The 56,365-nt window shown below is 64.8% G+C and carries 55 protein-coding genes (1 of these 55 cut by a window edge); 28 read left to right on the plus strand and 27 right to left on the minus strand.

The genetic code is table 11. The annotated features are described in order from the left end of the window. The coding region (locus PMI42_RS35740; protein WP_008144531.1) for a 4-hydroxyphenylpyruvate dioxygenase family protein at positions 1–968 on the plus strand (968 nt) is incomplete at its 5' end. Positions 969–1,154: 186 nt separating this feature from the next. Here PMI42_RS35740 and PMI42_RS35745 read toward each other — a convergent pair. Further along, positions 1,155–2,327, minus strand: a complete 1,173-nt coding sequence (locus PMI42_RS35745) for an ABC transporter substrate-binding protein (protein ID WP_008144534.1) — start codon at positions 2,325–2,327, stop codon at positions 1,155–1,157. A gap of 310 nt (positions 2,328–2,637) precedes the next feature. Between PMI42_RS35745 and PMI42_RS35750 the strand changes: the two genes are divergently transcribed. Continuing rightward, on the plus strand, positions 2,638–3,903 hold the full coding sequence (locus PMI42_RS35750) for an NAD(P)/FAD-dependent oxidoreductase (RefSeq protein ID WP_008144536.1): 1,266 nt from the start codon (positions 2,638–2,640) through the stop codon (positions 3,901–3,903). A 118-nt stretch (positions 3,904–4,021) separates the two neighbouring features. Here PMI42_RS35750 and PMI42_RS35755 read toward each other — a convergent pair whose 3' ends face one another. The 6 genes from PMI42_RS35755 to cobS form a co-directional block, all read right to left on the minus strand. Next, positions 4,022–5,134, minus strand: coding sequence for an NADH:flavin oxidoreductase/NADH oxidase (locus PMI42_RS35755; protein ID WP_008144538.1), 1,113 nt, complete (start codon positions 5,132–5,134; stop codon positions 4,022–4,024). 90 nt (positions 5,135–5,224) lie between these two features. Beyond that, positions 5,225–6,187, minus strand: coding sequence for a Bug family tripartite tricarboxylate transporter substrate binding protein (locus tag PMI42_RS35760; RefSeq protein WP_008144539.1), 963 nt, complete (start codon positions 6,185–6,187; stop codon positions 5,225–5,227). 55 nt (positions 6,188–6,242) lie between these two features. Then, positions 6,243–7,319 carry an esterase-like activity of phytase family protein gene (locus tag PMI42_RS35765; RefSeq protein WP_008144541.1) on the minus strand — a complete coding sequence of 359 codons (1,077 nt, stop codon included), beginning with the start codon at positions 7,317–7,319 and terminating at the stop codon, positions 6,243–6,245. After that, on the minus strand, positions 7,316–9,223 hold the full coding sequence (gene cobT / locus PMI42_RS35770) for a cobaltochelatase subunit CobT (RefSeq protein ID WP_008144543.1): 1,908 nt from the start codon (positions 9,221–9,223) through the stop codon (positions 7,316–7,318). Before cobT ends, PMI42_RS35765 begins: the two co-directional genes overlap by 4 nt. Continuing rightward, on the minus strand, positions 9,220–9,630 hold the full coding sequence (locus PMI42_RS35775) for a GNAT family N-acetyltransferase (RefSeq protein ID WP_008144546.1): 411 nt from the start codon (positions 9,628–9,630) through the stop codon (positions 9,220–9,222). Before PMI42_RS35775 ends, cobT begins: the two co-directional genes overlap by 4 nt. Positions 9,631–9,634: 4 nt before the next feature. After that, positions 9,635–10,633 (minus strand): cobaltochelatase subunit CobS, encoded by a 999-nt coding sequence (gene cobS / locus PMI42_RS35780; RefSeq protein ID WP_008144548.1) that lies wholly within the window; start codon positions 10,631–10,633, stop codon positions 9,635–9,637. A 312-nt stretch (positions 10,634–10,945) separates the two neighbouring features. Here cobS and PMI42_RS35785 point away from each other — a divergent pair, with 312 nt between their 5' ends. Beyond that, the gene (locus PMI42_RS35785; protein WP_008144550.1) at positions 10,946–11,605 is read left to right on the plus strand and encodes a DedA family protein; all 660 of its coding nucleotides are present in this window, start codon (positions 10,946–10,948) and stop codon (positions 11,603–11,605) included. Between the two features lie 131 nt (positions 11,606–11,736). On the opposite strand, the gene PMI42_RS35790 is transcribed toward PMI42_RS35785, so the two are convergent. Continuing rightward, positions 11,737–12,327, minus strand: coding sequence for a TetR/AcrR family transcriptional regulator (locus PMI42_RS35790; RefSeq protein WP_035967861.1), 591 nt, complete (start codon positions 12,325–12,327; stop codon positions 11,737–11,739). A gap of 124 nt (positions 12,328–12,451) precedes the next feature. Between PMI42_RS35790 and PMI42_RS35795 the strand changes: the two genes are divergently transcribed. Then, positions 12,452–12,832 carry a DUF4267 domain-containing protein gene (locus PMI42_RS35795; protein ID WP_008144552.1) on the plus strand — a complete coding sequence of 127 codons (381 nt, stop codon included), beginning with the start codon at positions 12,452–12,454 and terminating at the stop codon, positions 12,830–12,832. A gap of 1 nt (position 12,833) precedes the next feature. Next, the gene (locus tag PMI42_RS35800; protein ID WP_035967768.1) at positions 12,834–13,154 is read left to right on the plus strand and encodes a DoxX family protein; all 321 of its coding nucleotides are present in this window, start codon (positions 12,834–12,836) and stop codon (positions 13,152–13,154) included. 7 nt (positions 13,155–13,161) lie between these two features. Here PMI42_RS35800 and PMI42_RS35805 read toward each other — a convergent pair whose 3' ends face one another. Continuing rightward, on the minus strand, positions 13,162–14,391 hold the full coding sequence (locus PMI42_RS35805; RefSeq protein ID WP_008144554.1) for a citrate/2-methylcitrate synthase: 1,230 nt from the start codon (positions 14,389–14,391) through the stop codon (positions 13,162–13,164). Positions 14,392–14,466: 75 nt separating this feature from the next. Between PMI42_RS35805 and PMI42_RS35810 the strand changes: the two genes are divergently transcribed. Next, positions 14,467–15,561, plus strand: a complete 1,095-nt coding sequence (locus tag PMI42_RS35810) for a citrate synthase/methylcitrate synthase (protein ID WP_008144556.1) — start codon at positions 14,467–14,469, stop codon at positions 15,559–15,561. Positions 15,562–15,741: 180 nt separating this feature from the next. On the opposite strand, the gene PMI42_RS35815 is transcribed toward PMI42_RS35810, so the two are convergent. Further along, on the minus strand, positions 15,742–16,374 hold the full coding sequence (locus PMI42_RS35815) for a J domain-containing protein (RefSeq protein WP_008144558.1): 633 nt from the start codon (positions 16,372–16,374) through the stop codon (positions 15,742–15,744). Positions 16,375–16,479: 105 nt separating this feature from the next. Between PMI42_RS35815 and PMI42_RS35820 the strand changes: the two genes are divergently transcribed. Continuing rightward, positions 16,480–16,749 carry a BolA family protein gene (locus PMI42_RS35820; RefSeq protein WP_035967776.1) on the plus strand — a complete coding sequence of 90 codons (270 nt, stop codon included), beginning with the start codon at positions 16,480–16,482 and terminating at the stop codon, positions 16,747–16,749. Positions 16,750–16,866: 117 nt separating this feature from the next. Here PMI42_RS35820 and PMI42_RS35825 read toward each other — a convergent pair whose 3' ends face one another. Genes PMI42_RS35825 through PMI42_RS35835 form a run of 3 tightly spaced genes read right to left on the minus strand, consistent with a single transcriptional unit; the run spans position 16,867 to position 19,962 of the window. After that, on the minus strand, positions 16,867–18,171 hold the full coding sequence (locus PMI42_RS35825; protein WP_008144562.1) for an HlyC/CorC family transporter: 1,305 nt from the start codon (positions 18,169–18,171) through the stop codon (positions 16,867–16,869). Between the two features lie 19 nt (positions 18,172–18,190). Further along, on the minus strand, positions 18,191–19,339 hold the full coding sequence (gene aroB / locus PMI42_RS35830) for a 3-dehydroquinate synthase (protein ID WP_008144564.1): 1,149 nt from the start codon (positions 19,337–19,339) through the stop codon (positions 18,191–18,193). Beyond that, positions 19,336–19,962 (minus strand): shikimate kinase, encoded by a 627-nt coding sequence (locus PMI42_RS35835; RefSeq protein ID WP_008144566.1) that lies wholly within the window; start codon positions 19,960–19,962, stop codon positions 19,336–19,338. Before PMI42_RS35835 ends, aroB begins: the two co-directional genes overlap by 4 nt. A 184-nt stretch (positions 19,963–20,146) precedes the next feature. Between PMI42_RS35835 and PMI42_RS35840 the strand changes: the two genes are divergently transcribed. From PMI42_RS35840 to PMI42_RS35870, 7 genes are all read left to right on the plus strand, one after another. After that, positions 20,147–20,293, plus strand: coding sequence for a hypothetical protein (locus PMI42_RS35840; RefSeq protein ID WP_008144572.1), 147 nt, complete (start codon positions 20,147–20,149; stop codon positions 20,291–20,293). 17 nt (positions 20,294–20,310) lie between these two features. Then, on the plus strand, positions 20,311–21,270 hold the full coding sequence (gene xerD, locus PMI42_RS35845; protein ID WP_008144575.1) for a site-specific tyrosine recombinase XerD: 960 nt from the start codon (positions 20,311–20,313) through the stop codon (positions 21,268–21,270). 270 nt (positions 21,271–21,540) lie between these two features. Then, positions 21,541–22,503 (plus strand): acetyl-CoA carboxylase carboxyltransferase subunit alpha, encoded by a 963-nt coding sequence (locus PMI42_RS35850; RefSeq protein ID WP_035967809.1) that lies wholly within the window; start codon positions 21,541–21,543, stop codon positions 22,501–22,503. A 444-nt stretch (positions 22,504–22,947) separates the two neighbouring features. Next, positions 22,948–24,489 carry a L,D-transpeptidase family protein gene (locus PMI42_RS35855; protein ID WP_240535319.1) on the plus strand — a complete coding sequence of 514 codons (1,542 nt, stop codon included), beginning with the start codon at positions 22,948–22,950 and terminating at the stop codon, positions 24,487–24,489. A gap of 102 nt (positions 24,490–24,591) precedes the next feature. After that, on the plus strand, positions 24,592–25,440 hold the full coding sequence (locus PMI42_RS35860) for a protein NO VEIN domain-containing protein (protein WP_008144581.1): 849 nt from the start codon (positions 24,592–24,594) through the stop codon (positions 25,438–25,440). Positions 25,441–25,568: 128 nt separating this feature from the next. Beyond that, positions 25,569–25,805, plus strand: a complete 237-nt coding sequence (locus PMI42_RS35865; protein ID WP_008144583.1) for an AbrB/MazE/SpoVT family DNA-binding domain-containing protein — start codon at positions 25,569–25,571, stop codon at positions 25,803–25,805. After that, positions 25,802–26,215 (plus strand): PIN domain-containing protein, encoded by a 414-nt coding sequence (locus PMI42_RS35870; protein WP_008144585.1) that lies wholly within the window; start codon positions 25,802–25,804, stop codon positions 26,213–26,215. The genes PMI42_RS35865 and PMI42_RS35870 overlap by 4 nt, the downstream gene beginning before the upstream one ends. 211 nt (positions 26,216–26,426) lie before the next feature. On the opposite strand, the gene PMI42_RS35875 is transcribed toward PMI42_RS35870, so the two are convergent. The 7 genes from PMI42_RS35875 to PMI42_RS35905 form a co-directional block, all read right to left on the minus strand. Continuing rightward, on the minus strand, positions 26,427–27,122 hold the full coding sequence (locus PMI42_RS35875) for a branched-chain amino acid ABC transporter ATP-binding protein (protein WP_008144587.1): 696 nt from the start codon (positions 27,120–27,122) through the stop codon (positions 26,427–26,429). After that, the gene (locus PMI42_RS35880; RefSeq protein ID WP_008144589.1) at positions 27,115–27,846 is read right to left on the minus strand and encodes an ABC transporter ATP-binding protein; all 732 of its coding nucleotides are present in this window, start codon (positions 27,844–27,846) and stop codon (positions 27,115–27,117) included. The genes PMI42_RS35875 and PMI42_RS35880 overlap by 8 nt, the downstream gene beginning before the upstream one ends. Continuing rightward, a complete protein-coding gene (locus PMI42_RS35885) occupies positions 27,836–28,918 on the minus strand; it encodes a branched-chain amino acid ABC transporter permease (RefSeq protein WP_008144591.1) in 1,083 nt (360 codons plus the stop codon). The genes PMI42_RS35880 and PMI42_RS35885 overlap by 11 nt, the downstream gene beginning before the upstream one ends. A 6-nt stretch (positions 28,919–28,924) precedes the next feature. After that, positions 28,925–30,142, minus strand: coding sequence for a substrate-binding protein (locus tag PMI42_RS35890; protein ID WP_008144594.1), 1,218 nt, complete (start codon positions 30,140–30,142; stop codon positions 28,925–28,927). A gap of 4 nt (positions 30,143–30,146) precedes the next feature. Beyond that, on the minus strand, positions 30,147–31,004 hold the full coding sequence (locus PMI42_RS35895) for a branched-chain amino acid ABC transporter permease (RefSeq protein WP_008144596.1): 858 nt from the start codon (positions 31,002–31,004) through the stop codon (positions 30,147–30,149). Positions 31,005–31,040: 36 nt separating this feature from the next. Further along, positions 31,041–32,555 carry an amidase gene (locus PMI42_RS35900; protein ID WP_008144598.1) on the minus strand — a complete coding sequence of 505 codons (1,515 nt, stop codon included), beginning with the start codon at positions 32,553–32,555 and terminating at the stop codon, positions 31,041–31,043. Between the two features lie 165 nt (positions 32,556–32,720). After that, complete coding sequence (locus PMI42_RS35905; protein WP_008144600.1) at positions 32,721–33,905, minus strand: substrate-binding domain-containing protein; 1,185 nt, start codon at positions 33,903–33,905, stop codon at positions 32,721–32,723. Between the two features lie 179 nt (positions 33,906–34,084). Between PMI42_RS35905 and PMI42_RS35910 the strand changes: the two genes are divergently transcribed. Next, positions 34,085–34,519 carry a MarR family winged helix-turn-helix transcriptional regulator gene (locus tag PMI42_RS35910; protein ID WP_008144603.1) on the plus strand — a complete coding sequence of 145 codons (435 nt, stop codon included), beginning with the start codon at positions 34,085–34,087 and terminating at the stop codon, positions 34,517–34,519. A gap of 330 nt (positions 34,520–34,849) precedes the next feature. Here PMI42_RS35910 and secA read toward each other — a convergent pair whose 3' ends face one another. After that, positions 34,850–37,690, minus strand: a complete 2,841-nt coding sequence (secA, locus tag PMI42_RS35915; RefSeq protein ID WP_008144606.1) for a preprotein translocase subunit SecA — start codon at positions 37,688–37,690, stop codon at positions 34,850–34,852. Between the two features lie 354 nt (positions 37,691–38,044). Between secA and PMI42_RS35920 the strand changes: the two genes are divergently transcribed. Together PMI42_RS35920 and argJ are read left to right on the plus strand one after the other, a co-directional pair. Further along, positions 38,045–38,953 carry a peptidylprolyl isomerase gene (locus tag PMI42_RS35920; RefSeq protein ID WP_008144608.1) on the plus strand — a complete coding sequence of 303 codons (909 nt, stop codon included), beginning with the start codon at positions 38,045–38,047 and terminating at the stop codon, positions 38,951–38,953. A gap of 101 nt (positions 38,954–39,054) precedes the next feature. Then, entirely contained in the window at positions 39,055–40,296 is a 1,242-nt protein-coding gene (argJ, locus tag PMI42_RS35925; protein WP_008144610.1) for a bifunctional glutamate N-acetyltransferase/amino-acid acetyltransferase ArgJ, read from the plus strand. Between the two features lie 177 nt (positions 40,297–40,473). Here the strand turns inward: argJ and PMI42_RS35930 are convergent, their stop codons facing one another. Beyond that, positions 40,474–41,805 (minus strand): TadE/TadG family type IV pilus assembly protein, encoded by a 1,332-nt coding sequence (locus PMI42_RS35930; RefSeq protein WP_008144612.1) that lies wholly within the window; start codon positions 41,803–41,805, stop codon positions 40,474–40,476. A gap of 136 nt (positions 41,806–41,941) precedes the next feature. Between PMI42_RS35930 and PMI42_RS35935 the strand changes: the two genes are divergently transcribed. After that, a complete protein-coding gene (locus tag PMI42_RS35935; protein WP_008144614.1) occupies positions 41,942–42,352 on the plus strand; it encodes a (deoxy)nucleoside triphosphate pyrophosphohydrolase in 411 nt (136 codons plus the stop codon). A 132-nt stretch (positions 42,353–42,484) separates the two neighbouring features. Here the strand turns inward: PMI42_RS35935 and PMI42_RS35940 are convergent, their stop codons facing one another. Continuing rightward, positions 42,485–43,333: a methyltransferase domain-containing protein gene (locus tag PMI42_RS35940; protein ID WP_035967837.1), complete on the minus strand. Its 849-nt coding sequence runs from the start codon at positions 43,331–43,333 to the stop codon at positions 42,485–42,487. Positions 43,334–43,471: 138 nt separating this feature from the next. On the opposite strand from PMI42_RS35940, the gene PMI42_RS35945 reads away from it, so the two are divergent. From PMI42_RS35945 to PMI42_RS35965, 5 genes are read left to right on the plus strand one after another with little or no spacing between them, the layout of a single operon-like run. After that, complete coding sequence (locus PMI42_RS35945) at positions 43,472–43,786, plus strand: NIPSNAP family protein (protein ID WP_035967866.1); 315 nt, start codon at positions 43,472–43,474, stop codon at positions 43,784–43,786. Between the two features lie 4 nt (positions 43,787–43,790). Beyond that, the gene (locus PMI42_RS35950) at positions 43,791–44,582 is read left to right on the plus strand and encodes a ComF family protein (protein ID WP_008144621.1); all 792 of its coding nucleotides are present in this window, start codon (positions 43,791–43,793) and stop codon (positions 44,580–44,582) included. 47 nt (positions 44,583–44,629) lie between these two features. Beyond that, positions 44,630–44,905 (plus strand): glutaredoxin 3, encoded by a 276-nt coding sequence (gene grxC / locus PMI42_RS35955; RefSeq protein ID WP_008144622.1) that lies wholly within the window; start codon positions 44,630–44,632, stop codon positions 44,903–44,905. Then, on the plus strand, positions 44,902–45,780 hold the full coding sequence (locus PMI42_RS35960) for a carbon-nitrogen hydrolase family protein (RefSeq protein WP_008144624.1): 879 nt from the start codon (positions 44,902–44,904) through the stop codon (positions 45,778–45,780). Before grxC ends, PMI42_RS35960 begins: the two co-directional genes overlap by 4 nt. Next, positions 45,777–46,259: a DUF1178 family protein gene (locus PMI42_RS35965; protein ID WP_008144627.1), complete on the plus strand. Its 483-nt coding sequence runs from the start codon at positions 45,777–45,779 to the stop codon at positions 46,257–46,259. The genes PMI42_RS35960 and PMI42_RS35965 overlap by 4 nt, the downstream gene beginning before the upstream one ends. On the opposite strand, the gene PMI42_RS35970 is transcribed toward PMI42_RS35965, so the two are convergent. The 3 genes from PMI42_RS35970 to PMI42_RS35980 all read right to left on the minus strand — a co-directional run bounded on the left by PMI42_RS35970 (position 46,256) and on the right by PMI42_RS35980 (position 48,512). Then, positions 46,256–47,155, minus strand: coding sequence for an EamA family transporter (locus PMI42_RS35970; protein ID WP_008144628.1), 900 nt, complete (start codon positions 47,153–47,155; stop codon positions 46,256–46,258). The two genes, PMI42_RS35965 and PMI42_RS35970, sit on opposite strands and share 4 nt — an antisense overlap. A 104-nt stretch (positions 47,156–47,259) precedes the next feature. Then, complete coding sequence (gene ubiG / locus PMI42_RS35975; RefSeq protein ID WP_008144630.1) at positions 47,260–48,030, minus strand: bifunctional 2-polyprenyl-6-hydroxyphenol methylase/3-demethylubiquinol 3-O-methyltransferase UbiG; 771 nt, start codon at positions 48,028–48,030, stop codon at positions 47,260–47,262. Positions 48,031–48,044: 14 nt separating this feature from the next. Next, positions 48,045–48,512 carry a PH domain-containing protein gene (locus PMI42_RS35980; RefSeq protein ID WP_035967856.1) on the minus strand — a complete coding sequence of 156 codons (468 nt, stop codon included), beginning with the start codon at positions 48,510–48,512 and terminating at the stop codon, positions 48,045–48,047. Positions 48,513–48,664: 152 nt separating this feature from the next. Here PMI42_RS35980 and PMI42_RS35985 point away from each other — a divergent pair, with 152 nt between their 5' ends. From PMI42_RS35985 to PMI42_RS36005, 5 genes are all read left to right on the plus strand, one after another. Beyond that, positions 48,665–49,921 carry an aspartate kinase gene (locus PMI42_RS35985; RefSeq protein WP_035967858.1) on the plus strand — a complete coding sequence of 419 codons (1,257 nt, stop codon included), beginning with the start codon at positions 48,665–48,667 and terminating at the stop codon, positions 49,919–49,921. 354 nt (positions 49,922–50,275) lie between these two features. Continuing rightward, positions 50,276–52,543: a phosphoenolpyruvate--protein phosphotransferase gene (ptsP, locus tag PMI42_RS35990; protein WP_008144636.1), complete on the plus strand. Its 2,268-nt coding sequence runs from the start codon at positions 50,276–50,278 to the stop codon at positions 52,541–52,543. Between the two features lie 58 nt (positions 52,544–52,601). Beyond that, entirely contained in the window at positions 52,602–53,687 is a 1,086-nt protein-coding gene (prfA, locus tag PMI42_RS35995) for a peptide chain release factor 1 (protein ID WP_008144638.1), read from the plus strand. After that, positions 53,684–54,577 carry a peptide chain release factor N(5)-glutamine methyltransferase gene (prmC, locus tag PMI42_RS36000; RefSeq protein ID WP_008144640.1) on the plus strand — a complete coding sequence of 298 codons (894 nt, stop codon included), beginning with the start codon at positions 53,684–53,686 and terminating at the stop codon, positions 54,575–54,577. The genes prfA and prmC overlap by 4 nt, the downstream gene beginning before the upstream one ends. A gap of 463 nt (positions 54,578–55,040) precedes the next feature. Continuing rightward, positions 55,041–55,832: a DUF4167 domain-containing protein gene (locus tag PMI42_RS36005; protein WP_008144642.1), complete on the plus strand. Its 792-nt coding sequence runs from the start codon at positions 55,041–55,043 to the stop codon at positions 55,830–55,832. A 55-nt stretch (positions 55,833–55,887) separates the two neighbouring features. On the opposite strand, the gene PMI42_RS36010 is transcribed toward PMI42_RS36005, so the two are convergent. After that, positions 55,888–56,365, minus strand: partial view of a methyltransferase domain-containing protein gene (locus tag PMI42_RS36010; RefSeq protein ID WP_008144644.1) — the 3' portion only. It continues 266 nt past the right edge of the window; the window shows 478 of its 744 coding nt (coding positions 267–744); its start codon lies beyond the right edge, outside the window; its stop codon occupies positions 55,888–55,890.

Below are 56,365 nucleotides of genomic sequence, written 5' to 3' on the forward strand. Positions count from 1 at the left end.
CGGGCGAGCTCGCCCGCCTGTTCTCGCAGCTCGGCTTCCGCAGGAGCGGCAAGCATCGCAGCAAGGCGGTGGAGCGCTGGTCGCAAGGCAAGGTCGAGCTCGTCATCAATTGCGAGACCGACGGTTTTGCGCATTCGCATTACGTGACGCACGGCCCCGGCGTGTGCGCGATCGCGCTCGACGTCGACAATGCCGGCCTTGCCATGCAGCGCGCCGAGACGCTGAAGACCCGCACCTTCTACCAGCCGGTCGGGCCGGGTGAGCTCGAGATCCCCGCGATCCACGGCGTCGGCGGCAGCCTGCTCTATTTCCTCGATCAGGCCGGCAAGAACTGGGACACCGATTTCGAAACAATCACAAGCGACGCAGCCCCGGATGCATTGCTCGCGGTCGATCACATCGCGCAGTCGATGCCCTATGACGAGATGCTGTCCTGGCTCTTGTTCTACACCGGCATTCTCGACTTGAAGCGGCTGCCGCAGATGGAGATCGCCGATCCCAGGGGCCTCGTGCAGAGCCAGGCCATCATCAACGCCGACCAGAGCCTGCGCTTCGTGCTCAACGGCTCGTCCGCCAACCGGACCCTGCCGGCCCGCTTCATCTCGGAGTTCTTCGGCTCGGGCGTGCAGCACGTCGCGTTCACGTGCGAGGACATCTTCGCAACCGTTGCGGCGATGCGCGCCCGCGGCGCGGATTTCCTGGATATTCCAGACAATTATTACGACGACATCGAAGCCAAATACGACCTCTCGCCCGACCTGATGGCGCAGCTGCGCGCCAATCACATCCTCTACGACCGTGAAGGCGACGGCGAGTTCTTCCAGGTCTACACCCACATCTTCGACGAGCGGTTCTTCTTCGAGATCGTGGAGCGGAGGAATTATCAGGGGTTTGGTGCGGCCAACGCCGGCATCAGGCTGGCGGCACAGTCGCGCGAAGTGCGGCCCGTGAGCATGCCGCGGCTGTAGGCTCCATCCACGCTGTCATTGCGAGGAGCAAAGCGACGAAGCAATCCAGAATCTCTCCGTGGAGGGACTCTGGATTGCTTCGCTGCGCTCGCAATGACGGTGTGGCGATGATTGGGCGACCGGCTTCTACCGTCTCCGCGGAGACTGCCGCTCTCCCCGCAAGCGAGGAGAGCGGAAGCTACCAGCTCACTTCATCGGGCATTTGTCGTGGAAGCGGTCCTGGTCGTCAGTGACGATGGTGGCGGCGGTCTTCAGCGAGAGTTCGCCTCCCGGGCCCTTCACCACGTCCTGCAAATAGAAGTTCTGGATCGGGATGTGGTTGTTGCCGTACCTGAACGAGCCGCGCAGCGACTTGAAGTTGGCCTTCTCCATCTCGGCCTTCATCGCGTCCTTCTTGCTGGTGTCGCCCTTCACCGCGACGACCGCGCTGTTGATGAGCTGCGCTGCGTCATAGGCCTGCGCGCCGTAATAGCTCGGCCGGGCGCCCGGATATTTCTTGCGATAGTCGGCGACGAACCTCTTGTTCTGCTCGTTCGGGAGGTCGTTCACCCACTCCTGCGCACCGGACACCCCGATCGCATTCTCCTTCTGCAACGGCAACGTCGTCTCATCGACAGTGAAGGCGGTGTAGAGCTGCATGGTGCTCTTCATACCGGCCTGGACATATTGATTGAGGAACTGCGCGCCGGCCGCACCGGGATAGAACACGAAGATTGATTCGGCACCGGAGGCACGGGCTTTCGCCAGTTCGGCCGAGAAGTCGAGCTGGCTCGGCCAGACCGTATACTCCTCGCCCTTGATCTCACCCTTGAAAGTGCTCTTCACGCCCGCGAGCATGTCCTTGCCCGCGGCATAGTTCGGGCCGATCAGGAACACGCTCTTGACGCCATTCGCGTTCATATAGAGGCCCATGGCGGCGGGCGTCTGGTCGTTCTGCCAGGAGGTCGAGAACACGTAAGGGCTGCAGAGCTCGCCTGCGAGCTGCGACGGACCGGCATTGGCCGAGATCAGGAAAGTCTGCGAGTCCACGGCGGTCTTCAGCGAGGCCAAGAGCACGTTCGACCAGATGTAGCCGACGATGAAATCGACCTTGTCGGACTGCACCAGCTTCTCGGTCTTCTGCTTGCCGACATCGGGCTTCTGGCCGTCGTCCTCGTAGATCACCTCGACCGGCTTGCCGTCCATCTTGCGGCCGATGTGATCGAGCGCGAGCTCGAAGGAATTGCGCATGTCGTTGCCGATCACGGCGGTCGGGCCGCTGAAGGTCGAGACAAAACCGATCTTGATGGTGTCGCCGGCGAATGCCGGATTTGCCAGCGCGAGCGCAGCCGCACCTGCCAGCCAGAATGCCGTCCTCATAACCACTCCCCTCCTTATTATTGATCCCGGAAACGGGGTGACCGCCGCCCCGGGTCGTCTCTATTGAACGCAAAATCTGTCGCGCCGCCAATGGCTCAGCGCCCGCCCCTGCACCATATTTCGCCCCAATCGGGGATGGCAAGAAATATAATTCTACTCACTTCGGCCAAGATCACTCCAAGGCTGCGGCGCTTTCGCGGGGAATGCCAATACGATCAGCCTATTCCACGATTGATGACGGCTATTGGACTGCCGCGCCCAATCAGCACTTAAATGAAGGCGTAGAGCGCAGCGAGATTCGAGGCACATCATGGCCGCTACCCCCCACCGCGTCGTCATCGTCGGAGCCGGCTTCGGCGGGCTGGAGACGACCTACCGGCTTGCGGGCGCGCCAGTCGAGATCACGCTGATCGACCGCCGCAACCATCATCTATTCCAACCGCTGCTCTACCAGGTCGCCACCGCCTCGCTCGCGACCAGCGAGATCGCCTGGCCCGTGCGCCATCTCATGCGCGACCGGCGCGAGGTGACGACGTTGTTCGCAACCGTGAGCGGGGTGGATGCGACAAGGCGCCGCGTGCTGATCGACGACGGCAGCGAGGTGCCCTACGACACGCTGGTGCTCGCGACCGGCGCGCGCCACGCCTATTTCGGCCACGACGAATGGGAGCAGTTCGCGCCCGGCCTGAAGACGCTGGAGGATGCGACCACGCTGCGCCGTCACATCCTGGTGGCATTCGAGCGCGCCGAGCGTGAGACCGATCCGGTCAAGCGCGCGGCGCGGTTGACTTTTGTCATCGTCGGCGCCGGTCCCACCGGCGTGGAGCTCGCCGGCACCATCGCCGAGATGGCGCATCACACCCTGCCCGCCGACTTCCGCAACATCGACACCCACAAGGCGCGCGTGGTGCTGATCGAAGCGGGGCCGCGCGTGCTCGCGGGCTTTCCCGACGACCTCTCGGCCTATGCGCAGGCTTCGCTTGAAAAGATCGGCGTCGAAGTCGTGCTCGGGCAGGCCGTCACCGAGATCAATCGTGAGGGCGTGGTGTTCGGCGGCAAGCTGCTCGAGGCCAAGACACGAATCTGGGCGGCCGGCGTGCGCGCTTCGCCTGCCGCCGAGTGGCTGGGCACGCCAAGCGATCGCGCCGGTCGCGTGCAGGTCGAAGACGACCTGACGATCGCTGATCATCCCGAGATCTTTGCGATCGGCGATACCATCAGCATCAACGCCTGGGACGGCAAGCCGGTGCCCGGCATCGCACCGGCCGCAAAGCAGCAAGGCCGCCATGTCGCCGAGACCATCAAGGCGCGGCTGCGCGGCGAGAGCAAAGGCCCGTTCCGCTACAAGCATTCCGGCAGCCTGGCGCAGATCGGCAAGCGGCTCGCGGTGATCGATTTCGGCAAGATCAAACTGCGCGGCACCATTGCGTGGTGGATCTGGGGCATCGCCCACATCTACTTCCTGATCGGGCTGCGCCACCGCCTCAGCGTCGCGCTGAGCTGGCTCTGGATCTACGCCCGCGACCAGCGCGCCGCGCGGCTGATCACACAGGGCAGCAGCAAGGTGGTGGGGTGAGGAGGAGTCTGCGCGAGGACAGTGAGACTCGAATGCGTTGATCGTCCGCATCGTCATTGCAGTGACGCGGATGCGGCGCATTTGTCGCGCCACATCCGGCAGCTGCGATGCGCGGCGCTTACCTCGCCCCGAACGTCGTCTTGCCGAACAGCGCTTTCTGCGTGGACGGCTGCGAGCGCCAATATTGCGGCGGGGCTTCGACCTCGCCACCGACCTCGGCCGCGGCATGCCAGCCCCAGCGCGGGTCGTAGAGCATGCCGCGGGCGAGTGCGACCATGTCGGCCTTGCCGGATGCGACGATCTCTTCGGCCTGCTTGCCTTCGGTGATCAGGCCGACGGCGATGGTCGGCAGCCCCGTCTCGCGCTTGATGGCGTCCGCAAACTGCACCTGATAGCCGGGGCCGAGCGCGATCTTCTGAAGCGGCGACACGCCGCCGGAAGAGGCATCGATCCAGTCGACGCCGCGCGCCTTCAGCGCCCTCGCGAATTCAATGGTCTGGGCCAGATCCCAGCCGCCCTCGACCCAGTCGGTGGAGGACACCCGCATGCCGACCGGCTTGTCGTGCGGGAACACGGCGCGGACCGCGTCGTAGACCTCCAGCGGAAAGCGCATGCGGTTTTCGAGCGAGCCGCCATACTCGTCGGTGCGCTTGTTGGAGATCGGCGACAGGAACTGATGCATGAGATAGCCGTGCGCGCCGTGCAGCTCGATGGCGTCAATGCCGATGCGATCAGCGCGTTTTGCAGAGTCCACAAAGGCGTCGCGGATGCGCTTGAGGCCGGCGGCATCGAGCGCCAGCGGCGCGGCCTCGCCGTCCTTGTGCGGCAGCGCCGACGGCGCCACCGTCTGCCAGCCGCCGTCGCTGACCGGGATCAGCTGGCCGCCGTCCCAGGGCCGCGCGCTGGAGGCTTTGCGGCCGGCATGGGCGAGCTGCATCGCGATCGCCGTTGAAGAATGCTTGCGCACCGAGGCGAGGATCTGCTTCAGCGCGGCCTCGGCGGCATCGCTGTAGAGCCCGAGGCAGCCCGGCGTGATGCGGCCGATCGCCTCGACATGGGTCGCCTCGATGCAGAACATCGCAGCGCCCGACAGGCTGAGATTGTTGATGTGGGTGAAATGCCAGTCGGTGGGAACGCCGTCTTCGGCCGAATACTGGCACATCGGCGACACCACGAGACGGTTCTTCAGCGTCAGGCCGCGCAGCTTGATCGGGGAAAACAGGGCGCTCATGCGGGGAGTTCCGGGGGATGGAGGGAAAGCTGGCCGCGATGCTAGCGAGCCTCTTCCCTCTCCTCAAGCCGCCGGGCACGCAACCCTCCCCTACGGCTTGATGCCAGCGGCCTTGATCAGTTCCAGATTGGCCGCCATCTCGCGCTTGACGAAGTCGTCCATCTCGGCCGGCTTCATCGCCATCGGTTCGATGCCGAGCTTTTTCAGGCTCGCCTGCATCGCCGGATTGGCCAATACTCTCTCGCCCGTCGCGTGCAGCTTTTCGACGATCTCGCGCGGCGTCTTCGCGGGCACGAACACACCGAACCAGATCTCGCTGTCGGCGTCCTTCAATCCGATCTCGACCGGCGTCGGCACGTCGGGCAGATCGGCGACGCGCTTGGCCGTCGAGACCACCAGCGCGCGGACCTGGCCCTCGCGGATCAGCGGCAGCGCTGTCGCCAGCGGACAGAAATAAAGATCGATCCGTCCGCCGAGAATGTCGGCGATCACTTCCGGGCCGGCGCGATACGGCACATGCGTGGCCTCGATCCCGGCGGCATAGCGGAATTTCTCGCTCGAGATATGCACGGCGCTGCCGATGCCAACCGAGCCGAACGAAATAGAGCCGGGTTTTGCCCTGGCGTCGGCGATGAAGTCCTGGATGGTTTTCCAGGGCCGCTCCTTCGGCACGATCATCACATTGGCGCCGGATCCGATCATGAACACCGAGGCGAGGTCGCGGGTGGGGTCGAAGCTCGCGCTCGGAAAAATCAGGGGCGCGACGGTCAGCGCCGACGATTGGGCGAGAAGGCTGTAGCCATCGGGATCGGATTTGGCGACCAGCGCGGAACCGACCACGCCGCCGCCGCCGGCGCGGTTTTCGACCACGATGGATTGACCGAGCTCGGCGGCGAGACGCTCGAACACCAGCCGCGGCACCACGTCGGCCGCGCTGCCCGGACCGAACGGGATGGTCGCCTTGATCAGCCGCGTCGGCCAGCCTTCTGCCTGTGCTGCAGTGGCTGTCCAGAAACCGACAAGGACGCAAAACGCCCGAAGAAACCTGTTCATCGAGAACTCCGTTTCAATGACCTCGAGCGCTGCAAGAACCGTTCCGTAAGGCGAGCTACTCCACCAACGTAAACTGCAACAGCAGCGTGCGCTGGAGCAGCGAGAAATTGTCGTCCGACACCAGCGTCAGCACGGTCTCGCCCTCCGCCGTGACGTGGGCGTCGATGCCTTCCATGTTGTCGATCTCGTGGCCGAGATCGGCGTTGAACAGCGCCGGGCCGTCGACCAGCGCATTCGGTGCGATCGATTTGAGCGGGATCGCCCGGATGCGGATATTGACGCCGGTGAACCAGGAGAATTTGCGTTCGAGGATAAGGAGTTCGCCCGAGGGCAGCAGCACGGCGTCGCTGATGTCGAATTTCTCGGTGCGGCGCACGCTGAATTGGCCAGGCGTCGGGCCGCCGATCAGGAAGGCGACCAGATTGCCGTCGGCGTCCAGCCCGCGCTCGGAGAATGCGATCAGGGTGCCGGCGAGCGGCTGGCCCTTGTCCCTGGGCACGAAGACCAGCGCCTCGACCCCCTTGTTGGACGGCAGCTTGCGTATCGCCGCCGGCGTCGGCACCACCTCGCCCCGGGCGCGCGTGCCGCCCTTGGCGAAATCGAAGCGCATGATCTGGTTGACGCGTTCGAGCCCGACATAGACGAGGTTGCCGTCGCGTGCGAGCGACTCGGTGTCGTACCAGAAACGCTTCTCCGTGATCGGCCGCCCTTCCGCGCCCAGCACCGGCGCGGCCTCGACGTCGTCGAGCCCGGCCATCTTGCTGCCGGAATAGCGGATGCGGCCGGTGAACCAGCCGCCCTGGTCGGAGATCGCGAGGAAATGCTCGCCTTTCGCATCGAGCCGGATGCCGGACAGGCCGCCGAAACCGCGATAGGGCGAGGTCAGCACCAGGCCGCTGCGATACTCGAGCGAGCCGAAGCGGGTGCGCGAGCGGTCACGCGGTTCGAAATTCGGGATCGGCCGGGCGTTGACCTCGACACTGGTGGGCTCGGCGACGCCGTGCTCGACCTGCGAGATGCGCGGCGGCGGCTCGGTCGTCGCTTGCGCCTGAGCGAGGCGGGAGAGTGCGAGAGTGGAAAATCCCGCCGCCGCGTGGCCAAGAAAGCGGCGGCGGGACGATTGCGTGCTCACGAATGCAGTTTGCGTCGCGGGCGACCGGCCGGCTGCGTGGGTGCGGTGTTGGTCTCGCTGAACAGTTCGGCGAGCTTCTCGGTGATGGCGCCGCCGAGCTCTTCGGCGTCCACGATCGTCACCGCGCGGCGGTAGTAGCGCGTCACGTCATGGCCGATGCCGATCGCGATCAGCTCGACCGGCGAGCGGGTCTCGATCTCTTCGATGATGTGGCGCAAATGCCGCTCGAGATAATTGCCGGGATTGACCGACAGCGTGGAATCGTCGACCGGCGCACCGTCCGAGATCATCATCAGGATCTTGCGCTGCTCGGGCCGACCGAGCAGGCGCTTGTGCGCCCAATCCAGCGCCTCGCCGTCGATGTTCTCCTTGAGGAGACCCTCACGCATCATCAGGCCAAGATTCTTTCGCGCACGGCGCCACGGAGCGTCGGCCGACTTGTAGATGATGTGGCGGAGATCGTTGAGGCGGCCGGGATTGGCCGGCTTGCCGGCGGCCAGCCACGCCTCGCGCGATTGCCCGCCCTTCCAGGCGCGCGTGGTGAAGCCCAGAATCTCGACCTTGACGCCGCAACGCTCCAGCGTGCGGGCGAGGATGTCAGCACAGGTCGCCGCGACCGTGATCGGGCGGCCGCGCATCGAGCCGGAATTGTCGAGCAGCAGCGTCACCACGGTGTCGCGGAACGTCGCCTCCTTCTCGTGCATGAAGGACAGCGGGTGATGGGGATCGGTCACCACGCGCGACAGACGCGCGGGATCCAGAATGCCCTCTTCGAGATCGAACTCCCAGGCGCGGTTCTGCTGCGCCATAAGGCGCCGCTGAAGCCGGTTGGCGAGACGGGCGACGATGCCCTGCAAATGCGCGAGCTGCTTGTCGAGATAGGCGCGCAGGCGCTCCAGCTCGTCATGGTCGCAGAGGTCTTCGGCCGCGATGACCTCGTCGAACTTCGGCGCGAAGGCGTGATATTCCGGCCCGCGCGGCTCGTTCTTGCCGTGCGAGTTCGGACGCGTCGCCTCGCCCGGCGTCTCGTCGTCGCCGAGCTCGCCGTCGTCGAAGGTGTCGGAGGTCGAGGCCTGAGCGCTTTCCATCGCGCTTTCGCTCATCTCCTCGCTGGAGGCCTGCGCCTGGTCGGCGCTCATCTCCTGGGCGGCATCGGAATCGGGCGAGCCCTCGGCACCGGACTGGTCGTTGTCGCCGTCCTGGTTCTCGTCGTTGTCCTCATTGTCTTCGCTGTCGGCGCTGCGCTCGTCGCCGAGCTCGAGCGCGGTCAGCAGATCATGCACGGCATCGCCGAACCTGGTCTGGTCCTCGACGAGGATGTCGAGCCGGTCGAGCCGCTTGCCGATCTTGTCTTCGAGAATCGGACGCCAGAGATCGACCATCTTCTTCGCAGCCGTCGGCGGCGCCATGCCGGTCAGGCGCTCACGCACCAGCATCGCCAGCGCGTCGGCCAGCGGCGCATCGGCGCGGTCGGTAATCTCGTCGAACTTGCCGCGATGAAAATGATCGTCGAGCATTGCGGTGAGATTCTTGGCAACGCCCGCCATGCGGCGCGCACCGATCGCCTCGACACGGGCCTGCTCGACCGCCTCGAACACGCCGCGCGCCTGCGGATTGCCGGGCATCAGCTTGCGATGCAGCTTGGCATCGTGACAGGCGATCTTGAGCGCGATGGAGTCGGCGTGGCCGCGCACGATCGCGGCGTCGCGCTTTGTCATCTTGCGCGCCGGCTCCGGCAGCCGCGCCTTGCCGGGCGCAAGCCCCGGGCGCTCGGCCGCGAAGCTCACGTCGAGCTCGGGCGATTTCGCAATCGCCTTGAGACAGGAAGCGACCGAGCGCTTGAACGGCTCGGTCGGCGCTTCCTTGGTGTTACGGAATTTGGAGTTGGATGATGATGTGCTCATAGCGACTTCGTAAACGAGTGGCGCGTCACGCCGCCGGGATAGCCCTTGACGGTGCCGAATTCCTCGTACCCCTGGGAACGATAGAAGCCCGGCGCCTGGAAACTCATCGTGTCGACATGGGCCTGGACCGCGCCCTGCCGTCTTGCCTCGTCCTCGATCGCCGCAATCAGCTTCGTCCCATGACCCTTGCCGCGCTGCTTCTGGTCGATCCAGAAATACTGGATGAACAGAACCGTGGCCCAGAGGTACCCGACGATGCCACCGACGATCTTGCCGCGGTCCTTCAGCGAGACCGCGATGCCCTTGAACTTCTGCTTCCCCATGTGCTCGTCGTTATAGGCGCCGAGCCCGGCGAGCACAGCCTTTTTGGTCGTCCCAATGGTGCGCTCGACGGTGATGGTTGGCATGAGGTCAGCTGAGCGCCACGTTGACTGCCGATTCCGGCAGCTCCGCATTGAAGCAGCGCTGGTAGAACTCGGCGACCAGGGGACGCTCGAGCTCGTCGCACTTGTTGAGGAAGGTGACCCGGAACGCAAAGCCGATATCGCCGAAGATGTCGGCGTTTTCGGCCCAGGTGATCACCGTGCGCGGGCTCATCACCGTCGACAGATCGCCATTGGCGAAGGCGTTACGGGTGAGATCGGCGAGGCGCACCATCTTGTTGACGATGTCGCGGCCTTCCTGGGTGCGATAGTGCTTGGCCTTGGCCAGCACGATCTCGACTTCCTCGTCGTGGCTGAGGTAGTTCAGCGTGGTGACGATCGACCAGCGGTCCATCTGGCCCTGGTTGATCTGCTGGGTGCCGTGATAGAGGCCCGAGGTGTCGCCGAGACCAACGGTATTCGCCGTGGCGAAAAGCCGGAACGACGGGTGCGGCTTGATCACCTTGTTCTGGTCGAGCAGCGTCAGGCGTCCGGAGACCTCCAGCACGCGCTGGATCACGAACATCACGTCCGGACGACCGGCGTCGTATTCGTCGAACACCAGCGCGACGTTGTGCTGGAGCGCCCAGGGCAGGATGCCGTCGCGGAATTCGGTGACCTGCTTGCCGTCGCGGACCACGATGGAGTCCTTGCCGACGAGGTCGATACGGCTGATGTGGCTGTCGAGGTTGACGCGCACGCAGGGCCAGTTCAGGCGGGCGGCGACCTGCTCGATATGGGTGGATTTACCGGTGCCGTGATAGCCGGTCACCATCACGCGGCGATTGCGGGCGAAGCCGGCGAGAATGGCCAGCGTGGTGGCGCGGTCGAAGCGGTAGTCGGAATCGACTTCGGGCACATGAGGATCGACTTCGGAATAGGCCGGCACTTCGAGATCGCTGTCGATCCCGAACACCTGGCGGACCGACACCTTCATGTCGGGCAAACCGGAAACTTCCTCAACTTTGGACAGGGCGGCGGTCGTCATCAATCCTCCGAGGTCCCGGGCGATCCCGAGACCAGTTATTTGCACGGTGGCTGCGGCTGGGTGCGTCTGCGAACCTATCAGAGACAACGTGCGGGCAGAAGCCCGCCCCGCAATCAAAGTTCCGTTGTCTTTTCATTTAGATAGGCGAGGAACGCAGTTTTTGGAGGGCTGCCTTGCGAATCACGCTCGAATTTCGGGCGGGGGTGCGGGCCTGCCCACGGGAATGGCACTTTTACCGCCTCCCCTTACTTATGTAGGGTCTGAGCCCCTCAGGGCCTGCCCCCTGGCCCCGCCGCCGACACGAAAGACGTCGTGACATCCTTCCTTGATCCCCTCATTTCCTTCGTTTCGGCCCATGCCTGGCTGGCCTATCTGACCCTGTTCCTGGCGGCGCTGCTGGAGGCGGTGCCGGTGGTGGGGTCGGTGATCCCCGGCTCGACCATCATCCTGGCCCTGAGTGCGCTGGTTCCCGGCGGGGAATTGAAGCTGCAATGGGTGCTGCTGGCGGCCGCGCTCGGCGCCGTGCTGGGCGACGGCTCGGCCTACTGGATCGGGCACCGGCAGCAACGCGAGATCCTCAACACCTGGCCGCTGACCAACTACCCCCGCGTGGTCGAGCAGAGCGAAAGCTTCTTCCACCGCTTCGGCAGCTGGGCCGTGTTCTTCGCCCGTTTCGTGCCGCCGATCCGGGCGTTCGTACCGGTGACCGCCGGCGCGCTGGGGATGGCGCCGGCGAAGTTTTATGCGGTGAACATTCCGGCCATCCTGGTCTGGGCGCCCGCGCATGTGCTGCCGGGCGTGCTGGCGGTGTCGGCCCTGCATGAATATGCCGGATTGCCGCATCACGGGCATATCGGCAAGCACATCTGGATGCTTGCCGTTATCGGCGGTGCGATCATTTTCGGCCTGGCGATCTGGATCATCCGCCGCCGGCACGGTAGCGGCGTCGCGGCGGTCAAGCCCCCGGCCTAAGGACTTTGAACGGACGACATCCGGTTCAAGTTGGCGAAGCCGGACATCGAGAGCGGCCCATCGTGTCCGGCGTAACACAGGCATCGGGGCTGGTCGGACAATCCGCCAAAGCAGCCATCGACCGACAGGGCTCAGCCGCGCGCAGGCGATTTGCTTCCGGAAACTGCGATCGCCCGAACAACACGAGCGATGCGTTCGTCGCGGGCGCTGGGCCTGATTCGACCTGAGCGCTCAAGTTCAGCGAGTCCGTGAAGGGCCGCCCAAAACGTCTCGGTCACGACAGCTACATCGACGCAAAACGGCGATACCACCGCCGCGAGTGCCTCAAAGCCGGCCTGTAGCTCCGGTCTGGTTCCGGCTTCGGCGAACCGTAAATTCGTCGGAAGGACGAACATGGCGTCGTAAAGCGCAGGGCGACTTAGCCCGAAGGCGAGATAGGCCGTCGCGACATTCTTGAGGGCGTTTCGTCCGCTCGATCCACTTGCCGCTTGCCGAAGACCGACTGTGAGTTCCTTGAAACCCTCGACTGCAACCGCTGCAACGATCGCATCCCTGTTCTCGAAATGCGAATAGAGCACCGGCTGACTGTATTCGATCTCCTCGGCCAGGCGACGGATCGTAACGGCATCCCATCCTTCGCGCTCTGCAATCACCCGCGCTGCCGCGACAATGCGGTGCTCGCGCTCAGCTCGCTCCCTGCCTTTCCGCTCGGCCGTGCCCAATTTCCAATCTCCCGAACCTGAAATGCCCGCGCTACCAAATATCATTCCGGCGCTTGACAATCTAGCATCGCTAGATATTTCTAGCATCGCTAGATTATCTTTCTCGGCTAGGAAGGAAGGCGTGATGCATTGGCTCGCCCTCGGAACGGCGTTGCTCGTGGCTGTTGCGATTATCGCGATCGGCATCCGATATGTCGCGAGCCCGTTCGCCGCCACACGCAGCTTCGGCCTTCCGCTTCCCGAGAACGGGGCCAACATCGCCTGGTGGCTTCGTCTCAAGGGGGTGCGGGACATCGTATCGGGGTTGGCGGTGCTGGCGTTCATGATGTGGGGCGCACCCAGCAGCGTCGGCATCATCCTGCTCGTGGAAGCCATCATCCCCGCGGGCGACATGCTGCTCATTCTTGCTGCGAAAGGCTCTACGGCGAGCGCGTTGGGCATACACGGTCTCACGGCCGTAATCATGGTCTTCGCGGCCGTGCCCCTGATCGTGGGTCTGGTCTAAGATGGTGCATGCTGTTTCAAATTGGCTGCTCGTTGCCGGCTTCTTTGGGGCAGGCCTCGTCAACGCGATCGGCACATCCAGGACGCAAGCCGATTTTGCTCGGTGGGGTTACCCGCGCTGGTGGAGCATTTTGACCGGTGGACTGGAGATCATGACCGCCGTTCTGATCGCGCTTCCTGTTGGGCACGTGATTGGCCTGATAGTTGGGGCGGCCATCATTGCCGCTGCGGTTTCGACTGTTCTGCGCCACCGCGATTTTTCACATCTGGTGCCGCTTGGCGGCTTTGTCGTCTTGATCTTTCTTGCTGCGATCTGGCCTTGAGCCTTGCCTAGGACTTGGGGTCCGCAACCGTCGCCCTCCGCCCCGGCGTCGGCCCCACATAGCGCGCCCGCGGCCTGATCAGCTTGCCGAATTGCAACTGCTCGCTGGCATGGGCGATCCAGCCGACGCTGCGGGCCATCGCGAACAACGCGAGCTCGCTGCCGGCGGGCAGCCGCAGCGCGTGCACCAGAACTGCGAGCGCGTAGTCGATGTTGACGAGCTCACCGGTCGCCTCGACGATCCGCTCGGGCACTTCGCGCGTGAATTTTCGCGGCGCGCCGGCGCGGGTGAGCGCGTTCAGCAGCGATTGCGCGCGGGGATCGCCACGCTTGTAGACGCCGTGGCCGAAGCCGGCGAAGCGTTCGCCGAGTGCGACGCGTTCACGCACCATGGGGCCAACGTCGCGGTCGATCAGCGTCTTGACGAGCTGCGAGGCCAGCACGCCGGCGCCGCCGTGCTTGGGGCCTTTCAGGGCGGCGAGGCCGGCGATGACGGAGTCGTAGAGATTGAGACCGGTCGAGGCCGCGCAGCGCGCGGTGAAGGTCGAGGCGTTCAGCTCGTGATCGGCGAGCAGCACGAGCGCGCGGCGGATCAGGTCGGGCGCGTGCTTGTTGTCAGGCGCCCAGGCTTTTGCGATCTGCTGATGCATCGGTTCGGACGACGGCTCGGCGTTGAGCATGGTCGCGACCAGCAGCCGAACGATGCGCCCGCCAACCATGGCACGGCCGTCCGGCGCACGAGTGAAGGCGCGCGCGTCAGCGCTTGTCGCAAGCGCGAGCACAGCGATGGCGCGGTCTATCGGAGCTGCGCGGCGCGCGGCATCGGCGATCGCGCGCATCTCGTCGGATATCGCAGGCTGGTTGTCCGGCGAAAAGGGATCGACGTCGGAGACGTCCCACAGCAGCGTCGCGGTGTGCTCCAGCGTGTCGTTCTCGGCGAGGTCGACGCAATTGACGCCGCGGTAGATCGCGCCCTCCTCCGTGATGGTCGAGATCTCCGTGTCCATCACGGGCAGATCGGCATCGAAGCTGCGCAGCCCGCGCGGCTCCGGCGACGGCACACGGCGCTCCTTCAGGGCGCGGACGTCCTCGGCGCGGTAGCGGTTTTTGCGCGAATCCGGCGTCGGCTCGGAGCGGATCAGGCCGCGGCTGACATAGGCGTAGAGGGTGGCCGGCGTGATCGCGAGCTCGGCGGCGGCTTCCCGGGCGGTGAGGTAGAGCTCGCCAGAATTTTTCATATTGATTTATGTAATCAAGATTGATCAATCTGTCGAGAGGTCCGATTTTTCCTCCGTGAACAAGGAGATTGGGCCATGAACATCCACCTCACCAAAAGCCAAATCGGGCTGGACGGCGTTCCCGCGGCCGAGACCGTGCTGAGCCATGTCGACGGCGAGCGCGGCGAACTGATCATCGCCGGCGAGCATGTCGGCACCCTCGCCGCCAAATCGAGCTTCGAGGGTGTCACCGCCCGGCTCTGGAACGGCGCCAGCAAGACCAGCCTGAGCGAAGCCAATGTGCGGGCAAGCCTTGGTGCGGCCCGCGAACGCGCCTTCGCCCGGCTGGACGAGTTGCTGCCGGCAACGCGCGGCATGGGCATCGTCGACGGGTTTCGCGCGGCCGTCGCGGGACTTCGCGCCGAGCACGGGCTCGCGCATGAAGCGACCATTGTCGGCGCGTTCCCGGTGATCGCGGGCGCGCTGGTCCGGCGCGCCAAGGGGCTCGAGCCGATCGCCCCCGATCCGAACGCGAGCCATGCCGCCGATACGCTGCGCATGCTGCAGGGGCGCGCACCCGCAACGCGCGAGGTCACCGCGCTGGACGCCTATCTCGTCACCGCCAGCGATCACGGCATGAACGCCTCGACCTTTACCGCACGCGTGGTGGCTTCAACGCAAGCCGATCTGTTTGCGGCCGTGACCGCGGGTTACTGCGCGCTCACCGGTCCGCTGCACGGCGGCGCGCCGGAGCCGGTGCTGGAAATGCTCGATGCGATCGGCTCGCGCGAACGCATCCAGCCCTGGGTGGATGCGGCGCTGGCGCGCGGCGAGCGGATGATGGGCTTTGGTCACCGCGTCTATCGGGTGCGCGATCCACGCGCCGACGTGCTCAAGACCGCGGTCGAGGCCCTCGCCTCCAACGGCACCGATCTGCCGTTTGCCGGCGAGGTCGAGGCCTATATTCGCAGCGCGCTGCGCAAGAAGAATCCGGAGCGGCCGCTGGAGACCAATGTCGAGTTCTTCACCGCGATCCTGCTCGACGCGCTGGCGATCCCGAGGCAGGCCTTCACGCCGATCTTCGCGGTGGCGCGCGCCGCAGGCTGGACCGCGCATGCGCGCGAGCAGCAGCGGACAGGGCGGCTGATCAGGCCGAGCTCATCGTATGTGGGGGCGATGCCGGAGGGGTAGGGACGCGTAGCGTTCTTCCCCTCTCCCCTTGTGGGAGAGGGTGGATCGCCGCGCAGCGCGAGACGGGTGAGGGGTCTCCATCCTCACGATCAGCTTTACGCGTGGAGAGAACCCCTCATCCGGCGCTTCGCGCCACCTTCTCCCGCAAGGGGAGAAGGGAAGAAAGAAAGCGCGAGGCCCTTACGCCTCCCGCACGACCGTCTTCAGATAATTATAAGCCTTGATGATCTCGATCAGGCGGTCTTCGGTCGAGCGGTCGCCGCCATTGGCGTCGGGGTGGTGCTGCTTCACCAGCGCCTTGTACTTGCTCTTGACGTCGGCGAGCGTGGCACTGGGGCCGAGGCCCATGACCTGGAGCGCCTTGCGCTCGGCGTTCATCACCTTGCGCGTTTCGGCCTTGGGCTCGGCCTCCGGGCCCTTGCGCCAGTTGGCGCGGCCGTTGATCTCGGAGAACATGCTGAAGGGATCGGACGCCGTATCGATCTCGGCTTCCGCACCCTTCTTGCCGCCATTGGCACCCATCTTCCAGGTCGGACGATGACCGGTCAGCGCATCCTTCTGGTAGCGCGCGACGGCGTCGGCGTTCATGCCGGAGAAGAAATTGTAGTTCTGGTTATACTCGCGCACGTGGTCGAGGCAGAAGTGCCAGTACTCGCGCTGGTTCTCGCGGCCCTTCGGCGCGCGGTGCGCACCCTTGTTCTGGCATCCGGCCCACTCGCAACCGACCGCGGTGTCGCGCGGCTTCACAGCCGGCTGCTTGCCCCGCGGCTTCACGCGGATGGAGTCGAAGAACTTTGATGAATCGATCGGCATGGCTGACTTTGACTACGCAATGCAAAAACCTTCAAGTCTTGACATTGCAATTAGCTGACTACCCCGGGCATTGACGGGGTGCGATCGCGCGCATTAATGGCACTCATGGTTATGAAAGACACTATCAGCAACAAGTTGCAGGAAGCTTTCACGCCGGAAAGCCTGCAGGTCGTCGACGAGTCACATTTGCATGAGGGCCATGCCGGCCATCGGCCGAGCGGCGAGACGCACTTTCGCGTCTATATCGTGTCGCAGGCGTTCAAAGGGAAGAGCCGGGTCGACCGCCATCGCATGATAAATTCGGCGCTGGCTGGGGAACTCGCCGGTAGCGTGCACGCGCTGGCGATCCATGCGCAGGCGCCGGGGGAAGGCTAACCGCTGTCATGCCCCGCGAAAGCAGGGCATCCAGTACTCCGAGACGTCGCGGCCAGAATCGAGCTACCGAGGCGTACTGGATCGCCCGCTTTCGCGGGCGATGACACCGACCGTGCGTCAAAACGACGTCCCGGCCCGCTTCGGCCTCGTCTCTTCCATCTCCGCATCCCTCGGCACCGGTGAAATACGGAGCGCGGTGATGCGATTGCGTTCGCGGCGGAGGACGCGGAAGCGGAAGCCGTGGAAGGTAAAACTCTGGCCGCGATCGGGGATCGAGCGCGCCTCGTGAATGACGAGGCCGGCGACCGTGGTTGCCTCTTCATCAGGCAGATGCCAGTCCATGGCGCGGTTGAGGTCGCGGATCGGCACCGAGCCGTCGACCACGACCGAGCCGTCCGGCTGGGCGCGCACGCCGGCGACCACGACGTCATGCTCGTCGGAGATGTCGCCGACGATCTCCTCCAGAATGTCTTCCAGCGTCACCAGACCTTCAACTTCGCCGTACTCGTCGACCACCAGCGCGAAGTGGGTCTTGCGGCGGCGGAACGCCTTGAGCTGTTCGGCGAGCGGCCGCATCTCCGGCACGAACCAGGGCGGCAGCGCGATGGTGGAGACGTCGATGCGCGAGGTATCGCCGTCGGAGGCGCGGATCGCGCGCAGCAGATCCTTGGCATGGAGCACGCCGATGATGTTTTCCGGCTTCTCGCGCCAGAGCGGAATGCGGGTGTATTCGGTCGCCAGCACCTCGCGCACCAATTCGTCCGGCGGCATGTCGGCGTTGATCATCATCATCTCGGTGCGATGGATCATGACGTCGGAGACCTGGAGCTCGCGCAGGTCCAGCAGGCCGCCGAGCATGTCGCGATCCTGCTTCTCGACCTTGCCCTCGTGATGCAGCAGGTCGACCGCGCCGCGCAGGCGCTCGGTCGGCGACAGGATCGCCTGGTGCTCACCGGCAAGGCCGAACAGCCGCATCAAGAGGCGGACGATGACTTCGACGATCCTGAGCAGCGGCCCCAGCACGTACATGGTCAGTCGCATCGGGCGCGCCACCGCAAGGGCCATGCGGTCGGGCGCGTTGATGGCGATGGTCTTCGGCAGCACCTCGGCGAAGATCACGACCAGCGCGGTCATCACGCCGGTGGCATAGAGCACGCCGACATCGCCGAACCAGGCGGTGAAGATCGCGGTCGCCAGCGCGGAGGCGCTGATGTTGGCGATGTTGTTGCCGAGCAGCAGCGCGCCGATCAGACGCTCGCGCATGTCGAGCAGCTGCGAGACCACGTCAGCGTCACGATTACCCTGCTTGGACAGCCGCAGCATGCTCGCGCGCGAGGCGCCGGTCAGCGCGGTCTCGCTCGCGGCGAAGAAGCCCGAGACGAGCAGGCAAAGGATGACGATGGTGAATCCGAGCCAGTCCATGCACCACTCAACAGAACGTTCACGCTTTTTGCGCGAGCTTCTCTTTCAGAAAATCGCGCACCGGGGCCGGCTCGACGTCCTTCGCGATGACGGCGCGCCCGACCGCCTCCAGCAGGATGAAGGTGAGCTTGCCGCGCTTGACCTTCTTGTCCTGCGCCATCAGGGCCATCAGCGCGTCGGCGTCGGCGAGCCCTTCCTGCGCAAAGCCCGCGATGTCCTGCAAGCGGGTCGGCAGGCCCGCCTCGATCAGATGCCGCTCGACGCGCGCGGCTTCAAGCTCACCGATCATGCCGAGCTTTGCGGAAAACTGCGCAGCCAGCGTCATGCCGATCGAAACGCCCTCGCCGTGGAACAGGCGGTCGGAGAAGCCGGTCGCCGCTTCCAGCGCGTGACCAAAGGTGTGGCCGAGATTGAGCAGCGCGCGCTCGCCGGTCTCGCGCTCGTCGCGCGAGACCACGCCGGCCTTGGCGCGGCAGGAGGTGGCGATGGCGTGCTCACGGGCAGAGCCACCCTTGAAAATGTCGGAATGGTTCTTTTCCAGCCAGGTGAAAAAGGCCTCGTCGCCGAGCACGCCGTATTTGGCGACCTCGGCATAGCCGGCGCGGAACTGGCGCGGCGACAGCGTGTCGAGCACGGCGGTGTCGGCGATGACGAGCACCGGCTGGTGGAAGGCGCCGAGCAGGTTCTTGCCCTGCGGCGAGTTGATGCCGGTCTTGCCGCCGACGGAGGAATCGACCTGCGCCAGCAGCGAGGTCGGCACCTGCACGAAATCGACGCCGCGGCGCAGGATCGCAGCCGCAAAGCCGGCGAGATCGCCGACCACGCCGCCGCCGAGCGCGATGACGAGATCGTTGCGCTCGATTTTTGCCGCGATCAGGGCTTCGCTGACCTTCTCGAGGCCGGCATAGGTTTTCGAAATCTCGCCTTCCTCGACCACGATGCGCGAGGTCGGAATGCCGCTGGCGGCGAGCGACGCTTCCGTCGGCTCCAGCCAGTATTTTGCGACGGTGCGATCCGTCACGATCGCCGTGCGGACGCCGGGGCGCAAAGCGGCGACGCATTCGCCGAGCGAAGACAGCACGCCGCGGCCGATGACGATGTCATAGGCGCGATCACCGAGCGCGACGTCGACGTTGACAGGATCGGAATGTTTCAAAGGCGCAGTCATCTTAACGCACTCGCGACGTCGGCAGGTGGCTGGGGCGGGGCCTGCTCGCCGCAGAGATGGGCCCGCAGCGTCTCGATGCATTCCTCGACGATCTTGTCGTGGGGCACGTCGCGCGAGGCGATGGTGAGGTCGGCATGACTATAGACAGGCTCGCGCTCGGTGAGCAGGCGCGTGACCGTCCCTTCCGGGTCGGCGGTCTGGAGCAGCGGACGATCGGCGCGGCGGCGGACGCGGCGCATGATGACGTCGTGGTCCGCCCTGAGCCAGATCGAAATCGCCTTGGCGGCGATCCGATGACGCGTCTCCTCGCGCATGAAGGCGCCGCCACCAGTCGCCAGCACCACCGGGCCGCCGTCGAGCAGCCGGGCGATCACCCGGGCCTCGCCGTCACGAAAATGCGCCTCGCCATGGCGCTCGAAAATCTCCGGTATGGTCATGCCGGCCGCCGCCTCGATCTCGGTGTCGGCATCGACGAAGGGCAGCTTGAGCCGTGCCGCCATGCGGCGGCCGATGGTGGATTTGCCCACCCCCATCATGCCGACGAGCACGATCGAGCGCGCCCCGAGCGCCGACAGGATGTCGGCCTCCGGGGATGCTGGTATCGGCAAGGCGGCGTCGGACATGGATATTGCTCTGGATCTCGCTTCCGGATCTCGCTCGATCTGCCGCCAAAGGCGGCATGCTTTGGCCACCTATACGACCCCAAAGGGGCCCTCGCCAGAGGACTCTTGCCACGAAACGGCGAACATGTTGGATGATTTCATTGGTTAATTTGGACTCCCGAGACCCTTCCCGAGACCCTGTACAATGCCCAGCCTGTTCCGCTTCCTGACGGTTGTCGCCGTGCTCGCCGGCATCGTCTATGGCGTGGTCTTCGCGCTGGCCAATTTCGTGAACCCGAAGCCGCGGGAAATGACGGTGACGATCCCGCCGGATAAGTTTCTCAAGAAATAGGAGCTAGCCTCCGGGGCATGCGCGCAAAGCCCTCAGACATGAAGCTCACCGGCCTGTTCCTCGACATGCTCGCGGCGGAACAGGGCGCCGGCCCCAACACGCTCGACGCCTACCGCCGCGACCTCACCGATTTCTCCGAGTTTCTGGGCCGGGTCGGCCATACATTCGCGGACGCGGAGACGCAGACGCTGCGCGATTATCTCGCCGACCTCGACACCCGCGGCTTCAAATCCACCAGCGTCGCGCGCCGCCTGTCGGCGATGCGGCATCTCTACCGCTTCCTGTTGAACGAGCGCATCCGAGCTGAGGATCCCGCGGCGATCCTGTCCGGCCCCAAGCGCGGCCGTGGCCTGCCAAAGGTGCTGTCGATCGCGGATGTCGATCGCATGCTCCGCCGTGCCAAGGAATTGAGCGAGGCGGCGGATGCTTCGCCGTCGAAACGGCTGCGCGCCTTGCGGCTCTATTGCCTGCTCGAGGTGCTCTACGCCACCGGCCTGCGCGTCTCCGAGTTGGTGGCGCTGCCGCGCACGGCCGCCAAGCGCGACGCCCGCATGATCGTGGTGCGCGGCAAGGGCAACAAGGAACGCCTGGTGCCGCTGAACGAGGCCTCGCGGCAGGCGATGGCGGATTACCTCGTCGCGACGGAAGCTGCGAAGACGGAGAAGAAGAAAGACAGCCTCGCCGCCTCGAAATGGCTGTTCCCCTCGTTCGGCGAGAGCGGGCACCTGACGCGGCAGCATTTTGCCCGCGACCTCAAGGAGCTCGCGGTCGCTTCGGGCCTGCAGGCGCGATTGGTCTCCCCGCACGTGCTGCGCCATGCCTTTGCCAGCCACCTGCTGCACAACGGCGCTGACTTGCGCATCGTGCAGACGCTGCTCGGGCACACCGACATCTCGACCACGCAGATCTACACCCACGTAGTCGAGGAGCGGCTCAAGAGCCTGGTGCGCGACCTGCACCCGCTGGCGGAGAAATAGCAGCTCGCGTAGCCCGGATGGAGCGCAGCGAAATCCGGGATTATCACCTCGCGGAAAGACCTTCCCGGATTGCGCTGCGCTCCATCCGGGCTACCGACACCCGTGAAACCGCCTTGACTTCGGCCACATCTCCGCAGAAAGAGCCGTGGCCTCACGCATGATTTGGCTGGCTCCCGCGAGCCCACAAGCCAACTCATTGAAGACGCTACACTTCTTTCCGCGACCCCGACCTCGCTTCGCTCTCGAGCCCCGTCCCCCTATATTGAGTTGATGCCAGACCAGATGCGCAGCTATCTCGACTTCGAAAAGCCCGTCGCCGAGCTCGACTCCAAGGTCGACGAATTGCGCACGCTGGCAGCGTCCGGCACCGACATCGCCGAGGAGATCGGCCGGATCGAGGACAAGGCGGCGCAGGCGCTGGCCGACCTCTATCTGAACCTGACGCCGTGGCAGAAGACGCTGGTCGCGCGGCACCCGCAGCGGCCGCATTTCAACGACTTCATCAAGGGCCTGATCACCGAATTCACCCCGCTCGCCGGCGACCGCAAGTTCGGCGAGGACGAGGCGCTGGTCGCGGGCTTCGGCCGCTTCCGCGGCGAGCCGATCTGCGTGATGGGCCAGGAAAAGGGCGATTCCACCGAAAGCCGCATCAAGCACAATTTCGGCATGGCGCGGCCCGAGGGCTATCGCAAATGCGTGCGGCTGATGGAGATGGCCGAGCGGTTCGGCCTGCCGGTGCTGTCGCTCGCCGATTCCGCCGGCGCCTATCCCGGCATCGGTGCCGAGGAGCGCGGCCAGGCCGAGGCGATCGCGCGCTCGACCGATGCCTGCATGGCGCTGACCGTGCCGAACGTCGCCATCATCACCGGCGAGGGCATGTCCGGCGGCGCCATCGCCATCACCACCGCCAACAGGGTCCTGATGCTGGAGCATGCGATCTACAGCGTGATCTCGCCGGAGGCGGCCTCCTCGATCCTCTGGCGCGACGGCAGCAAGGCCCAGGAAGCCGCCAACAACATGAAGATCACCGCCCAGGACATGCTCCGCTTCGGGGTGATCGACAGCATCCTGAAGGAGCCGGTCGGCGGCGCCCACCGCGACCCCGCCACCATGATTGCCACCACCGGTGATGCCATCGCCAAGGCCTTCGACGAGCTTCGGGGCCTCGACGGCGACGCCATCCGCAAGCAGCGGCGGCAGAAATTCCTCGATATCGGCCGGAAATTGGGCTGATTCGCCTCGATTCCGGTGCCGTAGGGTGGGCAAAGGCGCAAAGTGCCGTGCCCACCAGCCGATCGGGCGGCTGAGGAAGGGTGGGCACGCTTCGCTTTGCCCGCCCTACGAGACTTGCCCTGGCACCCCGGTAACCGCGCGTTAACCCTTTTTTTGCCCAAATCGGCGATCTCAGTAGCGGTTTGGCCGCAAGGCCCAAGTTCGTCCCAAGTTACGGCCCAGTTTAAGTCTCTGTTGACCACACCTTCGGGCCAACGGGCTCGTGATCCCCGCTCGGGTTGCGACCACATGACCCAGAGGTTAGAATTTTAATCAATGGCTTCAGGGCATAAGCGCTGGAGCGTGGTCTCGAAAAAGCCCGTCATGACGGGCCCGGATGTCCGGTCGGATCATGTTCCAAACAATTGGGGTTCGCGCTCTGCCCGGCACGTTGTGGGGTTCGTCTTGATCACTAGCTCGCTTGCTCGCGCGCTCTTGGCTTCGGTTGCGCTGCTGACGGCCAGTGTCCTGCTGGCCGGCTGCGATACCGATCAGGTGTCGCTCGCGACCAACGCCAAGGCCAACCAGCCGGTGCCGCCAAAGCTGCTCGCCGCAATGGTCGAGAAGGACATGGATCTGCAATCGCCGATCCTGGTCCGCCTGTTCAAGCAGGAGGCCGAGCTCGAGGTCTGGAAGCAGACCCGCAACGGCCAGTTCGCGCTGCTCAAGACCTATCCGATCTGCCGCTGGTCAGGTGATCTCGGTCCGAAGGTGCGCGAGGGCGACCGCCAGGCGCCCGAGGGATTCTACTCGATCAATCCGAGCCAGATGAATCCTCAATCGGCCTATTACCTCTCTTTCAACACGGGCTATCCGAACGCGTTCGACAAGGCTTTGGGCCGCAGCGGCTCGCAGCTGATGGTGCATGGCGATTGCTCCTCGCGCGGCTGCTACGCGATGACCGACGAGCAGATCGCGGAGATCTATTCGCTCGGCCGCGAATCCTTCTTCGGCGGCCAGAAGGCGTTTCAGCTGCAGGCCTATCCGTTCAAGATGACGCCGGTGAACATGGCGAAGCACCGGAACAATCCGAACATGCCGTTCTGGAAGATGATCAAGGAAGGCTATGATCATTTCGAGGTGACGCGGCAGGAGCCGAAGGTCGATTTCTGCGAGAAGAAATACGTCTTCGACGCGGCGAAGCCGGCCGATGCCAAGCGCGATCCGGTGTTCGACGCTTCGGCAAAATGCCCGGCCTATGTGATCCCCGAGGATGTCGCGAGCGCCGTGCGCGAGAAGCAGGCGCGTGACGAGGCCGAATACGCCAAGCTCGTCTCCCGCGGCACGCCGGTGGCGCGCATGAACACCGGCATCGACGGCGGCATGAACAAGATCTTCGCCGCCAAGATTCCGGAAGGCTCGACCGGCCTGTCGGAGGGTGCCGAAGGCACCACGCTGCAGATGCTGGCGATGGCCAAGGCGCCGGGCACGATCCCCGGCCACGTCAATCCGCCGAAGCCGAATCTCGATGCGGCCGCGCCAGCGCCGCAAGAAGAGCCGGTCGTCGCCGTCAGCGCACCCGCCGCCACCACGCGCGTCGCCGCGGCTGCGCCTGCTGAAAAATCCGGCGGCTTCTTCTCGAACCTCGGCCGCAAGATGGGCATGGGCACCGCGGACACGACGGCCACGACACCTCCGCCGCCGCAAGCCACTGCGTCCTTGGCTCCGGCCACGACGTCCACAACGCCGCCCAGCGCGGCGTCGAGGCTCAAGGCCGCCGTGACCCGCTTTGTGCCCGGCCGCGACACGGCCAAGGACGCGCCGAAGCCGGTTGTCGCCGCCGCCAAGCCCGCCGAACCGCCGAAGCCGGACACGCGCCTTGCCGCGACGCGTCCCGCGCTGAAGCCGTCGGTGTCGGACGGTGCGGGTGAAGCGACTCAAATCATGGGCGCCGCGCCGGTGGTGTCGTCGAACTCGTTCGAGAGCCGATTTGGCGCGGTGAAGTAGGGGCGAAGCTGGTCGCTCGCACGAAGTGACGCTTCCTGCATTTTGGGGGCAGGCGTTGCACCCAGCCCGCCCCCTGATACTCTCCAAGTCAGAGGCCGAGACTTGGACAGGGAGAATACCGAGGGGATCGCTGGAACACCGTGGACGGAAAGCGAAATCTCCGCCGTGGTCGACAGTTATTTTCGGATGTTGTCCTCCGAAAGAGCGGGCGCGGCCTACAGCAAGGCGCAGAATCGACGCCAGCTCATGACGATCGTGCGTCGGTCTGAAGGTTCGATCGAACGCAAGCTTCAAAACATTTCTGCCGTTCTCGATATGCTGGGGACGCAGTGGATCAACGGCTACAAACCGTTGGCGCACTTTCAGGACGCCTTGGTGGCTGCCGTCGAACGCAACGTCGGACAGACACCGGATTTTCTTTACCCCGCTAACACTGACACTCAACCGCTGGCGCTCAACGACGATGCCGTCTTCGTTGCTCCACCATCCGTCGCGGACTTCGAGAAGACATTGACGCCCGCCGTTCGCCGGCTAGTCGGTAAGTTCGACCCCGCCGAGCGCGACGCCAGGAACCGTCAATTGGGCAAGGCCGGCGAAAAATTCGTTGTGGAATTCGAGCGCGATCGATTGCGGCGCGCTGGGCGCAGCGACCTTGCGGATGACGTCCGCTGGGTTTCCGACCTGGACGGCGATGGCTACGGTTGCGACGTCCGCTCCTTTGAAACTGATGGCCAAGAGAGGCTTCTGGAAATCAAGACAACGTGCGGGCACGAGCGCACCGCGTTTTGGCTAACCCGGCGAGAAGTCGACGTCGCCGCAGAGAGAAGGGACCGATATCGAATCCGGCGGGTCTTCCACTTCCGTAACCGTGCGCAGATGTTCGAGATTGCCCCACCACTCGAGCATGCGCTCCTCATGACGCCGACCACCTATTCTGCCGAGCCGCGCTAACGCAGTCTCCAATCCGCGCCGGGTTTTGGCGCAGGTGGTCCGGGCCGAAACACCCACGGGATCCACTTGACCGCTATGATATCATCATTATAATATACACTTATCAATTGTATATCATGGAGGCCGAAATGCAGGTTTCCAAATGGGGCAACAGCCTCGCTGTCCGCCTGCCCAAAGCCATCGTCGAAGAACTCGGCCTCAAGGAGGGCGACGAACTCGAGGTGGTCGCTGCCCGCAAGGGCATGATCGAGATCGAGACAAAGGAAGAGCGGCGTCGACGGGCAATCGAGAACATGCGCGCACGCAACTGGCCGCCCTTGCCTGCTGACTACAAGTTCGATCGCGACGAGGCGAACGAGCGGTGAGCGCGTTTCTGGACACCAACATTCTCGTTTACGCGCAGCAGACCGGCACCAAGGCCACAATCTCGCGAGACCTGATCGAGCAGGGCGGCGCCATTAGCGCGCAAGTCCTGAACGAGCTTGCAAACGTCTTGCACAGGAAGCAGGGACGAAGCTGGCGCGATATCGAGCTTCTGTTCGATGATATCGACAATACGCTCGATCCTGCGCTCCCGCTTACGGCCAAGACCAGCCGTGCGGCCCTTGCGCTGGTGCAAAACGATGGCTTCGCCTTCTATGAAGCACTGATCGTTGCCGCTGCGATCGAAGCTGGCTGCGATATCCTCTACACCGAAGATATGCAGCACGGCCGCAGCATCGGCGGGCTCACCATCGTCAATCCGTTTCTTGGCAGTGCTTCCCCGTCGGCCTGAGATGGCCGCTTCTTCAGCGGCCCTCGAAGGGTGACGGGACCGGCGGGAGCACCCTGCGAAGGCTTTGAGAGCGACGGCTCGGCTGCATCGTGGCCGTTCATCCTTCGAGGCTCGCTACGCGATGCTACGCATCGCGCTGGTCGAGCCTTAGGATGACGGAATTGGCAGAGTCGCGTTGCGAGGGGTTTGAAGCCAGTAGCAATGTAACGCCCTACGGCGCCAGATACCGCACCAGCTCCGGGTTGTCCCTCACCTCGCCCGCCTGCCCCTGCAGCGCAACGCGGCCGCGGTCCAGTACGTAGGCGTAATCAGCGACGCGCAGCGCGAGATCGAGGTGCTGCTCGACGATAATGACAGCGATGTTTTTCGCAAGCTCGATCAGGCGCTCGGTGATCTCCTCGATCACGCCGATCCACACGCCTTCGGTCGGCTCGTCCAGCAGCAGCAATTTTGGATCGCCCAGCATGGCGCGGCCGATGGCGAGCATCTTGCGCTCGCCGCCGGAAAGGGTGCCCGCGGGCTGGTCGAGGCGCTGGCCGAGTTTGGGGAAGATGGTCAGAACGTGGTCGACGGCGTCGGCCTTCCTGCTCGCGAGCGAGCCGACCGCGAGATTGTCGCGCACCGACAGGCGCGCGAACACTGAATGCTCCTGCGGCACATAGCCGATGCCGGCGCGGACGCGCTCCTGGGTCGCGCGGCGGCTGATGTCTCGGCCGTCGAAGGCGACCTCGCCCTTCCACGCCGGCAGCTCGCCGACGATGGTCTTCATCAGTGTGGTCTTGCCAGCACCGTTGCGCCCGAGCACCGCGACGCCGCCGCGCCAGGGGATACCGAGATTGACGTCGAACAGGACCTGGCTGCGGCCATAGCCGGCGTCGAGATGCTTGATGTCCAAAAATTCAGGCACGGCGCAGATAAATCTCCTGGACGGCCTTGTTGGCCTGGATCTCCGACACGGTGCCCGACGCCAGCACCTTGCCCTGGTCGAGCACGGTAAGGCGATCGCAGATGTCGCGGATGAAGTCGAGGTCGTGCTCGACGATGACGAGCGAGCAATGCTGCTTGATCGGCTGGAGCAGTTCGCCGGTGACGCGGCGCTCCTCCAGGCTCATGCCGCCGGTCGGCTCGTCGAGCAGCAGCAGCTTCGGCTTGCCCGCGAGTGCCATCGCGATCTCCAGCCATTGCTGCTGGCCATGCGACAGCGCGGCCGCCGCGTCGAAGGCGCGGTCGGCGAGGCGGAACTGGGTCAGCATGGTCATGACCTGATCGTGCAGGAGCCTGCGGGTGCGCGAGAGCACGAGGTCGAGCAGCGAGGACTGCGCCTGCAGCGCGAGCAGGATGTTGTCGTAGAGCGTCAGCGTCGGCAGCACGCTGGTGATCTGGAATTTCAGGCTCATGCCGGCGCGGGCGCGCTCGGTCGGCGTGAAGGCCGTAATATCGGTGTTGATGAAGCTCACCTTGCCCTGCGTCGGCACCTCTGCGCCGGCAATGCACTTCATCAGCGTGCTCTTGCCGGAACCGTTCGGGCCGATCAGGCCGTGGAACTCATTTTCGCCGACGGTGAGCGCCGCGCCGTCCAGCGCGGTGAGCTTGCCGAAAACCTTCTTGATGCCGGCCGCTTCAAGGAGCATTGCGTTTCTCCTTCGGCTTGGCACCGAAGCTGCCGACGCGTTCACGCTCACCGAGCACGAAGCTGATGAGGCCGAGCGGCCGGAACAGGATCACGAGCAGCAGCAGAACGCCAAGGATGATCGGCCAGATGTCGCGATAATTGTCCGAGAGCCAGAAGCTGACGCCCTCGACGATGATCGCGCCGATGACGGCGCCGATCAGCGTGCCGGAGCCGCCGAACAGCACGTAGAGCACGACTTGCGTCGAGACGACGACGCCGACCATGTTGGGCCAGACGAAGCCTTCGTGGAAGGCATAGAGGCTGCCGGCGAGCCCTGCGACCGCGCCGCCGATCGCAAAGATGATCGCCTTGAGATGCTGCGCCTTGTAGCCAAAGAAGGCGATGCGCTGCTCGTTCTCGCGCAGGCCTGCCAGTGCCAGGCCGAACTGCGAGCGCACCAGGAAGCGGCAGAGCAGATAGACCACGACGAGAATGCCGAGCACGAGATAGTAGAACGGCGGACCTTCAGAGAACTCGTAGCTGCCCACCGTCATCGGCGCGATCGAAGGGATGCCGTTCTGGCCGCCCAGATAATACCAGCCGCGCGCGAGGCGGTCGGCAGCGTAGGAGCCGGTGAGCGTGCCGAGCGAGACGAAGATGACGCTGGAGGGATGCCGTCCCAGCAACAGGAAACCGCCGAGCAGCAGAGCGAAGGTGAGGCCGATCAGCGTACCCGCGGGCAGGACCAGGAAGATGTTGGTGATATCTAGATCGCGCGCGAGCAGCGCGACACCATAGCCGGCCGAGCCGAAGAACAGGGCCTGGCCAAAACTCATGATGCCGGCATAGCCCCAGACCAGGTCGAACGACAGCGCGAACAGCGCGAGGATGATCACGCGCGTCGCGAACACCGTGAGATAATCCTGCAGCACCAGCGGCGCGAGCAGCGCGGCGACGAGCACCACGCCCTCCACGATCGGCAGGACTTTTCGTCCTGCCGCGACCTGTCCCGCTGCCGCGCGTTCAGCCATCGCATCGTCCGCTTCGTCGCCGGCGATGGCTTCTCTTACCACACTCATCGACTTCGGCATTCCGCCTCAGCATTCCTTGGGATCGACGAGCCCGTTGCTGCGCGCAACGATCTCGTAGTTGCCGCCTTTGGCGACCGCGGTGTACATCTTCATCTTGCAGTGCCGCTTGCCCGGAACCATCTCGGCCGGCCCGCCCGGACCTTCGGCGATCTTGGCATGGTCGAGCGCGGCGGCAACCGACTCGCGGTCGATCTTGCCGGCTTCCTTGACGGCGGCTTCCCACAGCTTCAGGCCGCGATAGGTGCCGGTGGCGGCGCTGCCGGCGGCGAACAGGAAGTTGCCCGGAAAATCCTTCTCGTAGGCGGCCTGGATCTTAGCGTCGAACGGGTTTTCCTTGGTCAGCACCTTGAAATAATCGAGGCAGCTCGCAAGGCCCTCGATCTCGCTCGCCTGATTGATGTTGAGCGTGTTCTCGTCGTAGTAGACGCAGGCCAGACGCCCGCCGTTCTTGAGGAAGCCCGCTTCATAGAGCTGCTTGAAGAACGGTCCGACGCCCGGCGGAATGACGGTGTTGAAGACCACGTCCACCTTGTTGGAGATGATGCGGTTGACGGTCGAGGAAAAGTCGACCTGGTCGAGCGGATAGTATTCCTCGAACACGACCTCGCCGCCGTTGGATTCGATCACCTTGCGGGCATAGACGTTGAGCGTGTGCGGCCAGACATAGTTGGCGCTCGGCAGCGCGAATTTCTTGCCGCCATTCTTGATCAGCCAGGGGATGAATTCGTCGCACTGCTGGGCCGGCGTCGGTCCGGTGCAGAACAGATAGGGCGTGCACTCCTTGCCCTCGTAGAGCTGCGGATAGATGTAGAGCGTCTTGCCGCGGGCCACGATCGGGTCCTTGATGGCGTTGCGCATCGACGAGGTGATGCCGCCCAGCACCATGTCCACCTTGTCGCGCTGAATGAGCTTGCGGACGTTGCCCACGGCGACGGATTCGTTCGAGGCAGTGTCCTCGATGTAGAGTTCGAGGGGACGGCCGAGCAGGCCGCCGGCGGCGTTGATCTCCTTGATCACCATTTTTGCGACATTGGCGTCGGCGTTGCCCGCGTAGGCGATCGGGCCGGTGAGGTCGGTGGCGATGCCGACCTTGATCGGGGCTTCGGCCGCATTGGCCCAGGGCGCCGGGATCACCCAGCTGCCGACGCCGGTTGCGACCGCGCCGGACGCAAAGGCGAAGTTGGAGAGAAAGCGGCGGCGAGAGAGCTGTGGACGATCGAACATGTGACTAAACCCCTTTTCCAGCGATGAGGCCCTGCGGGCGGAATTTGATGAAGACAATGGCAAGGACGAAGACGAGGACGTCGGCGACGACGGGCGCCATCACCCATGGCAGCGCGGCGCTGAGCGTGCCGATAACGCCGGCACCCGCGACCGGCCCGATGAAGGAGCCGACGCCGCCGACCATGACTGCGACAAAGCCCTGGATCAGGAAGCGCAGGCCGAGATCGGCAAACAGGCTGAACACAGGCACGATCAGCGCGCCGGCAAGGCCGGCGAGCGCGGCGCCGAACGCGAAGGTGGCGCCGTAGATCAGCGGCGTTGAGATGCCGGAGGCGCGCGCCAGCGCCGGGTTCTCCAGCGTGGCGCGCACGCGCAAGCCAAAACTCGTGCGCGAGAGCAGGAGATAGCAGCCCGCCATCACCAGCAGCGTGATGACGATAATGGTGAAGCGCCAGGCCGAGATGTGCATGGCGCCGATGTCGATCGATCCCCCGATCGGCTCGGGCACGGTGAGATAAAAGCCGCCGATCAGCCCGCGAACGGATTCGCGGATGATCAGGCCAAGCGCATAGGTGCCGAGCATCGCCACGATCGGCGCAGCGTAGAACCGCCGGATGATCAGCGCCTCCAGCACGAAGCCGAGCGCACCGACCACGAAAGGCGCGGCGACCATGCCGGCCCAGATCGGCATGCCCTTGGCATAGGCGAGATAGGTGATGTAGGCCCCGAGCAGGACGAACTCGCCTTGCGCGAAGTTGAAGATGCCCATCATGCTGGCGATGATCCCGAGCCCCAGCACGATCAGGACGATGATCGCGCCAAAGCTCAAGATCTCGAACGCCGCGACGAACGCGTTAGCCATATGATGGTGTTCCGTCCGTCTGCATGAGTTCCTCGCTCACATCTTCTTCCAGTCGCCAATCTGCTCGAAAGCATGCGCGGCACGGTAGATGGTGGATTCCTCGAACATGCGGCCGACCAGCATCAGGCCGACCGGCAGGCCGTCGACCATACCGCAGGGCAGCGACATGGCGGGGTGATGGGTGATGTCGAACGGTGCGGTGTTGGAGATCATCTCCAGCGCGCGAGCGACGTAATCCTCGCGGCTGGCGGTCGGCTCCGGCAGCTTGGTCGCCTTCATCGGCGTGGTCGGCAGCAGGAGGAGATCGTAATCCCCAAAGGCCTTGTCGTAAGCCGCGGTGAGGCGACGGGAGATGTTGAGCGCCTTGCCGTAGTAACGCGGGCCGAAATTGTTGTTGATGTAGGTGCCGAGCAGCAGGAACAGCTTTGTCGTCTCCGACAGCGAGTCCGCCTGCCGGCGCCAGCCGCGGTGGAAATCCATCAGCGAGGTCGAGTAGAGGTCGGACCGGCTCAGGCCATAGCCGTCGCCATACATCATGGTCTGGGTCATGCCCTCGGTGCCGATCGGCGTCCAGATCGCGGGGCCGACCATGTGCATGGGGATCGAGACGGTCTCGACGGTGGCACCGAGATCCCTGAAGCGCTTGGCGGCCTCGCGGACGCTTTCATTCACTGCGGCTTCCGCGGTCGGCTGCTCAAAGCCTTCTTTCAGAATGCCGATCTTCATGCCCTTGACGCCCTGGCCGAGCGCCTTGGTGTATTCCTCGACCTTCGGCGCCTTGATGCGCGGATCGTAGCCGTCATCGCCGGCGAGCACTTCGAGCAGCAGCGCATTGTCGGCAACGGTCGCCGTCATCGGGCCGGTGTGATCGACAAAGATCTCGATCGGCATAATGCCGGTGTAGGGCACAAGGCCCCAGGTCGGCTTCATGCCGTAGGTGCCGCAGAACGAGGACGGCATGCGGATCGAGCCGCCCTGATCGCCGCCGATCGCCATGTCGACCTCGCCGAGCGCGACCACGACGCCCGAGCCCGAGGACGAGCCGCCGGCCGAATAGCCCATCTTGTGCGGATTATGCACCGCGCCGACCGCGCCGGTGTGGCTGCCGCCGGACATGCAGAAGGATTCGCAATGCACCTTGCCCATGATGTTGGCGCCGGCATCGAGCATGCGCGTGACGATGGTGGCGTCAAAGTCAGGCACGTAGCCTTCCAGCGTCGCCGAGCCGTTCATCATGGGAACGCCGGCGAGCATGATGTTGTCCTTCAGCGCGACGGTCTTGCCCTTGAGCTTGCCGCTGGCGGCGCCTTTCACGGTGGACTTGCGATACCAGGCGTTGCGCGGGTTCTCTTCCGGCGAGGGCCGATAGCCGGGCGTGCGCGGGTACTTCACCTCCGGTACCTCGTCCGGCATCGCGCCGACGAGATTGTAGGCCTCGATCGAGCCCTGCATCAGGCCGCGAAACGAGGCGACATCGTCATCGGTCAGCGCGAGGCCGCACTGCTCGGCGACGCTGCGAAGTTGGGCTGGCGTGGGAAGGACAACTGTCACGGCGCTCTCCTCAAAGGCTTCTTGTTCCCTGGCGTTGGACGAAAGCCGCCTGGTCGCGCCTGCACGGCGCGGGCCAACCGACCTCGCGTCGATATTACAGACGGAAATATTTTCCTTTTCAAGTATTATTTCGCGGCTCGGCCATGACGGATGGACGACCAGCGCTCAGAGCGTCTTGACCAGCCTGAAGTCGAGACCGTCGGCCTCGGCGAGATACATCGGCATTTCGGCGCGGCCATCGCGGATCGTGACGGGACCGCGGCCCGCCGAATAGACGGTGTTGCGCGCGGCCTTGAGCAGCGGACGAAAGGCCAGCGAGCCGGCGCGGTTCGCCACGGACTCTAGGAAGCGCAGCCCCTCGTAGTTCGATTGGCCGACGGAACCGACCGGCGGCGCGTGCGGGCCGAACATGGAATAATAGGCACCGAGGAACTCGTCATTGGCACGCGAGACCATGCCGTTGAAATAGCCGGAGGCGCAGAACAGGTTCTCGGTGTTGTCGGCGCCGATGCCGAGCAGCACGGTCTCGTCCATCGCGCCGGCAAGCCGCAGCGTCGAGGGGCTAAGGCCAGCCTCGGCAAAAGCGCGGTTGAAGGTGATGCTGTCGGTGCCGATCAGCGAGATCAGCACGACGTCAGGCTTGGCGGCACGGATGCGCGCCAGATGCGCCTCGTGATTGTCCTCGCCGACAGGGACGAACTCCTCGCCGACCACCTGGCCGCCGGCCTCCTTGATATAGCGCTTGACCGAGCGATGCGACTGCCAGGGCCAGACGTAGTCGCTGCCGATCAGATACCAGCGCGCCGCCTTCTTCACGTCGGCCAGCCAGTGGATCGACGGCCGGCTCGACCAGCGCGGCGTCTCGCCGATCGCCATCACGCCCGGCGTGCGCTCGCCGCCCTCATAGACCGGGGTGTAGATGTAGGGGATGCGGTTGCCGGTGACCTTGCGCAGCGCGACGCGGACCGCGCTGATATGCGAGCCCATGATGAGATCGACCTCCTCGAAGGCGATCGCCTGCTCGGCACGGCGCACCACCTCGTCGATCGGGCCGCCGGAATCGTAGATCGAGAGTTCGAGTTCGCGGCCGAGAATGCCGCCGCGCTTGTTGATCTCGGCGACCGCCAGCATCGCGCTGTTGGTGGAGGTCGGGCCCCAGATCCCGGGCGAGCCGGTGAAGGTGAGGAAATTGCCGATGCGCAGCTTGTTGCGCGCGCCGCGACGCCGGGCGAAATGCGCGTCAACCGGCGACAGGTCGAAATCGTCCGCCGCCGACGACAGATTCCTGAACAGCAAGGACGGCGGCAACGCCGGACCGCCGTGAGCCGGGAAGTTTACCGTCGCGCGCACGCCAACTCCTGTCCGGTCCCAGACCTGAAAGCACATTGAGCAGGCGGCCGCGGCTTCCGCCCTTTTGTTGGGCAATGATCCTATTTTGAAAATATTGAATATTCAAGAATTGAAGTGCATATAGATGCAGCATCGATTGCAAGACATTCACTCATTTGGGTCAAGACGAAGTCTTAGCCGTGGCAAAACCGAACTCCCCGATCACCGAACACCTCGCTTACCTGCTCGCGCAAGCCAACCGGGAGATCAACCGGCAACTGGAACTGCGTCTGAGCAAGGAAGGCGTTCCCGTCGAGCAGTGGCGCATCCTGAAGGTGCTGTCTGACGGTAACGGCCACTCGATGGGCGAGCTTGCGGATGCCGTGCTGCTCAACCATCCGACGCTGACCAAGATGATCGACCGCATGGTCTCCGACACGCTGGTCTATCGCGTGCAGGACCCGAACGACCGCCGCAAGGTGCTGATGTTCATCTCCGACCGCGGCAAGGTGCTGTGCAAGAAGCTCAACTCGCTCGCGGTCGACCAGGAGGAGCACATCCTGGAAAGCTACGGCGACAAGTCGACGAGCGAACTGAAGCGGCTGCTGGAGAGCTTGATCGACAGCTCGAATTGAGTGGGCGTGTCGCGCCTTGCTGAACAGCCGTAGCCCGGATGGAGCGCAGCGTAATCCGGGAGTTTCTTTCACTGCTACAGGATTCCCGGATTGCGCTGCGCTCCATCCGGGCTACGACCTCTCGCCTTGGATCTCGCGGGGCGATCACGTGATGGAAGCTGCACGCCACGCGCACAACGGTCATCACCCGCTTTAATCCGGCGATCCAGTATTCCAGAGAGGCATGAGATTGAGCCGAGTGGCTGCAGCGGACTGGGTCGCCCGGTCAAGCCGGGCGACGACAGAGGAGCGTGAGGCGCCGGTTTTGCGCCTCACAAAGCCATTCAAGCCTTACGCATACCGCCCGTGGCAGTGCTTGTACTTCTTGCCGCTGCCACACGGACAGTCCTCGTTGCGACCGACCTTGCCCCAGCTGGCGGGGTTTTTGGGGTCGCGCAACGCCGCGTCGGTCGCCTGCGCTCCGAGCGAGACGCTGGCGAGCGCCATTTCGTCCTCGCCGGTGTTCGGATCGAATTTGTGCGCTTCCATCGGCGGCAGCACGGGGGCTTCCTGCTCCGGCGGGACGATCTCGACACGCATCAGCTGCGCCGTGACCGCCTCGCGCAGATGCGCGCTCATCTCCTGGAAGAGATTGAAGGCTTCGGTCTTGTACTCCTGCAACGGATCGCGCTGGCCGTAACCGCGCAGGCCGATGACCTGGCGCAGATGGTCGAGCATGATCAGATGCTCGCGCCAGAGATGGTCGAGCGTCTGGAGCAGGATGGTCTTCTCGACGTAACGCATCACGTCGGGGCCCCATTGCGCGACCTTGGCCGCCATGTGCTCGTCGGCCTTGGTCTCGATGCGGTTGAGCAGCTCCTCGTCGGCGATGCCCTCTTCCTTGGCCCAGTCCTGGACCGGCAGGTCGAGATCGAGCACGCGCTTCAGCTCTTCCTTCAGGCCGGCCGTGTCCCACTGCTCGGCATAGGCATGCTCGGGCACGTGCTTGGTGACGAGATCCTCGATGAAGGCGTGACGCATGTCGGTGACGGTCTCGGCGACGCTGTCGTCCTTCATCAGGTCGACGCGCTGGTCGAAGATGACCTTGCGCTGGTCGTTCTGGACGTTGTCGAACTTGAGCAGGTTCTTGCGGATGTCGAAGTTGCGCGCCTCGACCTTCTGCTGCGCCTTCTCGAGCGCCTTGTTGATCCAGGGATGGATGATGGCCTCGCCCTCTTGCAGGCCGAGACGCTGCAGCATGCTGTCGAGGCGATCCGAGCCGAAGATGCGCATCAGATCGTCTTCCAGCGACAGGAAGAACTTCGAGCGGCCGGGGTCGCCCTGACGGCCGGACCGGCCGCGCAGCTGGTTGTCGATGCGGCGGGATTCGTGGCGCTCGGAGCCCATGATGTAGAGACCGCCGGGCTTCTTCACGGTCTTGGCGGGCTTGCTGCCCTTCGCCGGCTCGATCTCGACGATCTCCTCGGCCTTCAGCACGATGTCGCGGAAGTGCTCGATGTCGGCTTTGATCTGCTCGATCTTCTGCGCCTTCTCGGCCTCGTCGGTGATTCCGGCAGTCTCCTGCTGGATGCGCATCTCGAGCGAGCCGCCGAGCTTGATGTCGGTGCCGCGGCCGGCCATGTTGGTCGCGATCGTGATCGCGCCGGGCACTCCGGCTTCCGCGACGATATAGGCTTCCTGCTCGTGGAAGCGCGCGTTCAGCACCGCGAACAGCTTCGCCGGCTTGTTGGCGCGAGCCGCGGCGTACAACTTCTGCATCGAATTCTCGTTGCCGAAATCGATCTGCCGGTAGCCGTGCTTCTTGAGGTATTCGGCAATCACTTCCGACTTTTCGATCGAGGCGGTGCCGACCAGCACCGGCTGCAGCCGCGCATTGGCGCGCTCGATCTCGGCCAGGATCGCGGCGTATTTCTCGTTCTGGGTGCGATAGACCTCGTCGTCCTCGTCGAGGCGCGCGATCGACAGATTGGTCGGGATTTCCACGACCTCGAGCTTGTAGATGTCGAACAGCTCGTCGGCTTCCGTCAGCGCGGTACCGGTCATGCCGGCGAGCTTTTCGTACATGCGGAAATAGTTCTGGAAGGTGATCGAGGCCAGCGTCTGGTTCTCGGGCTGGACCTGGACGTGCTCCTTGGCTTCCAGCGCCTGGTGCAGGCCTTCGGAGTAGCGCCGGCCGGCCATCATGCGGCCGGTGAACTCGTCGATGATCACGACCTCGTCGTCGCGGACGATGTAGTCCTTGTCGCGCGTGAACAGCGTGTGGGCGCGCAGCGCCTGGTTGATGTGGTGCACGATCGAGACGTTCTCGACGTCGTAGAGCGACTCGCCCTTGAGCTGGCCGGCATCGCGCAGCAGCCCCTCGATCTTCTCCATGCCGGCTTCGGTGAGCGTCACCGTGCGCTGCTTCTCGTCGACGTCGTAATCGGTCTTGTCGAGCTTGGGCAGGAAGCCGTCGATGGTGTTGTAGAAATCGGAACGGTCGTCGAGCGGGCCGGAGATGATCAGCGGCGTGCGCGCCTCGTCGATCAGGATCGAGTCGACTTCGTCGACGATGGCGTAGAAGTGCGGCCGCTGGACCATGTCCTCGAGCCGGTACTTCATGTTGTCGCGCAGATAGTCGAAGCCGTATTCGTTGTTGGTGCCGTAGGTGATGTCGCAGGCATAGGCCGCCTTGCGCTCGGCATCGTCGAGGCCGTGCACGATCACGCCGGTGGTCAGGCCGAGGAAGCCGTAGATCTGGCCCATCCAGCCGGAGTCGCGGCGTGCGAGGTAGTCGTTGACGGTGACGACGTGGACACCCTTGCCGGCGAGCGCGTTGAGGTAGACCGCAAGCGTTGCGACCAGCGTCTTGCCTTCGCCGGTCTTCATCTCGGCGATGTCGCCCTCGTGCAGCACGATGCCGCCGATCAGCTGGACGTCGAAATGGCGCTGGCCGAGCGTGCGCTTGGCGGCCTCGCGCACGGTGGCGAAGGCGGGCACCAGGAGGTCGTCGAGCGTCTTGCCCTCGGCGAGCTGCTTCTTGAACTCGGCGGTGCGGGCCTTGAGCGCCTCGTCGGAGAGTTTCGAGACTTCGGGCTCCAGCGCGTTGATCGCGTTGACGCGGGACTGGTATCCCTTCACCCGCCGGTCGTTGGCGGATCCGAAAAACTTGCGGGCGAGCGCGCCGATCATGCCTAGTTCCTGTGTTCGCGATTCAACCGCGTTGCAGCCAAGAAGTTGTCACCCGCCTGCCTATCAACTCACCGTGACGCCTGATGGCGCCAGAGCCCGGACTGCGGGGGGTCATCCGCCATATGGGTGGGAATTGAGCCAGTCTGGGTTCAACGGCCAAAAACGCAGCAAAATAAACGCCATCGCCATGGTCGCGACCGGGCAGAGATATGGCCCGGTCAGGGCCTTGTCAACGGCGGGCGCATTGCGGCTAATTCATCATTTTGACAGACTTTTCGCGTTGCCAAGCCCCCCTGAATTGGGCGAGTGTCCGCCCCGCTCGAGCAGCCCCCTGCTTCAACAAAAGGATTTTCCATGACCACCTCGTTCCCGGTAACCAAAACCGGCCTGCGCTTCGGCCTCGCCACCGCCCTCGTGGGCTGCCTTGCGCTGGCGCTGATCGCGGGTCCCGGCCGGGCTGCCGAAGATCCGGTCCTGGCGAAGGTCAATGGCGCTGAAATCAAGAAAAGCGACGTGGCCATGGCCGAGGAGGAACTCGGACCGAGCCTCGCCCAGATGGACCCGGCGACCAAGGACGAGAACGTCCTGTCGTTCCTGATCGACATGAAGATCGTCTCCAAGGCCGCCGAGGACAAGAAGGTCGCCGACGGCGAAGAGTTCAAGAAGCGCATGGCGTTCGCCCGCAACCGGCTTCTGATGGACAGCCTGCTCGCCCAGGAGGGCAAGGCGGCGACGACCCCGGATGCCATGAAGAAGGTCTATGAGGAGGCCTCCAAGCAAATCACCGGCGAGCAGGAAGTGCGCGCCCGCCACATCCTGGTCGAGACCGAGGACGAGGCCAAGGCGGTGAAGGCCGAGCTCGACAAGGGCGCCGATTTCGCCGAGCTGGCCAAGAAGAAGTCCAAGGATCCGGGCTCCGCCGACGGCGGCGACCTCGGCTTCTTCACCAAGGAGCAGATGGTGCCGGAATTCTCGGCCGTGGCCTTCGCGCTGGAGCCGGGCAAGATCTCCGACCCCGTGAAGTCGCAGTTCGGCTGGCACATCATCAAGGTCGAGGAAAAGCGCAATCGCAAGGCGCCTGATTTCGAGCAGGTCAAGGCCCAGATCGAGCAGTACGTCACCCGCAAGGCCCAGGCCGACTACGTCGCCAAGCTGCGCACGGAAGCCAAGGTCGAGCGGCTGGACCAGCCGGCGGCGGACGCCAAGCCGGCCGATGCGGCCAAGCCCTCCGACAGCAAGATGGCGCCGCCTGCGAAGAAGTAAGAATTCGCTGTCACTTCGGTGACGCCAAGAGTATCTAAGCATCGCAATGGCCGGGCATCGCCCGGCCATCTGCATATTCAGACCCCATCAAGGCGCCCTCGATGTCCTCCTCCGTCTCCCCGCTCGCCCCGACAAACGTTCCCGACATGCCCACCATTGCGGGCATCCGTCTCGCGACCGCCGAGGCCGGCATCCGCTACAAGAACCGCACCGATGTGCTGCTGGCAGTGATGGACAAGGGCACTGCCGTTGCCGGCGTCTTCACCAAATCGAAGTGCCCGTCGGCGCCGGTCGAATGGTGCCGTGCAAAATTGAAGGGCGGCAAGGCCCGCGCGCTCGTCGTCAATTCCGGCAACGCCAACGCCTTCACCGGCAAGACCGGCCGCGGCTCCACCGCGCTGACCGCCAAGATCGCGGCCAAGGCGGTCGGGTGCAGCGAGAGCGAGATTTTCCTGGCCTCGACCGGCGTGATCGGCGAGCCGCTGGACGCGACCAAATTCGACGGCGTGCTCGGCCGTCTGGCTGAATCCGCCGAGCCCGGCGACTATCTCGCCGCGGCCAAGGCGATCATGACCACCGACACCTTCCCAAAGGTCGCAACCGCGACCGTCAAGCTCGGCAAGGCCAAGGTCACCATCAACGGCATGGCCAAGGGCGCCGGCATGATCGCGCCCGACATGGCGACGATGCTGTCCTTCATCTTCACCGACGCGCCGATCGCCCCCGCCGCGCTCCAGGCCCTGCTCAAGGCCGGCGTCGAGGACACGTTCAACGCGGTCACGATCGATGGCGACACCTCGACCTCGGACACGCTGCTGGCCTTCGCGACGGGCGCCGCCGCCGAGCATGGCGCGCCGAAAATTAGCCGGGCCGGCGATCCGCGCCTGAAAGCCTTCGTCAAAGCCTTCAACCAGGTGCTCGCCAACCTCTCCGAGCAGGTCGCCCGCGACGGCGAAGGCGCCCGAAAGCTGGTCGAGATCACCGTCGAGGGCGCCAAGACCAAGGCCTCGGCACGCAAGATCGCGATGTCGATCGCCAACTCGCCGCTGGTCAAGACCGCGATCGCCGGAGAGGACGCCAATTGGGGCCGCGTGGTGATGGCGGTCGGCAAGGCCGGCGAGCCCGCCGATCGCGACAAGCTCTCGATCTCGTTCAACGGCATCCGCGTCGCCAAGAGCGGCGCACGCGATCCGTCCTACGATGAAGCGCAGGTGTCGGAAGCGATGAAGGCGCCGGAGATCGCAATCAAGGTCTCGCTCGGCCTCGGCAAGGGCCGCGACCGCGTGCTGACCTGCGACCTCACGAAGGAATATGTGGCGATCAACGGGGATTACCGGTCGTAGCTCTTCTCTCTCCGTCATCCTGAGGTGCGAAACGTGCGTTGCGAAGCAGCGCACGTGAAGCCTCGAAGGATGCACGGCCACGCTGCCGCCGTGCAGGGAAAGCCGGGCTCGTCGCCCTTCGAGGGCCGCTGAAGAAGCGGCCACCTCAGGGTGACGGGGATAGAACTTCGGTTCAAATCACCCCGCAATCCGCGCGTCCGCGACAGCCTTCTTGAACAGCGCGTTCATGGCATCCGAGATGCCTTGCGTCGGGCTCACCTCGAAATACAGGCCCGGCGTGGCACAGCTTTTCATGTTCTGTGCGATCTCGCTGTTCGGCGACGGCCCGAACGGTCCCTTGTTGAAGGGGTCGATGTAGCTCATGTACCAGGAATTGGTCGGAAGCTGGAGATAGGTGGTGTAGAGCACCGCGATCTTGATGCCGCGGCTCTTGATCGTGGTGCAGAGCGAGACGTCGATCGGAGACTGGCAGCGTCCACCGCTCACCGTCGGCTTGGCGCAGCCGGTGTTGTACTCGTCGGCGACGCCGTCGGAGACGAAGAACAGATATTTCATCGGTGCCGCCGACGTGCCGGCGCCGGGCGCGGCGATTACACTGTTGATCGCAGGGAAGACCGTGCTGAACTGCGTATCCTTGTCGGCTGTGTAGGCGTCATTGTTGCCGAAGACGCCCATCAGGTCGATACCGCCGGCGGCTGTCTTGGCGCTCGACAGGCTCGCCGACAGCGAGAACAGTGCGCGCAGGCCGATGGTCTGCGACGAGGCGCCGAAATCGTAGATCGCCATGCGGAACTGGTTCGAATAGGTTTCGGTGGCGCCGGCGGTGTCCATCAGCGACTGGGTCGCGCTGCGCAACACGTCGATCCGCGTCGTCACGCCGAGCGTCTTGGCGAGGTTGTAGTAGTTGTTCGCGTCGTTGTAGTCGTGACAGGCGAAGGCGCATTTGTCGGACGTGTTGTTGACCATCTTGGTCACGTCCGCCGGGGTTGCCGCCACGCCCATCGACGGCGAATTGTCGAGCAGCAGATAGAAGTCGACATAGAGCGGCATGCTGGCCGTCGAGGTCGACGTCCCGCTCATGGACAGCGCGGTCTTGCCGATCACGCCAAGGAACATGGTGTTGATGGTGCCGCTGAACGTGACGGTCGAGGTTACGGCCGAGCCGCTCTTGACCACCGTCGGAGTGACGCTGTTGAGCATGTAGCCCGTCAGATTGGCGACGTTCGCATTGAAGATGTTCTTTGCGTCGGTGACGCCGACCGCGATCGTACCGTCCGAGGTCATCGAGCCCGCGGCGGCAAACGCCGGCGAAGCCTTGGCGACCGAGCCGACGCTGGCCGCATCGGCCGCGGCCTGGAGCTTGGACCGGATCTGGGTCGCGCGGGCGTAGTCGACCGCGCAGCCGACCACAGTGATCAGGGGAACGCAGGAGAATGCGAAGATTACCGCGATATTTCCGCGCCGGTCGCGGGCAAATCGGCGCGTGATGGTGTGAAACGCAGCGCGCATGGGTCGGCCCCCGAAGGTTCAAGCGTTTCCACTCTAGGAACCGTCGATTAAATATGACTTATGGAAACCGTAGAAATGCGGGCCGCAACAGGGTTAACGAACCGTTGCGGATCATCTTCACCGAGCGACATCATCCATGCCCGATCTCAAACTGACACTGGTGGTGGCCTGCGCGCTGGTCGACGCCGACAAGCGCGTCCTGATCGCGCAGCGCCCCGAAGGCAAGACGCTGGCCGGCCTCTGGGAATTTCCCGGCGGCAAGTGTGAGCCCGGCGAGCGGCCGGAGCAGAGCCTGATCCGCGAGCTCTCCGAGGAGCTCGGCATCATTGTTGCCGAGCCGTGCCTGGCCCCGCTGACCTTTGCGAGCTACGGCTACGAGACGTTTCATCTGCTGATGCCGCTCTATATCTGCCGGCGCTGGGAGGGACAGGTCACGCCACGCGAGGGCCAGAACCTCGCCTGGGTCCGCGCCAACAAGCTGCGCGACTACCCGATGCCGCCCGCGGACATCCCGCTGATCCCGCATTTGATTGATCTGCTGATGTGAGCCCGAGCTGTGCGCCGGACGCAGCGCAGCGCTCTTGCGGTGCGCTGCAGAGCCGGGGCCCATGCTTGCAGCGAACTGGGTCCCGGCTCTGCGCAGCAGCGTAAGAACGCTGCAGCGCGTCCGGGACACGCGCTACTCCCTCCCCGCTTTCTTCACCGCCTCAGCCAGGCTCGCTTTCGCCGACCCCGGCTTCAACGGCTGCTGCTGGCTCGCATGCGGGGCCCAGCCGGAGAGCCAGACAATGTCGAACGTGGCGCGGATGCGACCGTCGGCATCGGCAAAACGTTCGGCATAGATTTCGGCCATGCGCAGCAGCGTCGCGCGCCGGCTCGGCGTGCGGCGCCGCTCGATCAGCACATTGGCCGCACCCATGCGCCTGAGATCCTGCATCAGCGCAAAGGCATTGCCATAGCGCACCACGACGCGGTCGACGTCGGTGACCGGCAGCGCAAAGCCCGCCCGCTGCAACAGCGCGCCGATATCGCGCAGATCGGCGAACGGCGCGACGCGTGGCGACACCCCGCCCTCGCATTCGGCCTCCGCTGCGGCAAACGCCTGCCGCAGCTCGGTGAGGCTGTCGCCACCGATCATCGCGGCCAGCAGCAGGCCGTCGGGCTTCAGCGCACGGCGGATTTGCGCGAGCACGCCCGGCAGGTCGTTGACGAATTGCAGCGCCAGCGCCGAGACGACGAGGTCGCGGCTCTCGGGCGAGAATGGCAGCTTCTCTTCACCGGTTTGACCAAGCGCAATCCGCTGAAGTGACGGCAGCCGCACGCGCAGCGTCGCGAGACCCTCGCCGGGCGTCCAGAGATCGGCCGGAGCATGAAACTCCCGCATCACCGCGGCGAGCCGGTCGGACATGTCCTCGGCCACCCGGTCGAGCAGGAAGGTGACCTCGCCCTGTGCCTGCGCGCGCTGCTGCCGCGCATGCAGCAAGGCGCGATCGAACAAGGCGGGCGGGGTTTGCGGGTTCTGGGCCATTCCGCTGGTTACGCCGATCACGGCGGTTCTGGCAATCCACTGCGTGGGGCGCTAGCTTCCCTCATGGCGGCCGGCATCGGCCTCGCGTTCCAAGCCAACAATCCGCGCCAGATACGCGGCGTGCCGGAGTATCCGACGATGATCACGTGTTACCTGCGATACGAGGTCTCGCCGGACAAGCTCGCCGAATTTGAGGCTTACGGCAGGATGTGGCTGGAACTACTGCCGAGATTCGGCGGCATCCACCACGGGTACTTCCTGCCGTCGGAAGGGGCGAGCGACGTCGCGCTGGCGATGTTCAGCTTCCCGAGCTTCGCGGCCTACGAGCAATATCGGAAAGACAGCGCCGAAGATCCGGACGTCCATAAGGCGATCGCCTTTGCACGGGAAACGCGCTGCTTCCGCCGTTATGAGCGATCGTTCTTCCGGCCCGTGCTCCCGAACGAGCCGTAGGCCGATGAACGCCGAGGCATCACGTGCCATTTCGAGCTATCTGCGCGGCGCGCTCGGCACCGGCCGCCACGTGCTGGCGCGCGCGGCACGGCTTGCCCTCGACATTGCGCTGCCGACCCTGTGCGTGTCCTGCCGTGAGCCGGTCGATGGCGAGGGCGTCTGCGCGGCCTGCTGGGCGCGGCTGTCTTTCATCGAGCGACCCTACTGCCCGCGGCTCGGCATCCCCTTTGTCTACGATCCCGGCCCCGACACGCTGTCGATGGAGGCGATCGCGAGCCCGCCGGCCTACCAGCGGGCGCGCGCGGCGGTGCGCTATGACGACGTCGCGCGCACGCTGGTGCACGCGCTGAAATACCAGGACCGCACCGATCTGGCGCCGGCCATGGGCCGCTGGATGGCGCGCGCGGGCGGCGAGTTGCTCGCCGGCGCCGACATGCTAATTCCCGTTCCCTTGCATTGGCGCCGGGCCTGGCGCCGCCGCTACAACCAGTCCGGAGCGCTGGCGCGCATCATCGAGCGGCAGTCCGGCGTGAAAGTGCGGGGCGAGGTGCTGCGCCGGGTGCGCGCTACCGAGCAGCAAATCGGCCTGTCGCGGGCCCAGCGTGCCACCAATGTGCAGGGCGCATTCCAGGTATCTCCCGACCGGCAGACCGAGGTCCAGGGCCGGCGTATCGTCCTGATCGATGACGTCCTGACCTCGGGCGCGACGCTGGATGCCTGCGCGCGGGCCCTGCTCCGCGCCAAGGCGGCCCAGGTCGACGTGCTGGTCTTTGCCCGGGTTGTGGAGGTCAGGTGAAGTCCCATATAATTCAATGAATTCATGACATGAGAGCGCCAGACAACATGACCGCCGCTGTCGAGATCTACACCAGGCCGGGCTGCGGCTATTGTTCCGCCGCCAAATCGCTGCTGACCCGCAAGAAGGCGACCTTTACGGAGTTCGACATCGCCAAGAACCCGTCCTGGCGCGAGGAGATGTACGACCGCGCCGGCGAGGGCTCGACCTTCCCGCAGATCTGGATCGGCGGCACCCATGTCGGCGGCTGCGACGACCTCTACGCGCTCGATCGCGAAGGCAAGCTCGACGCAATGCTCGAAAGCGTGAAGGCGGTATCATGAGCGAGAACAAGACCTTCACCGCCGCGATGGTGCAGATGCGCACCGGCCTGTTGCCCGAGCCGAGCCTTGCGCAGGCCACCAAGCTGATCCGGCAGGCTGCGGCTGATGGCGCCGACTATGTGCAGACGCCCGAAGTCAGCAACATGATGCAGCTGAACCGCACGGCGCTGTTCGAGCATCTCCAGAGCGAAGAGGACGATGCCTCGCTGAAAGCGTATCGGGCGCTCGCGGCCGAGCTCAAGATCCACATCCATGTCGGCTCGCTGGCGCTGCGCTTCTCCGACGAGAAGGCGGTGAACCGCTCCTTCCTGATCGGGCCCGAGGGCAATGTGCTCGCGAGCTACGACAAGATCCACATGTTCGACATCGTGCTGCCGGACGGCGAGAGCTATCGCGAATCCGCCAATTACCAGCCGGGCGAGACCGCCGTGATCTCCGACCTGCCCTGGGGCCGCGTCGGGCTGACGATCTGCTATGACGTGCGCTTCCCCGCGCTGTACCGGGCGCTGGCCGAGAGCGGCGCATCCTTCCTCACGGTGCCGTCGGCCTTCACCCGCAAGACCGGTGAGGCGCATTGGCACATCCTGCTGCGCGCACGCGCGATCGAGACCGGCTGCTTCGTGTTCGCAGCGGCGCAGGCAGGCACCCATGAAAACAAGCGCGAGACTTTCGGTCACTCGCTGATCATCGACCCCTGGGGCGAGATCCTCGCCGAGGGCGACGTCGAGCCCGGCATCGTCATGGCCAGGATCGACCCGGCCAAGGTCGAGACCGCCCGCCGCGCGATCCCCTCGCTCCAGCACGGCCGCCGCTTCGGCGTCGCCGATCCCAAGGCCGGGCCGGATCATCTGCACCTGGTGCGGGGATCGGCATGATCCGCTACGCGCTTCACTGCGACCGCAACCACGAATTCGAAAGCTGGTTCCAGAGTTCGTCAGCCTACGATTCGCAGGTGAAGCGCAAGCTGGTGACCTGCCCGATCTGCGGCTCGGCCAAGGTCGACAAAGCGATCATGGCGCCGCGCATCGTCGGCAAGAAGGGCCGCGGGCGCGCAACCCCGCCGCCGGAGCCCGCCGCGACGCCTGCGCCCGAGGCCGCACCATCGGGACCGACCTCGCTCCTGATGGCGCAGGAACGCGAACTGCGCGCCAAGCTCAAGGAGCTGAGAGACCACATCGTGAAGAACGCCGACAATGTCGGCGAGCGCTTTGCGAACGAAGCCCGCGCGATGCATTACGGCGACAAGGAGCACCGTCCGATCTATGGCGAGGCCTCACCCGACGAGGCGAAGTCGCTGATCGACGAGGGCATCGAGGTGTCGCCGCTGCCGACGCTGCCGGAAGACCGGAACTAAGCCCCCACCAGCACCGCCACGCCGATCACGATCAGCGCGATGCCAAGGATCTCGCGCGACGCGATCGGCTGCTTGAACGAATAATAGGCCACCGCTTGCGCGAACAGCACCTCGATAAGCGCGAGCGTGCGGACATTGGCGGCGGCCGTCAGCGCGAAGGCCAGGAACCAGAACTGCGAGGCGAAGGCGCCCATGAAGCCGGCAAGCAGCGACGGCTTCCATAATCCCAGGATCGCCTGAAGCACCTTTGGCGCGCGCCAGAGCAGATAGATCGTCAGGATCAGCGTCTGCACGAACAGGCCGAGCACCAGCGTGAACGAGGCCGAGGTTACAAAGGATACGCCGGGAACGTTGATGATCGCCCCCCGGAAACCAACCGCGGATAGGGCAAACGCTGCAGCCGCAACAAGGCCGGTGATCGTCGGCTTCAATTCCGCAAAGCTCTTCTCGCCGCCAGGCCGGAGCGCTGTGATGACGACGCCGATGGTCGCGATCACGATCGCCAACACCTTCAACCATGTCAGGTGATCGCCGAGAAAGACGAAGCCGAAGATCGCGGTCTGGATCGCCTCGGTCTTCAGGTACGCCGTCGTCACCACGAAGGAGCGGTCGTTCATCGCGAGCAGCATCAGCCCGGTGGCGACGATCTGGCTGAGCGCCCCGAGCAGCAGCCACGGCCAGAACACCGTCGGCGGCATGCCGAGATGATCGCCGGTGGCGACCAGCACCACGCCCAGAAACAGCAGCGAGAACGGAAAGCCGAACAGGAAGCGGATATTGGTCGCGCCCCAGGTCCCCAGCGGCTTCGTCAGCGAGCGCTGCATCGCATTGCGCGCGACTTGGCCGAGCGCGGCGATGACGGTGAAGGGAATCCAGAGGCTGGTGATGGTGAACATGGGCTGGAGGCTGAGGCTGAAGACTTCGGCCAACCTGCCGCTAGCGGCCAAGCAGGTCAATCACGCCCACGTCATAGGAGCGATGCTGACGCCTCGCTCACCCCTCACACCATCCCTTCGGCCACCACCATGTAGTTCACGTCCATGTCGGACGAGAGAGCCCATTTGTCGGCGAAGGGTGAGTAGACGACGCCGGTCTGCTCGGTGATGACGAGGCGGTTGTCCAAGAGATACTTCGTCAGCTCGTCCGGGGTGACGAACTTGTTCCACTCGTGGGTGCCGCGCGGCAGCCAGCGCAGGACGTATTCGGCGCCGACAATGGCGAGCGCAAAGCTCTTCCAGTTTCTATTCAGCGTCGAGACCACCATCAGGCCGTTCGGCTTCAGCATCGCGGCACAGCGCTTGAGGAAAACGCCGACATCGACGACGTGCTCGACCACCTCCATCGCCAGCACGATATCGAAGCGCTCGCGCGGGTCGATCTCCTCCACCGTGGTGCAGCGATAGTCGATCGCAAGATGGCTCTTGTCGGCATGCAGTTTTGCGGCCGCAATATTGCTCTGCGAGGGATCGACGCCGATGACCTGGGCGCCCAGCCGCGACAGCGGCTCGCAGAGCAGGCCGGCGCCGCAGCCGATGTCGAGCACGCGCAGTCCGCCGAGGCAGTTGAGGCTGCGCACGTTGCGCTCGAACTTGCGGCAGGCGGCGTCGCGGATATAGCCGAGCCGCAGCGGATTGATCCGGTGCAGCGGCGCCATCTTGCCCTTGGGGTCCCACCACTCCGCGGAAAGCTTCGAGAATTTCGCGATCTCGGCGGCGTCGACGGTCGAGCCGGGCTGGGCGGCGGAGGGGGACGTATTTTGCTGCATGCTCATGGTTAGGCGCGGTCCTACCGCGTGGTGATCGAACTACGGAAGGCCAGGGGCGAGGCGATGGTCCGGATGGTTTCGCGACCTTCGCCGACGCCGTTGATGGTCACGTCGCCGTAGTTGAGAATTCGTCCAAGAATCGTCTGATTGACATCGACGCTCTCGACCTTGTCCAGCGCCATCTCGAAGGTACGGCGCTTGATGAACCCGGTCTTGTGCACAACCCTGAGGTTGGTGACGTCGGTCTCGGTGGTGAAGCGATGGAACCAGCCTTTTAGGGTCCAATAGAGCGCTGCCAGCGCCACGAGGCCGGAGCCGACGAGGCACAGCAGCACGAGCCCTTCAACGATGGTTTGGCGGGACAAGACGAACAGCGCCAGAGCCACAATCCAGGCCAGGATGGCCGGAAAATAGAAGATCCAGTGCGCATTGGTCGAATACAGCACCTTCTCGCTGGGCTGAAGAATCTCGTCGATGTAACGCGCCATGATCTCGGTTAACCCACTACCCCCGCACCCTGCCCCCGCAGGAACCCGCTTGCCCCCGGCCCCGCCGCTATGTATACGCGCGGTCGGTGTCCGCGAGGCCCGTCCAGTGCGGGCCACCATACTGATCCTTATAAGGGAATGCACGCGTCGTCATGAGCCGCCTCGTGATGAAATTCGGCGGCACATCCGTCGCCAATATCGAACGTATCCGTAACGTCGCACGCCATGTGAAGCGTGAGGTCGACGCCGGCCATGAAGTGGCCGTGGTCGTCTCGGCGATGTCGGGAAAAACCAACGAGCTGGTGGCCTGGTGCACCGAGGCCTCGCCGATGCACGACGCGCGCGAATACGACGCCGTCGTCGCCTCCGGCGAGCAGGTGACCTCCGGCCTGCTGGCCATCGTGCTCCAGAGCATGGGCATCCAGGCCCGCTCCTGGCAGGGCTGGCAGATCCCGATCAAGACCAGCGACGCCCATGCCTCGGCCCGGATCGAGGACATCGACGGCAGCGAGATCATCAAGCGCTTCAGGGATCGCAAGGAGGTCGCGGTGATCGCCGGCTTCCAGGGCATCGACCCCAAAACCAACCGCATCACCACGCTCGGCCGCGGTGGCTCCGACACCTCGGCCGTGGCGGTCGCCGCAGCCGTCAAGGCCGATCGCTGCGACATCTACACCGACGTCGATGGCGTCTACACCACCGACCCGCGAATCGTGCCCAAGGCCAAGAGGCTCGACAAGATCGCGTTCGAAGACATGCTGGAACTGGCTTCCCAGGGCGCCAAAGTGCTCCAGGTCCGCTCGGTGGAACTCGGCATGGTCCACAACATGCCGATCTTCGTCCGCTCGAGCTTCGACAAGCCTGAGGATATCGACCCGCATGCCAACCAGCCGCCCGGCACGCTGATCTGCGGCGAGGAGGAGATCATGGAAAACCACGTCGTCACCGGCATCGCCTTTTCGAAGGACGAGGCCCAGATCTCGGTGCGCCAGATCGAGGACAAGCCCGGCGTCGCCGCGTCGATCTTCGGCCCGCTGGCGGATGCCAACATCAACGTCGACATGATCGTTCAGAACGTTTCTGAAGACGGCAAGACCACCGACCTCACCTTCACGGTGCCGGCCGCGGACTACACCCGCGCCAAGGACACCATCACCGCCGCCAAGGCCACGATCGGCTACCACCGGCTGGACACAGCCACCGACGTCGCCAAGATCTCGGTGATCGGCAGCGGCATGCGCAGCCACGCCGGCGTTGCCGCCCAGGCGTTCTCGGCCCTCGCCGGACGGAATATCAACATCCGGGCCATTACAACCTCCGAGATCAAATTCTCGGTTCTGATCGACACCGCCTATACCGAGCTTGCGGTGCGCACCCTGCACACGCTCTACGGCCTCGATCAGGCCTGAAGCGCGACCGCGGTCGCGCTTCACGTTGTTGTTTGAGCATGGTCTTTCCGGAAAACCGCTTCGCACTTTTCCGGACGTTGCTTAGGCTAATTTTCTCTTAGCGGTCGCAGCAAACGCGAAGGTGTACACACCTTCGCGTCTGGCAGGCGTTTTGCTTGGCAAAACAAGCCCCAATTCGCTATACGGCGAACAGGGTGGGCTGCCACAAACTGTGCCCCAGTTGAGGCGGTGCTGATTCGGCTCAAGCGAGAGCTTGGGCTGGCGCCGGATGAGCAAATTCGTTGTTTTTCTGGATTTTCGGGCGAGCCGCCGGAGCCCCTTTCGGGCCCGGCTGACGGAGGAGGTTGACGGTTCATGCGGAGCGCGTCGGGAGGTCCCCGCGTCTTGTTGAGACGGCTCCGCGAAACCATGGCGGAGCAGGTCTCGGCCCAGGAGCGGCTGGACAAGATCGTGGTGCTGATCGCCGCCAACATGGTGGCCGAGGTGTGCTCGGTCTATGTGCTGCGCGTCGACAACACGCTCGAGCTCTACGCCACCGAAGGTCTCAACCGCGAAGCCGTGCACCATACCGTGCTGACCGCCCATGAGGGCCTGGTCGGCCTCGTCGCCAGCGAGGCGACGCCGCTCAATCTCAACGACGCGCAGAGCCATCCGGCCTTCTCGTTCCGCCCGGAGACCGGCGAAGAAATCTATCACTCCTTCCTCGGCGTGCCGGTCCTGCGCGCCGGCAACACGCTCGGCGTGCTGGTGGTGCAGAACCGCGCCAAGCGCACCTATGTCGAGGAGGAGCTCGAGGCGCTCCAGACCACCGCGATGGTGCTGGCGGAGCTGATCGCCTCGGGCGAGCTGTCTGCGCTGGCGCAGCCCGGCCTGGAGCCGGCCGCGCGCCACTCGATGCAGAAGGTCGGCGCGATCCTGTCGGAGGGCATCGCGCTCGGCCATGTCGTGCTGCACGAGCCGCGCGTTGTCATCAAGGACTACATCGCCGAGGACCTGCCGAAGGAAATCAAGCGGCTCGACACTGCGCTCGCCAAGCTGCGCGCCGATCTCGACCGCATGCTGGAGCGCGGCGACGTCGCCGAGGGCGGCGAGCACCGCGAGGTGCTGGAAGCCTACCGCATGTTCGCCAACGACCAGGGCTGGTCGCACAAGCTGCACGAGGCGGTGGCCACCGGCCTCACCGCGGAAGCCGCCGTCGAGCGCGTGCAGTCCGACACCCGCGCGCGCATGCTGCGTTCGACCGATCCGTATTTGCGTGACCGGCTGCATGATCTGGAAGATCTCGGCTACCGCCTGATGCGGCAGCTGGTCGGCCAGGACCACGCGCCGTCACGTGAACAGCTGCCCGACAATGCCATCGTCATCGCCCGCGCGATGGGCCCGGCGGCGCTGCTGGACTACGACCGCAAGCGCCTGCGCGGCATCGTGCTGGAGGAGGGAACCGCCAACTCCCACGTCTCGATCGTGGCGCGCGCGCTCGGCATTCCCGCTGTCGGCGAGGTGCCGAACGCGCCCGGCATCGCCGATCCCGGCGACGCCATCATCGTCGACGGCACGTCGGGCTCGATCTATGTCCGCCCGTCGCAGGAGATCGAGGCGGCCTTCGCCGAGCGCGTGCGCTTCCGCGCCCGCCGCCAGGCGCAGTATCTGGCGCTGCGCGACCGGCCCTGCGTCACCAAGGACGGCCAGAAGGTCGAACTGATGATCAATGCGGGCCTGGCCATCGACCTGCCGCATATCGAGGACACCGGCAGCGCCGGCATCGGCCTGTTCCGCACCGAGCTGCAATTCATGGTGGGACAGAGCCTGCCGCGCACCAGCGACCAGCTCGCGCTCTATCGCGCCGTGCTGGATGCCGCCGGCACCAAGCCCGTGACCTTCCGCACCCTCGATATCGGCGGCGACAAGGCGCTGCCCTATATGGAAGCGGTGATCGAGGAAAATCCTGCGCTGGGCTGGCGCGCGATCCGGCTCGGGCTCGATCGTCCCGGCCTGCTGCGCGGCCAGATCCGTGCGCTGCTGCGCGCCGGCGGCGGCCGTGCGCTGCGGATCATGTTCCCGATGATCTCGGAGGTTGCCGAGTTCGATTCGGCGAAGGCGCTGGTCGAGCGCGAGCTCACCTATCTGCGCCAGCACGGCCATACGCTTCCGGAGCGCATCGACATCGGCACCATGGTCGAGGTGCCGGCCCTGCTCTACCAGCTCGACGAGCTGCTGAAGAAGGTCGACTTCATCTCGGTCGGCTCCAACGATCTGTTCCAGTTCCTGTTCGCGGTCGACCGCGGCAACGCAAAAGTCTCCGAGCGCTTCGACACCATGTCGGCGCCGATCCTGCGCGCGCTGCGCGACATCGCCCGCAAATCCCATGCGGCGAAGAAGTCGCTCTCGCTCTGCGGCGAGATGGCCTCCAAGCCGATCGGCGCGCTGGCGCTGATCGCGATGGGCTATCGCTCGCTGTCGCTTTCGGCGACCGCGCTCGGCCCGGTCAAGGCGATGGTGATCGACCTCGACGCGAAGAAGGCCGAGGCGATGCTCGGCCCCTTGCTGGACGCGCCCGCCGGCAGCATCTCGATCCGGCAGAAGCTGACGGAATTTGCCGAGGCCGAAGGCCTGGCCTTGTAGCGGGCCTGTCGCCCGCGTTCCGCCGCCTCGCTTCTTTCCGCCATTTGAGACTTATCCGATGTCGTCACTCCCCGAAGCCAAACTCGACGTGCTCCTTGCACATCATGCCTCTCTTGAGGCCGAATCGCTGGGACAGCTCGCTTCCGAACGCTACGTGCAGATCACGCGCGAGCTGGCCGAGCTCTCCCCCCTGATCGACGCGGTCAAGACGTATCGGTCGGCCGTGAAGGAACTCGCCGACACCGAGGCCCTGATCGCCGATGCCACCACGGACGCCGAGATGCGCAGCATGGCGGAAGCCGAGCGCGCCGAGCTGACGCCAAAGATCGAGGAGCTGGTCCAGAAGATTCGCGTGGCACTGCTGCCCAAGGACGCCATGGACGACCGCAACGTAGTGCTGGAAATCCGCGCCGGCACCGGCGGCGACGAGGCCTCGCTGTTCGCCGGAGACCTGTTCCGGATGTACGAGCGCTTCGCCGCGCTGCAGGGCTGGAAGGTCGAGGTGATCTCGGCGAGCGAAGGCACGGTCGGCGGCTACAAGGAAATCATCGCGGAGGTACAGGGCCGCGGCGCGTTCTCGAAGCTGAAATTCGAATCCGGCGTGCACCGCGTGCAGCGCGTGCCCGATACCGAGACGCAAGGGCGCATCCATACCTCGGCGGCAACGGTGGCCGTGCTGCCGGAGGTCGAGGATGTCGACGTCGAGATCAAGAACGACGATCTGCGCATCGAGACCATGCGCGCGCAGGGCGCAGGCGGCCAGCACGTCAACAAGACCGAATCGGCGATCCGCATCACCCATATCCCGACCGGCATCGTGGTGATGATGCAGGACAGCCGCTCGCAGCACAAGAACCGCGCCTCGGCCATGAACATCCTGCGCTCTCGCATCTACGATGCCGAGCAGCAGCGTATCAACGCGGCGCGCTCTGCCGAGCGCAAGGAGAAGGTCGGCTCCGGCGACCGCAGCGAGCGCATCCGCACCTATAATTTCCCGCAGGGGCGCGTCACCGACCACCGCATCAACCTGACGCTCTACAAGCTGCCTCAGGTGATCGCAGGCGAGGCACTCGGCGAATTGACCGATGCACTGACGACCGAGCATCAAGCCGCGCAGCTCGCCGCCCAGGGCGCCGCGGCGTGACGCGCCGCGTGATAAACCCCTTCACCGGACAATCGATCGAGAGCGCGCGGCGCGCCATGGCTGCACAGCTGCGATCGGCCCGGATCGACGAAGCCGAACTCGACGCCCGCATCCTGCTCGGTGCCGCCCTCGGCCTCGATCTCACGGGCCTGATTACGCAGGCCGCGCGCCTGCTCACTGAAGCCGAGGCGTCGCGGCTCGCGCAGCAGGCAGAGCGCCGCATCGCAGGTGAGCCGGTGGCGCGCATTCTCGGTGTCAGGGAATTCTGGGGCCTGCCGTTTCGTCTGTCGGAAGCAACGCTGGTCCCGCGCCCGGATACCGAGACCGTGGTCGAGCGCGCGCTCGAAATGTTTCGCGAACAGCAACGATCGCATCCGCCTGTCATCGCCGACATCGGCACCGGATCCGGCGCCATCCTGCTCGCGCTGTTGCACGAGATTCCCGATGCCTTCGGCGTAGGCACCGATCTCAGCCTCATGGCACTCGATACGGCAAAGGCCAATGCGGTTGCTCTCGGCCTCGCCGACCGCGCCGCCTTCGTCGCCTGCTCCTATGCGGCAGCACTCGAGGGCCCGTTCGATCTGATCGTGTCGAATCCGCCCTACATTCCCTCGGGAGAAATTCCGAAACTGAGCATCGAGGTGCGCGAACACGACCCGCATCTGGCGCTCGACGGCGGCAATGACGGATACGACGCCTACCGTGCTGTGATCCCGCAGGCGGCCGAGCGGCTCGTGCCCGGCGGCGCGCTGATCGTGGAGGCCGGCCAGGGGCAGGCCAGCGATATCGAAAGCCTGATGACGGCCGCCGCATTGACGGTCGACCGGCCGCCCAAGGCCGATCTGGCGGGCATCCCACGGGCCGTTTCGGCCCGAAAAATGACCCCATAAAAGCCGGATTGGCCTGCAAAAAACCTCTTGGAATATCCCCTGGGAACGACTACCTTCCATTCAACACATCGGTGTCGGCCCCGTAGACCTACGGGCGAAAGCCGGGCTCTCAAGCGAGAGCTTCACTGATTTAAGGTTCCAAGCCGCAGGTCCTGTTAAGCGCGATGGCCCATTGAGCTGCGCTGCTTTCCGACCGCAAAGTGAACGAAAGCCTGATATTGCGCTTGAAGACTTACGCAACAAAGCTGGGCTTGTTTCGGCAGGCGATATGAATGGGTTCGCTGGCAATGGACGCTGGCGGGTGGGGAACGCGTCTTTGTTGAACGCGACGGTCGACGAACAATGGCAGGGTTCGATCCGCTCTTGCGCGCGGTGCGCGAGAGAGATGTGAACTGCTGTCATCAGGTCACTCTCGGCAATCAGTAATGCGTGCAACCTTTAGGGCTGGAATTAAAGGCAGGACATGAGAAACGGTCAGAACAAGCAGCGGATGCGCAACCGCAACAATAATAACAACAATAACAATAACCGGCGCGGCCAGAACCCGATGACCCGGGTCTACGAGTCCAACGGACCCGACATCAAGATCCGCGGCACCGCCTCGCACATCGCTGAGAAATATCTCCAGCTCGCGCGCGATGCGCGCTCCTCCGGCGACCCCGTTGCGGCCGAGAACTACTACCAGCACGCCGAGCATTACTTTCGCCTGATCGCGGCGGCCCAGGAGCAGTTCCGCCAGAACCAGCAGCCGCGCGGCGACGAGCCGATCAGCAACAGCAGCGGCGACGACAGCGAGGACGACGGCGAGAATTTCTCGAATTTCGGCCAGGAGCCGGGCTTCGTTCCGCAGCCGCAGCAGCAGAATTTTGCGCGTGACGGCCAGCGCGATCACCAGCAACGCGACTATCAGCAGCGCGACGGCCAGCAGCCCTATCAGCGCGATAACCAGCAGCCGCGCGAGCATCGCGAACGCGACCATCGTCCGCAGCCGCAATATCAGCCCCAGCCCCAGCCGATACCGCTGAACCAGCCGCAGCCCGTCGTCGCCGACACCGGCAGCGTCGACCGGCTGCCCTCCTTCATCACCGGCCCGCAGCCGCAGGTGAATGGCGGGGCGAATGGCGGCCAGGCCAATTTCGAAGGCGGTGGTGGCGGTGAGCGCTTTCCGCGGCGGCGCCGCCGGCCGCATGGCCCGCGCCCCGAGCGCGAGGCCGCTCCGGCCGCATCGAGCGATGAAGTCGCCCCCGGCGAATAAGCTTCTCGAGATGTGCTGAACTGAAATCGTCCCGGCCCCGCCGGGACGATTTTTTTTAGCTGCGCGTCACCGTCGTCGAGGACGGCACCAGCACCGGCTTCAGCGAGGGAATCAGCCGCGCCCGCTCGCGCTTGGCGGGAATCGCCCGATAGACCTGCTTGGTGGCTTCCACGATGTGCACACCGGCAAAGGGCAGCGACAGTGCCGCGCCGGCACGCTCCCACATCTGCGCCGATTTCAACACCCAGCGGCCCGAATAGGGCGGCATGAACAGCGCCTCGCCCCACGCGGTCGGCGTGAACCAGGTCTGACGCAACAGGTCCGTGATCTGCGAGCGCGAATAGGGCCGGCCGTGACCGAACGGCGTGCTGTCGGTACGGGTCCACACCCCGCGCCGGTTCGGGATCACCGCGATGACACGGCCGGAGGGTGACAGCACGCGCCACACCTCGCGCAGCAGTGCTGCCGGATCGTCCGACATCTCCAGCGCATGGACCAGCAGGATGCGGTCGACCGCGGCGTCGGGCAGCGGC

The sequence above is a fragment of the Bradyrhizobium sp. YR681 genome (genome assembly GCF_000282615.1).
Classification (GTDB): domain Bacteria; phylum Pseudomonadota; class Alphaproteobacteria; order Rhizobiales; family Xanthobacteraceae; genus Bradyrhizobium.

Bases quoted from the DNA above. Each gene is read 5' to 3' on its own strand.
- PMI42_RS35745 (WP_008144534.1), bottom strand. From the start codon at position 2,327: ATGAGGACGGCATTCTGGCTGGCAGGTGCGGCTGCGCTCGCGCTGGCA.
- PMI42_RS35750 (WP_008144536.1), top strand. From the start codon at position 2,638: ATGGCCGCTACCCCCCACCGCGTCGTCATCGTCGGAGCCGGCTTCGGC.
- PMI42_RS35755 (WP_008144538.1), bottom strand. From the start codon at position 5,134: ATGAGCGCCCTGTTTTCCCCGATCAAGCTGCGCGGCCTGACGCTGAAG.
- PMI42_RS35760 (WP_008144539.1), bottom strand. From the start codon at position 6,187: ATGAACAGGTTTCTTCGGGCGTTTTGCGTCCTTGTCGGTTTCTGGACA.
- cobT (WP_008144543.1), bottom strand. From the start codon at position 9,223: ATGAGCACATCATCATCCAACTCCAAATTCCGTAACACCAAGGAAGCG.
- PMI42_RS35775 (WP_008144546.1), bottom strand. From the start codon at position 9,630: ATGCCAACCATCACCGTCGAGCGCACCATTGGGACGACCAAAAAGGCT.
- cobS (WP_008144548.1), bottom strand. From the start codon at position 10,633: ATGACGACCGCCGCCCTGTCCAAAGTTGAGGAAGTTTCCGGTTTGCCC.
- PMI42_RS35795 (WP_008144552.1), top strand. From the start codon at position 12,452: ATGCATTGGCTCGCCCTCGGAACGGCGTTGCTCGTGGCTGTTGCGATT.
- PMI42_RS35800 (WP_035967768.1), top strand. From the start codon at position 12,834: ATGGTGCATGCTGTTTCAAATTGGCTGCTCGTTGCCGGCTTCTTTGGG.
- PMI42_RS35805 (WP_008144554.1), bottom strand. From the start codon at position 14,391: ATGAAAAATTCTGGCGAGCTCTACCTCACCGCCCGGGAAGCCGCCGCC.
- PMI42_RS35810 (WP_008144556.1), top strand. From the start codon at position 14,467: ATGAACATCCACCTCACCAAAAGCCAAATCGGGCTGGACGGCGTTCCC.
- PMI42_RS35815 (WP_008144558.1), bottom strand. From the start codon at position 16,374: ATGCCGATCGATTCATCAAAGTTCTTCGACTCCATCCGCGTGAAGCCG.
- PMI42_RS35820 (WP_035967776.1), top strand. From the start codon at position 16,480: ATGGTTATGAAAGACACTATCAGCAACAAGTTGCAGGAAGCTTTCACG.
- PMI42_RS35825 (WP_008144562.1), bottom strand. From the start codon at position 18,171: ATGGACTGGCTCGGATTCACCATCGTCATCCTTTGCCTGCTCGTCTCG.
- aroB (WP_008144564.1), bottom strand. From the start codon at position 19,339: ATGACTGCGCCTTTGAAACATTCCGATCCTGTCAACGTCGACGTCGCG.
- PMI42_RS35835 (WP_008144566.1), bottom strand. From the start codon at position 19,962: ATGTCCGACGCCGCCTTGCCGATACCAGCATCCCCGGAGGCCGACATC.
- PMI42_RS35840 (WP_008144572.1), top strand. From the start codon at position 20,147: ATGCCCAGCCTGTTCCGCTTCCTGACGGTTGTCGCCGTGCTCGCCGGC.
- xerD (WP_008144575.1), top strand. From the start codon at position 20,311: ATGCGCGCAAAGCCCTCAGACATGAAGCTCACCGGCCTGTTCCTCGAC.
- PMI42_RS35850 (WP_035967809.1), top strand. From the start codon at position 21,541: ATGCCAGACCAGATGCGCAGCTATCTCGACTTCGAAAAGCCCGTCGCC.
- PMI42_RS35865 (WP_008144583.1), top strand. From the start codon at position 25,569: ATGCAGGTTTCCAAATGGGGCAACAGCCTCGCTGTCCGCCTGCCCAAA.
- PMI42_RS35880 (WP_008144589.1), bottom strand. From the start codon at position 27,846: ATGCTCCTTGAAGCGGCCGGCATCAAGAAGGTTTTCGGCAAGCTCACC.
- PMI42_RS35885 (WP_008144591.1), bottom strand. From the start codon at position 28,918: ATGCCGAAGTCGATGAGTGTGGTAAGAGAAGCCATCGCCGGCGACGAA.
- PMI42_RS35890 (WP_008144594.1), bottom strand. From the start codon at position 30,142: ATGTTCGATCGTCCACAGCTCTCTCGCCGCCGCTTTCTCTCCAACTTC.
- PMI42_RS35895 (WP_008144596.1), bottom strand. From the start codon at position 31,004: ATGGCTAACGCGTTCGTCGCGGCGTTCGAGATCTTGAGCTTTGGCGCG.
- secA (WP_008144606.1), bottom strand. From the start codon at position 37,690: ATGATCGGCGCGCTCGCCCGCAAGTTTTTCGGATCCGCCAACGACCGG.
- PMI42_RS35920 (WP_008144608.1), top strand. From the start codon at position 38,045: ATGACCACCTCGTTCCCGGTAACCAAAACCGGCCTGCGCTTCGGCCTC.
- argJ (WP_008144610.1), top strand. From the start codon at position 39,055: ATGTCCTCCTCCGTCTCCCCGCTCGCCCCGACAAACGTTCCCGACATG.
- PMI42_RS35930 (WP_008144612.1), bottom strand. From the start codon at position 41,805: ATGCGCGCTGCGTTTCACACCATCACGCGCCGATTTGCCCGCGACCGG.
- PMI42_RS35935 (WP_008144614.1), top strand. From the start codon at position 41,942: ATGCCCGATCTCAAACTGACACTGGTGGTGGCCTGCGCGCTGGTCGAC.
- PMI42_RS35940 (WP_035967837.1), bottom strand. From the start codon at position 43,333: ATGGCCCAGAACCCGCAAACCCCGCCCGCCTTGTTCGATCGCGCCTTG.
- PMI42_RS35945 (WP_035967866.1), top strand. From the start codon at position 43,472: ATGATCACGTGTTACCTGCGATACGAGGTCTCGCCGGACAAGCTCGCC.
- PMI42_RS35950 (WP_008144621.1), top strand. From the start codon at position 43,791: ATGAACGCCGAGGCATCACGTGCCATTTCGAGCTATCTGCGCGGCGCG.
- grxC (WP_008144622.1), top strand. From the start codon at position 44,630: ATGACCGCCGCTGTCGAGATCTACACCAGGCCGGGCTGCGGCTATTGT.
- PMI42_RS35960 (WP_008144624.1), top strand. From the start codon at position 44,902: ATGAGCGAGAACAAGACCTTCACCGCCGCGATGGTGCAGATGCGCACC.
- PMI42_RS35965 (WP_008144627.1), top strand. From the start codon at position 45,777: ATGATCCGCTACGCGCTTCACTGCGACCGCAACCACGAATTCGAAAGC.
- PMI42_RS35970 (WP_008144628.1), bottom strand. From the start codon at position 47,155: ATGTTCACCATCACCAGCCTCTGGATTCCCTTCACCGTCATCGCCGCG.
- ubiG (WP_008144630.1), bottom strand. From the start codon at position 48,030: ATGAGCATGCAGCAAAATACGTCCCCCTCCGCCGCCCAGCCCGGCTCG.
- PMI42_RS35980 (WP_035967856.1), bottom strand. From the start codon at position 48,512: ATGGCGCGTTACATCGACGAGATTCTTCAGCCCAGCGAGAAGGTGCTG.
- PMI42_RS35985 (WP_035967858.1), top strand. From the start codon at position 48,665: ATGAGCCGCCTCGTGATGAAATTCGGCGGCACATCCGTCGCCAATATC.
- ptsP (WP_008144636.1), top strand. From the start codon at position 50,276: ATGCGGAGCGCGTCGGGAGGTCCCCGCGTCTTGTTGAGACGGCTCCGC.
- prfA (WP_008144638.1), top strand. From the start codon at position 52,602: ATGTCGTCACTCCCCGAAGCCAAACTCGACGTGCTCCTTGCACATCAT.
- PMI42_RS36005 (WP_008144642.1), top strand. From the start codon at position 55,041: ATGAGAAACGGTCAGAACAAGCAGCGGATGCGCAACCGCAACAATAAT.